Below are 57,671 nucleotides of genomic sequence, written 5' to 3'. Positions count from 1 at the left end.
AAAGACGCCGGAAGAACGGGGCGTGTTGGCTGAATTTGATGGCACGAACTGGCGGATCGTCGAACGCCGTCAATTCACCGAAGTCACCGGCCCCAAGGGAATCACCGGCGGCAGCGACGGCAACGATCCGATCTGGACGATGGGCTGGGACCGCCGCAGCGTTCGTTTGAAGGTCCTGGATCACGGGACATGGCACACCTACTTGCTACCCAAGGCTGCCTACTGCAACGACGCCCAGCACGGTTGGTACACCGAATGGCCTCGCATTCGCGAAATCACCGACGGCCGCTGGATGATGGACATGCACGGGATGTTCTTTGATTTCCCCAAAACATTCTCCAGTGCAAACTCGGCGGGCATCCGACCGATCGGCAGCCATTTGCGGTATGTGCCGGACTTCTGTGACTGGAACGGCAAGCTGGTTCTGGCGACCGATGAGACCAGCATCCAAGGCAATCCGCTGGCCGGACAACCGCAAAGTAATCTCTGGTTTGGCACCTACGACGATCTTAAACAGTGGGGGCCGGCCAGCGGATATGGCGGACCATGGATCGAAGACGAAGTGAAAGCCGACACGCCGTCGGATCCGTTCTTGATCGCCGGTTTCGATCAGCGCATTTTGCACCTTGCGGTCGGCCCAATCACAGCCGTCAGCGAATCGATCCTGCGAACCACCGATCGACTGCCGATCACCGACCTGCCCGAATCGCTCGCTCACATGCCACGCGTCACCGTTCCTCGCGGCAACTGGCGCGAGCCCGCGGACGGTTTTGAGTTTGTTCTCACCAAGCCTGCGACCGTTTACCTGGCCGTTGACGGTCGCGGCCAAGCGAGCTTGCCGTCCGATTGGAAGCCGACTGAACTGTCGTTGACGTGGGCCAAACAGGTGCGTGACCGAATTTATGTCCGGGACTTCCCGGCTGGAAAGGTTTCCGTTCCAGGCAATGCAGACGAACATTCCAAAGGGGCGTTCGGTGCTCCGCATCTCGCCTTTGTGGACATCCAGGACGACGCCGCCGATTCGCTGTCATCGGTGGGCAGAGCATCGGTCGAGATTCCGATCAAACAGGATGCCGAGGCTTCAGCAACCGAGGATCCCGTTCGAGTCAAGCTGCAGGTCGACCGCCAAGGCGACAACTCTTGGACCGATTTGGAAACGATCGAGTTGGCGGGGGGCGAGTCGATTGCGAAAGTGCTCCCGAGCGACTTGGATGCGGAGTGGTTGCGACTGCTCACCGATCGTGACTGTGTGGCAACCGCCATCCTGCACCAAACCACCAGCCGGTTCGTCGATGGCGAAACGCCAGCGAACAAGACGCTCTTCGCCGGGCTTGCCGACGTCGACGAAGACGCTTTGGCCGGCATCGTCTACCCGGCCAAACGCAATCGAAATCTGCGAGTCATCACCGGGGACGGCCGAAATTTCGATTTCACCAAGGCCGACTTTACTTTCCAGTCGGACAAGCCGGATGCAAAACTTGCCAAGCTGCTGCATGTCGAACCAGAGTTCTCGGTCGACGAAGCATCCGTCATTTTGAATCACAACGGAAAGCGGCGGCGACTGCCCAAAGGCGACGCGGCCTACGATCAGCCGTTCGCGTCGGGCTGGCCGCGGGCATCGCGAGAAGTCCAATCCGAACGTCATCTTGCCAACATCCACGGCACGTTCTACGAAGTACCGCTGATCACCAATGGTGCGCCGCCGGCGTGGAATCTGATGCGTCCCGTGTCGAGCCATTCAAAACAGATCACGGACTTTTGCTCTTGGAACGGGCTGCTTGCTCTTTGCGGGGTCCGCGCGGACGCCACCACCGACGGTCATGTCTTTCGGGACGACAAGCAGCGTGTCGGTCTGTGGTTCGGTGCCATCGATGATCTCTGGAAACTCGGCAAACCAGTCGGCCGGGGCGGTCCGTGGCTGCAGACGCTCGTCAAACCCGGCGTCCCATCGGATGCCTATCTGATGAAGGGTTACGATCAAAAGACCGTTTCCATGGCCCACGGCAACGCGAAGCCGATCCGCATCACGCTTCAAATCGATCTGGATGGAAACGACCGCTGGGTGGACTACCAAAGCTTCAGCGTTCCCGCCGGCGAAACGTTGCGGCATCAATTCCCGACGGCGTTTTCAGCCTGCTGGATACGAGCCGTTTGCGATAGCGAGACCTCTGCAACGGTCCAATTCGATTACCGATAACGCTCCATTGCTGAATTGGAGCAAGCAAAAGTCCTGGTTCGCATCAGTTCCGGTCTGCTGGATCGTTTCCCTTGTTCCCGCCGCCGACGATTCGCTGTCTCATGCTTTTTCGGTCGATGCATTGCCATCCGCAGAATCGCAGCCAGCTGAGACAGATCCACATGGTTGCGCAAATCAACAACGCGCCGTACAGTGACGTCGCACTGATCCACAATAGCTGGACTGTTAAGACATCCAATCCGAACTCCATCACGGCGAAGAAACTGTTCAGGACAAAGGCCGCGGCGAAGGCGAAGATAAGGCTGGTGACCGTCGCGGTGCGACTGCGAGATCCCTTGCGAAGGAAAGCAATTTGGGTGCAGATGATCGCGATCGCCGCCATGAATCCGATGCCGCCGAACAGGTAAATTCCCTCCAGATACTCGAGGAAGCCGCTCGACATCAAAACAGCGCAGCCGACCGCGGCGATCCCCGTCAACTCAATCATTGAACGGATTCCCGTTTGCGGCAATGTGGTTGCATCGGATCGAGCGTGCGACAACGTCCACCGACTCCACAGTTGCGTCGTCAATGCGACCGTGGCGACCGCCATCAAACAGGTGAACATCACCGCGGAAAACGAAGGGACGAAATCATGGGGCAACCCGTTTTCGACCAGGCTGAGAGCAACGCCAAATCCAACGCATCCGGGCAATACGGCTGCAGTCGCCATCGCAAACCGCAAGATGATCGATCCATACCAAAACATCGGCGTGAGGACAGCGAATGTAAAACCAACCAACGGCGGAAGTAAGATGGACTGCACGATCACCATCATCCAGGGATAAATGGGTCGGTTGATGTCTAGCACGTTCAACAGATGGATTTCCACCGGGACCGCGATCCCCAGCATGAGTGTGATCGCTGCGAGACCGACGATCCCCGCAATCAAACTTTGATGGTCGGGTTCAATCGGTTGGTACTCAAAACACGAACGACGTTGACGCTCGATCGATTCGACAGTCTGATTCTCAGCGTTCTCAGGATTCTCAGCGTTCATCGGACGTCCATATGTGACCGGCTCAGAATGTTTGGCCGGGGGTGGTGGTACGGATGCTCCACAACGTGCCTCCTGCCGTCACGAACAGCGTTTTTCCGTCCGCGCCGCCGAACGAACAATTCGTCGTTTCGTCACGGGGGATCGCGATGAATTCCAGCAAGTCGCCTGCCGGGGAAAACACATAGATCCCAGCCGTGGGCGGATCCGCGGTTTCATAGGGCAGGTTCGGACGATTCAACCCGGCGGCGACATACAGCCTTCCCGCGGTGTCGAGTTTCAAGCCATCCGGACCCCGCGTCGTTCCCCAGTCATAAATCAGCCTCTGCGTCGCGGCGTCAATGCTGCCGTCGGGGTTCAGATTAAATCGCCACAACTTGCGCGCCCCACCGCGAGTGTTGTTATTGTTGTCCGCGACATACAAGAATCGATTGTCCGCCGTGATTGCAATGCCATTGGGGCGGTCAACTTCGTGCGTGATGATGCGGGCAATCGTGCCATCAGGGTCCACGCGATAAACCCCTTCCACCTGACGGCCAGACCCATCACGCATCTCGATGGAGGAGCGATCGCCGTAGCGGGGGTCGGTAAAATAGATGCGTCCCTTTGCATCAATGGCCAGATCGTTCGGGGTGTTGAATTTCATCTTCCGGTAATGGTCTGCCAGCACCTGCAGCGTACCATCCTGACGCTGTCGCACCAGACGTCGCCGAGCCGACTGGCAGATAACCAAATCTCCCTGTTTGTCGAATCGCAATCCATTGGATCCCGCGTCGCGCAACCACACACTTTGCTCCCCCGCTGGCGTGCGTCGATTGATGTTGCCTTCGCCGCTGGTCAGCAACCCCAGCTTGGGATGCCACGCCGGACCTTCACCGGCTCCTGTTTCCTGCAACAGTTTCGGCTTTGATGTGAATACCGATTTTCGTGCAGTGGCGTCTTGCAGCCGAATGGTTGCGGTCACCGGAAGATGATCGGAAAGCATTTCCGTGCAGGGATCACGCAGGATCGCGACCGATTCCACCTGATCGCGCAATGACGGGGAGACAAAGATGTAATCCAGGCGGCGATCGGTCCCGTGATCCTGGTCGCTCACCAGCTTGCTGGGAAAGGTCCCGACAAAGGGAAGCCGAGGAGATCGGCGCGAGGCAATCAGATCCGTGTAACCCTGTTCCAGAATTGCCTGGATTCCACCGTAATCGATTCTTCCATCATTCAGATTGCGGGCCGCGGGGTTTTTCTGATCGAGACGCTTGAAGAAGGAAACCAGCAGTGGATCGGAGTCATACTGCGACTTGTCGGCTGGGGAAAAGCCATTGAAATCGCCGGCAAGGACGACCTTCGGATTCTCTTCGGCAAGCGATTCCACATCTTGCTTCAACAGTGCCGCTTCATCGATTCGCCACCGGAAATTGGAGGGATGGAAATGGATCACGTAAAACCAGATGCCCTGAATTCGACATCGCAGCAGGCCATGGTGGAATCCTTGGCGAATTCGTTTTACATCATGGATCGGATATCGGGATGTGATCCCGGTGGAGAATCCGCCTTCCTTCAGCAGTACGGAATGCCGGTGCCCCCATGATTCGGCATCTGCCAGCAGTTTTTCCTCGGTGTAGGTGTTCAGTTCCTGCAGTGAAACGACATCCGGCGTCTGGGCCTTCATCCAGCGTTTCCAGTCGGCATACCGGGGTTCAGGCTTCTTCGTGAACCCATACCACACATTGTGCGTGATGATCCGCAGCTTTTCCGGACTCGATTCGTCAGTCGACCAAGCGGAGACGGGGACGCAGACAAGCAGGGTCATTAGGATCGAACGCAGCATTGGATCTCTTGCGCGGGACAGAAAGGAACGCCGGTAAGCTCGAGTAGTCTTGATCCGACCGGCCTGTCAAGGAACAAACGTGTGTGAATCAGCGGTCCGCGCCGCCGCCAAAGGATCATCGTTTGGATCCTTTCTGGCGTGTGCGGTGTCCGTATAGGTTCGGTGGTCGCGACACCGCTGTCAATTCCGCAGGTTCCCTGGCTGCAGCGATTGTCTTGATCGCCGGTGTCATGGATGGCGATACAACTCGGATCGGAATCAGCGAGCGGGGAGGCCGAAACGTCGCTCGAAGTGTGCTCGTCGAAGTCATCGACTACACGCTTGTTCTCTCCGCACCCTCCATCCCGCTGAGGCGTTTTCACATGATTCGTGCTCAATCGCTGCTCTTCCTACTCGTGCTGTACTCGGACCATGGCTTTTTTCTCGGTGAGAAGTAACGCTGGGCGAAGCAATCACTAGGGGAGCAAGCCACTCGCGTTCCTTTCATTATCAGTGTCCCGGGGATTGATCAATTCAAGCCATGCACACGCACCGTTCAATTGTTGTCGATCTATCCGACGCTGATCGAATTGTGTGGCTTGCCGCCCAGAGAGGATCTGGAAGGAGTCAGCTTGAAGCCGTTGCTGACGAACCCGGCCGCAGAATGGCCGAACGTGGCGAAGGAGGGACCAACGGAACGGCACGGTATCCGATCTGCCCGCGGGAAATCTTACCGTCGACCGACATCGGCTGAATCAAGTCGCTACACTTTGGCGTCGTGAGATGAAGCAGCGTTCACTTGCCGCAACGTCAGGTTGCCACTCCCCCGCCCCCCAACTCTTGTTGGCTCATTCCCAGCCCCGATTCATTTATGTCCGCATTTACCGCAGAAGTCATCGGTACGATGATGCTGATTTTGTTTGGCAACGGCGTCGTTGCGAACGTTGTTCTCGAGCGTACCAAGGGCAACAGCGCCGGTTGGCTGACCATCAGCGCCGGATGGGGAATCGCGGTGTTTATCGGGGCGTTTTGTGCCAACGAATTCAGCGGTGCACACATCAATCCGGCGGTGTCGATCGCGATGTTCGCCGCGGGGCGGCTTTCGATGGTTTCGATGATCTCCTACATCATCGCTCAGATGATCGGCGCGATGATCGGTGCGGTGCTGGTTTATCTGTTCTATCGCCAGCATTTCGCTGCGACGCGTGATCCGGATGCCATGCTCGCTTGCTTTGCCACCGCGCCGGCGATCCGCAACAACCTGCAAGCGTTTTTTTGCGAAGTGGTCGGAACGTTCGCCTTGGTACTGCCGATTTTCTTGATGGTCACGCCCAGTTTGATCCAGGGCGAGGTACCGGTTGACACCGATCCGCGACTCGGACTCGGCTCACTCGGCTACTTGCCGGTCGCGTTGCTTGTGTTTGGCATCGGCATGTCGTTGGGGGGAACGACCGGTTATGCGATCAATCCCGCGCGCGATCTCGGTCCACGAATTGTCCATGCGTTGCTGCCCATCACGCACAAACGCGATAGCGACTGGAGGTACGCGTGGGTACCGGTGGCCGGCCCCATCGTTGGCGGATCCTTGGCGGCAATCGTCTATCACGTTTTAAACTGATCGAGCAGGGTTACGGGGCAAAATCCAACGGGCCAGTCAAACCAAACGGGGCAGGCTCAGTACCAAGCACCAGCTCACACGTTTGTTTCGCTGGCCGACCAAACTCCCACACGATGCACTGGCACGCCCACCAATTGGCGGGGGGAGAGTTCTGTGGTGTCGTCAGCAGGCAGCAAATCGTTTAAATACCCCCGTCCCTTTTGGGGCTTAGAAGGCGAGGACGCCGACGATCATTGATGCCAAGTTCGTTGCGAGAGCCAGCCCCATCGACCGTTTCACGGCGATTCCGCCGACCGACCGATACCCGATCGACTCGACAGCGATGACAGCCAGTTCGACCGGAAGGAGCGGAAGAGAAAGCCCAAAGTGGGAGAGCGTCGCGAGAGGGTGTGTCACCGAGTTGATGCAAACACACGACATGAGGATCGGTGACTCGCGGAGTTTCGGCACGATTCGGCGGGCCACTGCGACAATTGCCAGCTCAATTCCGATCGTCAGCGCCAGTGTGACAAGGTACAACGCCATCGTCTCGATCAAGCTCTTCAGTGGTTGACGTCTGGTGGTCTACGTTGCCGTCGGATCGGCCGTCGCGACTTTCCTTGCGCGTCGCGTTTGGCGCCAAACCAAATAACAGCCAATCACCCCACCGGCCGAGATGAGCAGCATGGGAAGGACGATCTTGGAGACCGACGCCGGCTCGCCATTTGAATCGAGTTCGGCGTGATCGACCAGTTCGACTTGAATCGCGTCGTCCGCAACCGCGACCAACTTGCACGTCGAACGCAGCGAGTCGATCGGGCTGAGGATCGGAACCGAAGTCGTCGATGAAACCGGAACGTCGCATGAAGGAAAGGGCAGTGGTTGCCCCGGGTTCACCTCGGCGGGCGGCACAAAGTCCCTGGGCACCACGTACAGTCGCGTTCCGTACTTGGAGGAAAACCGAAACGGACGCCGCGGTTGGATCTCTTCATGTCCTCCGAACCCACGCACCGGCATCGCGATCAGTCGGTGTGAATGAAGCAGCGGTGAGTCGACAAACACCAGCGTGTGCGAGACCGCTTTGTGGCCCGGCGGAATCAAATCCGCCCGCAAGGGTGCGGTCCCCGTCATCAACAAGACGAGCCCAACGAGCCAAAGCCTACTGGATGTCAATCGCATGATCAGCCTTCCTTTCAGCCCCCATTGAATTCCTAGGGGAACCAACGATTCCCATTGTAAGACGATCGAGGGCGAGCGGAGGATTTGAAAAATTTGGAAAAACTCACGCCACAACGACGGGAGCACTGCAAACGATGATCAAGTCGTTTAACGACCCCCGTCCCTTTTGGCCTTCCCCGTGTGAGCGGGCGACGGGCGCAACGTTAGTATCGCCACCCAAAACCTGCGTTGGAAAAGAAATGCGGGGCTTGATCATTCAGGCCCCAGCCCACTCGACAGCCGATTTCAAGATCGGGTGTGACGAGATAATGCGCGCCTGGCGAAAAGAAGTGCTGGTCCGACTCCTCCTCTCGACCGTCCGAGAAGATCCCAAAGTACTCCGCGTGAGCCTTCCACCGTTCTCCAATGGGGAACTTCACCACCGTCGACGGTGCCCAAACATTGAAGTGGTCCTCCTCCAGAGTACTCGTGCTGTAGCGGATCGCAGAATCCCAAACGACGCTACGGTTCAGTGCCCAGCCGAAGATCGGCGTGACAGATAACTCAGTATCTGAGGTTTCTCCACTGGTCGGGGTGTATCCTTGGATCAGAATCGAGCTCTCGGGGATCAACCCACTCTGCTCACAGAGCAGGGCTTTGGCTCCGTAGAGAAGACGTGACTCGCGTTCAATTTCTTCCTCTTCGGCCAGATCGATCGGCACGTTCCCCGAGATGGGACTGCCCGCGCCGCCGACTTCATAGTTCCAACCGAGTCGAATTTCAAACCAGTCGTCCACGCCCCGACGAATCAATAGTTCGGGATAGCTGTGCGTTTCCGGGACGTCCCGATTGTCGATGAATGAATACGCCGCCTCAACCATCCAACGCCCGTCGCCGGCCGTTGTGGTTGCCGGAGTGAAAGAGTCTCGGTCGGTCTCAATTTCGGCCTCCGCACCTCGCCCTCCACCGGGCACGGGCCGGTTCCTCAGGAATCCCTGGGCCCAACACTCACCGCAACACAGGACACCCATTAAGAAGAGCAGACGCAAGAGTCGTTGTGCATGCATCGGGATTCCCCAGATCTGTTTCACATCGCCAGACGTTGACCTTTATCGACGTCTGGGGCCACCGTTCGCAGTCTGTGGAACGGGCAACTCACAGCCGATGAATTTAGACGGGGCGACTCAGTCGAATTTGCCGGATCAACCGCTAACAATCCCCCATCCTTGCGGATTTCCCTATGAACGATACTGCGCGAGCAGCCATCAAGCGCGCTGCACATGAAGAAGAACGTGCCACCGATATTCAGCTAACCCACGTCCACATGCGAGTGATCGCGGGGTTTCGAGGGCTGGCCGAACCCCGTGCCCTTCTTGGACTACTTACCTTTAAATCGGTCCATCACGCCGGCCTCCCGCAGGACACGGAAGACGCCTGAGGGACTTACGGAAACGACATCAACATCGAGCATCATGAACGCCAACCGACGATAGCCTTCCAGCGGGTTGGCCTATTGGAATCTGAGAATCGCTTGCTTTTCCCAGTCTTCCATCCAGATTTGCCGCATCGTTTCTTCCAGTCAAAGTACTTGCTTTGCGAAATACCGATCCATTTCACGATCTGCTTGGCGGGCGTCTCGCCACAGACGACGATCACATCGGGGCGAACCACGGTGTCGCGAGCTACGATCCAGTCGATCTCGAACAACACATTTGCGTCACAGCCCGCCTCTCGGATCTTGACGTCCAAGTCGACAACCAGATTCCTGGCGATTCGCTGATGGCATCCCAATGGGCTGGGTGTCATCGAGACGGCGATCCCCTGCCAAAGTTCCCAGTCACCTTCCCAGCTCTGGTGATCCTTGACAGTGTAATGAGGACGATACCGGTCAGCGGGTGACATCGAGGATTGTCGATAGCGGGACATGCAGTTCAAACAGTTAACAACTGGCATCAAATCAGTCCGCGTGAATTCTAAGCCGCGTCCGAAACCGATTGCTCGGCTGCCGCGATCAGGTTCCTGGCGTTGGCCAGATGCCCCTGGGCGCGGCGGATGCTGGCGTCCACTTCGTCCATGTAACCGTCGGCCGCGGCCGACCAGCTGCGGTTGACGTAGCGTTCGGCTGACGCGAACTCGGTCATCACGTCGGCATAGACTGCCATTCCGAACCGCTTGACGAGAGCTTGACGCGAATCGGCGAAATCGGAAAGCGGTTCGGCGCAGCGGGCGTCGATGAATTTTAAGGCGTCGGCAGGGGGACACTGGGAGTGCTGACAGAGCAGTTCCACGGCGGTCGACAGCTCGGCCAGGCTGCGGGTGATGACGGAATACTCCGCCTCGGTCTTGTCTTCATCACGGTGGTCGTCGTGTTTGGCACGCCGCAGCAGGACGATCCCAACAATCCCGACCGCCAGCGACACCGCGTACCAGAGCCACGGGACCGTCGACCATTTGTCTTCCTGGACCTCCAGCTGCGACACCGAAGCGAACGAGCCGCCCAGAAAACCCAACCACATCAGTATCTGTCCGAGTGCACGCATCGCAATCACATCCACCTGGAAAACTGTTGGCAACCGAGCATCGCTGTTTCTGCGGCTTCGGGGGCTGCGAAAAAGACTTGGTAGAGCGCGTTGCCGACTCCCACCAAGGCTTCACCGACGATCAGCCCCGCCGCGATCGGGATGCCGACTTCGTGACCGAATTTGGTGCCGAGTGATTTGTCGGAAACGATGCGCAGCACGTTGCCGATCGTGTACGTCAATGCGATCTGGAACGGCATGTAGAATCCCAGTGCGATCAACACGCCGATGCCCCCCAAACCGCTCATCGCCAGTAAGAGTCCCAGCCCCGCGCCGGCGGTGTAACGGTAGGCCGGAACGTTGTCATTCAAGATCCCTTCGGTCACCGAAGCCAACGCTTGGGCCTGGGGCGCGGGCAGCTTGTCCGATCCGATTTGGTATTGGTTGTTCAGCAGGAACATCAACGAGATCACGATCACCGGACCCAGCCAGGCACCGATGAATTGTGCCCATTGCTGACGCCGTGGAATGGCGCCGACCAGGTAGCCGCTTTTCAGATCCAACATCATGTCGCTGGCCTGGGAGATCGCCAGGCAAATCGCCGCACCGACGACCATCGAACTGGTGATCGTCGCGGCCGAATCAAGGCCTCCCTTGGCGACCAAGATCAGGATGGTCACCGCGATCAATGTCATGCCTGACAACGGAGACCAATTGGTCCGTCCGATGCATTCTGCGACGACGACGCCGGCGACCCAGACCCAGAGAGTTCCCAAGACGGCCATCGTGACGGCGCGACCCAACGTCATCTCGGGCACCGACTTGAACGCGATCATGACCATCACCAGCAGCCCGATCCCGATGGCGGCATACAAAAACCGGATCGGCATCTCGTCGTTGTAGGCGTTGACCCCCGAGTCCTTTTGCTGCCCCGCGGCGTGCATCGACTTGAACGCGCTGGCGATCAGCGGAAACGCGGCAACGATTCCTCCGACCGCCGCACCGACCAGCATGCCGATCCCGAGCGGCTTGTAAAGCACGCCGCGCATCTCGTTGGGCGAGGAAACCATCGCCGCGACGCCTTCGCCACCGAACTGACTCAACAGTGGCGACAGTAGGAAGTAGCAAATGAATCCGCCGCATCCGAACCAAAAGCCGCCTTTCCCGGACAGGTATCCGACGCCGATCGTCATCACGGACAAGTACAAACTGAGATTCAACATCGCCGGCAATCCGAATTGGCTGCCCGCATGCCAGTCGTGGTCTTCGCCCATCAGGGACAAAACCAGCAGATGGGCGATCCCGGAGATCAACGCCCCGCCGAGCAGCAACACGGCTTTGCGAACCCCCGCGCCCGGCGATTTCAAAATCGTGGCGACGGCGATGCCGCCCGGGTAGGCCAGTCGATCAAAATCGATCATCTGTTTGCGGAGCGGAATCACGAAGGCCAAACCCAGGACGCACCCGGTGATGCAGGCCAGGATCATCAGCGGCGTGTTGAAGTTTGCGACCGACTCGAAGCCCTCGCTGCGGCTGAGGATGAACAGCGCGGGCACGGAAAACATGATGCCCGACGATGCACCGTTGACCGCCGACGCGATCGTTTGGTTGATATTGTTTTCGACGATGCTGGTGCGCCGCATCACGCCCCGCAAGACGCCCCACCCCAAGATGGCGGCCAGTTCGGAGCCTTCGATCGCAAAGCCGAGGATCAACGCGGCGTAGCCGATCGAGACGGCGATCAACGCGCCGATGACCCAACCGACCAACACGGCGGTCCACGTGAACTCGGGGTATGGCCCATGGCGAACAGGGATCGAGCCGTCTGCGCTGGGAATCGCCTGGGCGCTTTGTGGTGAATCAGAATCCGACATCTGCCAGCACAACTCCTCGGGTCATGAACGTGTGTCGCCAGCGTATTGCATTGACTACCGGATCGCAAGCTGGTCACACTGCATCGCGGAGAGCACACGCCACCACTGGCAGTCTACCGCAGCTTGGTTTTCGATCGCGCAGGACAGTCGCCGTCCTCTCCGAGGTCGGCGCGAGCCAACGCTTCGCTTTTTTGATCCGCCGAGTTCGGAGAACACGGCGACTCTCTGACGAGCTGAACAGTCGCCGTCCTCTCCGAGGTCAACGCGAGGCAACGCTTCGCTTTTTTGATCCGCCGAGTTCGGAGAACACGGCGACTCTCTGACGAGCTGAACAGTCGCCGTCCTCTCCGAGGTCGGCGCGAGGCAACGCTTCGCCTTTTGATCCGCCGAGTTCGGAGAACACGGCGACTCTCCGAAGGCGGTCTGGGATCCGTGGGGATCTATTCGTCGCTGGCTTCCAGGATCCGTTCGGTCTTCCTTTGAAACAATTCCAGCCAGCTCAATGTCATTGCCTCGGGGATTGTCTTCGCCGGACGAATCTCCTCGGGCGTCTTGCCCCAATAGAATCCGATCCAACCGGTGGAATATTGCCGTGACCGGTCGATGAATTCCTCCAACTCGTCGGCGCCGCACTTGAGCACAAAGGTTTCTTCGATGACGACCGGTTTGCCGACCGCCGCGAACCCCTTCACGATTTCGATCGCCTCGTCCACCTTGCCTTTCTCGGGATAGAGGTGCATGGCAATGAAGTCGAGATCGTCGGCGATTTTTTCGGGGATGAACCCGGACGTCATCCCGGGACGATCCAGACTCCACGGCACAAGTCCGACGGTGATCAGGTGTCGCTGGTCGTGTTTGCGGATGGCTTGGACCAGATTGCCAATCCAATCGCGAGCAACGTCACTGCGGTCGCGGCCGCGACGCTCCAGCGTGATGAATTGGACGAAGTGCTTGTCGCCGAACCCCGGCCCCAGCCAATCCTCACGCTTTTTGTCTCCGCCGGCAACGACCGGTTCGTTCATCAGGTCATAGCAGAAGATGGCGGGGCTCTCGGCGCAGGTTTCAGCGACGGCTTCCCAAAAGACGGCCTGCGCACGCCAGCGGTCTTCTTCGCTGAGCCGGTCGTACCACGGCGGGACGTCTTGCTTGTGGTAACAGCCCAATCCGGTGAGATCCAGGTAGAGCCCCGTCCGCTCGGCAAGCTTGACCATCCGTGACAATTGATCCAATGAATGCTGCCGCGGATCGGTCGGGCTTTCCATGAACCGCCCGAACTGCAGATGGATGCGGACGACATTGGCCCCCAGTTCCTTCATCTCTTCAAACGCCGATTCGACGGTCGGCCATTGGTCGTCCCAGTAGTCTTCCAGAAGCTTGCCGTCGCCTTCGTGGTCGTAATTGAATCCCCACGGGATGAACGGCGTGCCGGATTCGGCGAGCGCGAATCCTTTGCCGTCCGCGGAGAGTTGGACCCATTCCATGTCGGCTGCGGGACTGGGGGTTGCGAGCAGGCACGTCAAAAGTGCGATCAGGGTAAGTGTCTTCGATAATGGCGACATGACTGATCTTCCCCCAAGCGTTGCTTGTGTAATCGCCTTGACGTCGCGACGCGCGCCAGAGCGATGGAAATCCAGCGGATCCACCTTCTGGCGAAGGTAGCTACGTGAGCCCGGAGAACTATTTTAGTGTACCCACGGTGGAGTAGGAAAGCATCAAGACCGGAACGATCTTGGTGACGTGGGGCACATTGAATTCGTTGGACCAGTACTCGATTTCGTCGGCATAGTCTTCCGCTTGCGCCCGCGTCGGCAAGGTCGCTTCGTAGGTCCATTGCGGCTGGACGGGTTGTTCGATGATTTCATAGTCCGTGATTTTCCCATCATCGATTTGGTTTTCGGCGGCGTTGCGGGCACTCCACCACGACGAGAATGTCCAGACGCCCCTGTCGGACCATGATCCGTGGTCGACACTGCCGGTCCACTCGAATCGATGCACGAAATCCCAGCTGCCGGTTTCGGCGTCGCGGCCGATGATCACAAACTCCGTTTCTCCGGAGACGTCCGGTGCCGAATAGACTTCGTAGTCGTACAACATGTCTTGGAACGCGGATCGCGAAACGGTGGGGCTCGCGGCGATCACATCAGATTCGACGGTCGTGATCGGCTGGCGAGAACCGACCCGCGGGGCCTCCGCATGGGCGATGGTGCCTAGAATGGCCAGGATGAATGCGATCGAAAGTGAGAAAACGGGTTTCATGGTCACGGCTCGTGGTTCGGGGGTTGGAAAGCGGGACAACCTGTCCTGGTCCAAGCGAAAACACGGCGACACTGTTACAGGGGGCTGGGGCAAAACGATGGGGGCAAGACGATGGGGGGGCAGAATGATGGGGGCAGAATGGAGGCGTCAAGATGGAAGCAGAAGTGTGGCGGGAATGGTTAGCCGGGTGCTCCAGCATTCGGTCCAAACATCATTCTGCCCCGAATTATTCTGCCTCCTCCCTACCGCAGACCGACTCCACGGGCCGCTCGCTTTCGCTTCCCACTGGCATGGCTTTCGAATCGTTTTGCCCCCATCGTTTTGCCATTGCGTTAAAATGCTCCGCTCCCACCCCTCCTTTCCCCCACCCAGGATCCACCTCATGAAGCGTGTCTTCTTCGCTGTTCTCTCGTTCTTCTTGCCTGTCGCCTTCCTGGCGGCGGACGAATTCCCCAAGCCGGTGCTGGTCGATGTGCAGCGGATTTGGGACGCGGCTCCGCACAACGCGTTTACCGATTTGGTCCGTTTCCGTGACCGATGGTATTGTGTGTTTCGCGAGGGGCAGAAACACGTGTCGCCCGACGGGGCGCTGCGGGTGTTGACGTCTGCCGACGGAGACAACTGGGAATCGGCGGCGTTGGTCACCTCGGACAAGTACGACTTGCGCGACGCCAAAATCACCGTCACGCCCGACGATCGGCTGATGTTGGCCGGTGCGGGTGCGGCGGACACTCCCCAAGGCCGGCACCATCAGTCTCTGGTCTGGTTTTCCGACGACGGCGTCAACTGGAGCACGCCAACGCCGGTCGGCGACCAAGACAATTGGCTGTGGCGGATCAGCTGGCACAAAGGCGAGGCTTACGGATTCGGTTACGGCTGTGGCAAGGGCGGTCGCGGGCTGCGGCTGTTCAAAAGTTCCGACGGCAAGACATTCGAAACATTGATCGAAGACGTCGACGTCCCGGGCACGTATCCCAACGAAACCTCCATCGTGTTCCTGCCCGATGACACCGCGTACTGTTTGCTGCGTCACGACGGCGAGCCCAAAGTGGGCAACCTGGGCGTGTCCCGGCCGCCGTACACGGAATGGGATTGGAAGCCGTTGAACGTGCGACTCGGCGGGCCGGACATGATCCGGTTGCCCGACGGACGGTTCGTCGCCGTCGTCCGTTTGTACGATTCCACCGTGCGAACCTCGGTGTGCTGGCTCGATCCGGAAAACGGGACGCTCACCGAAGCACTGAAACTGCCATCGGGCGGCGATACCAGCTATGCCGGCCTGGTCTGGCATGACCGGATGCTGTGGATCAGCTACTATTCATCGCACGAAGGCAAGACGAGTGTCTATCTAGCGAAGGTGCGTTTCGATCCATAGCGGGACAGCGCCACATTGCGCACAAAACAAGGTGAATAGTCGATCAAACGTAGCTACCTTCGCCAGAAGGTGGATCCCATCGTGAGTACCACGCTCAGGCGAGTGTCGCTACGCCGCAATCACAATCGTTCTGGGTCCAACACCACGTGCCGAATGCTTTGGCGTTTCCAGGTGTAGGTCAGGTGGACGTTGCCGTCAGATGTTTGGATGACGGCCGGGTAAGAAAACTCGCTCCGACGCTCGCGTTCCAAGGTCAGCACCGGTTCCCACTTTTTTCCGTCATCGGACAGCGCGACATTCAGCATCGTCCGCGCCGCGGGAAACGGACCGCGTTTGATCGTGTGGTTGTAAACCAGCAACTGTCGGCCGTCGGCCAGTGTCACCGCGTCGGTGCCGGAGTTGGGGTTGGGCAATGTCGTCGCCGTGATCGGGCCCCAGGTTTTTCCATCGTCTTGCGACCAGCTTTGAGCGATCACACCTTCCTTGGACCGGCAAAGCACCTGCAGTTGATTCTCCGGGTGCACGAGCAGACTCGGCTGGATCGCGTTGAAGTTGGCCGCGTCGTTGATCGGGCCGATGACAGTCCAGGTCTTTCCGAGATCGCGGCTGATTTCAAAGTGCACGCGCCAGCCGTCGTGTTCGGTGCTGGAAGGACAGACGATCGTGCCATCGGCTAGTTGAATGGGTTTATTTTTGACCGGTCCGATCAAGTTGGGGTTGCCCGGGCCGAGCTTTTCATCGCTGCCGATCCGACGCGGCTGGGACCAAGTCGCGCCGTCGTCGTCGGACGTCATCAGCATGCCCCACCAATGTGACGCTCGACCTACTTTCGGATCGACGACCTTGTAAAACAACAGCAGCGGTCCTTCGTTGGTCTGGAACAGTACGGGATTGCCGACGCGATGTTCTTCCGATTCACCTTGGCTGCCGTCAGCGACTTGGACCGGTCTTTGCCATTGCCCATCGATCTGGCGAGCCACCCAGATCACGTTGTCGCGCGCCGGTTCGCTGGTGCCACCGAACCAAGCGGCTACCAGACCGGAGGGTGTTTCGACCAAGGTGGATGAATGGCATTGTGGTGTCGGACGTTTTTCTGGGGCGAACACAAACCCGCTTTGCAGATGAGCCCCCTGTCCCGGCTGAGAAACCGGTGGCAGGTCGACCAGTGAAGCGTGTTGGTTTTCGGCGCGCCAGATCGGTCCGCCTTGATACAGTTGCCCGACCGGGTAGCGGGGATGGGGCGTCGTCGCGTTGTCCATGATGCGGGCCAGTGCAGCGACGATTTCGGGATGATCGGCGGCCACATCGTCGGACTCGCCGGGATCGTTCTCAAGGTTGTACAGCTGGATGGCACCCTTTTCCTTGCCCAGCCGGATCGCTTTCCAATCGCCCTGTCGAACGGCCTGGTCATAAAAGCGTCGGCAATGGCCGTAGTCCCAATACAGGTAGTCCCGTTCGGCCGTACGCTGTTCGCCCAGCAAGGCGGCTAGCACAGAGACCCCGTCGAGACCCGCCGGCGTTTTTTGACCAGCGATTTGGGCAAAGGTCGGCATCATGTCGGCAAACGCGATGACTTCGTCACTGACCGTTGCGGCGGGGATTTTACCGGGCCAACGCGCGATGAAGGGAACCCGTATGCCGCCTTCGGTGAGATCGCGTTTGTACCCACGCAGCGGGCCGTTGGTGTCAAATCGGTCCCAGACCGTCGCATGGCCGCCGTTGTCGCTGCTGAAGATCAGCAGTGTATTCTCCGCGATCCCCAACTCGTCGATTCGGTCGGCAATTCGGCCGACGCCCTCGTCCAACCGGTGAACCATCGCGGCGTATTTCTTGGCCTTGTCCGGCCAATCGCGATCCGAATAGGGAGCGGTCGACGGCACAGCCAGTCCATCGGAATCTTCGGTTTTGGAGGAAAAGTGCGGCAGCGTATATGCGACGTACAGAAAGAATGGTTGTTGCTTTGCATCCGTCATGAAGCTCAACGCGTGATCGGTCAAAACGTCATGGCTGTAAGTGTGTTTTGTGATCGGATTGCCAGGGAATTCGATCCGACCTTCACCACGGTCCAGGTACTCGGTGTAGTAATAATGCGCGTGGTCCTGGTTCAGATAGCCGACCCACTGGTCGAATCCCTGTTGTGTAGCGGCACCGGTGGTCCCGGCATCACCGAGCGACCATTTGCCCACGCCGCCGCAACGATACCCGGCGCCCCGGAGCACTTCGGCAACGGTTTGGTCGTGATCGTCCAGGTAGGTCGGGTAGTGCGGAACGTTATCGCGAGCCGGAGTGTGACCGCCGTGCAATCCGGTCATCAACACACTGCGGGATGACGTGCACACCGGCCCACCGGCGTAGGCCTGGGTGAATCGGATCCCTTGTTCGGCCAAGCGGTCAAGGTTGGGCGTGGCGATCAGTTTTTGGCCGTAGCAACCGAGATCACCATAGCCCAGATCATCGGCGATGATCATCACGATGTTCGGCGGCGGGTCGCGTTGTTCCTGTGCAAATGTTGGATTGGTCAAGACGCAGCCGAGCCACAGGCTTGCCGCGAGGGCCGGAATCGAAATCGGGAACAGGTGCAGATTCATCGAGGAAGGATTCTGGAGGAAATGTGGGGATGACGAATGGAATGGGAGAAGTTATAGGGGATACGGCAACCGTTGGTGTTCAGGCTTTCGCTGCTGTGAGTACGACGGGCCTTCCGGGCGGTCGGCGCTCGCTGCGAGGGACGTGAAATGGATTACAGAGCGATTTGTTTTTCGGGAAAGTGATCTAGCCCAACAAAACACAGGGCATTGGCCTATTTTCGATGCAGATCGCATCCCTCGACTTTCACCGCAGAGTGTTGTTCAACCCCGTTGGGGTTGCCGGGCTTGAGACATTTGATCTTGGGGTGCGCTAGCGCGACCCCAAGCTTTGTTGTGACACGCCGCTGGCGTGCAACCGCGACGCGGTTGGTGTTGCAATCGTTTCGCACTACGCCGCTCGACGTGAAGCGTATTGCTCAGCAATACATTTCAAGTTCCGAGCAGCGACGTGGGGAGTCGCCGAAAGGCTAAACACCAACGTGCGCTGGGCGGCGTAGTGTGTACAATACTGCGTTGACGCAACCAGGCGTCAATGGTCCCCTCCCGATCTCGCTGCTCGTTTCCCTCCCCACCTTGGTGCAGCACCAACCGCTTTGCGGTCCTTCCTGTCAGATCAATCGTTTTGAATCCAATGAAAACTTTGCTCGGTGCGCTATTGCCGTTGTTCTTGATTTCCTCGGCGCTGATCAGCGCAAACGATGCGGCCAGCGCAAACGATGCCGCCAGTGCCAACGGTCTCTCCGCCGGTGCGGCATCGGTGGACATCTCACCGCGGACGTTGCCGGCGATTCGTAACGGCGGGTTTTTGCAGGCGGTTTGGAATCGAGTTGACGATCCGTTGCACGCCCGTTGCTTGGTGCTGCGAGAGGGCGACGAGACGGTTGCGATCGCGATCGTCGATTCCTGCATGATCCCCACCGACATCTGCGACGCCATCAAGGCGAAGGTGGCCGAGAGGATCGGTTTGCCGGCGAATCGCATTTTGATCAGTGCCACGCACACCCATTCGGCTCCGTCGGTGATGTCGTATTGCTTGGGCACCAGCCGCGATGAAGCGTACGTCGATTTTTTTGTGCCGCAGGTCGCCCAGGCGATTGTGAAGGCGCACCAGAACATGCGACCGGCCAAGATCGGTTGGACGTCGGTCGATGCGGCCGAGCTGACGAATTGCCGGCGCTGGATCACCCGTGGCGATCGGATCCGAAACGACCCGTTCGGCGCGTCGACGGTGCGGGCGATGATGCATCCGGGCTATCTGAACCCCGACTACGTCAGCCCTGCCGGGCCGATCGATCCACAGCTGTCGGTGCTGAGTGCCGTGGCGACCGAAAACGACGCGCCGATCTGTTTGATGGCCAACTACTCGATGCACTACTTCGGCAGCAGTTCGGGTTTTTCGGCGGACTACTTTGGCGAAGTGGCGCGCTCGCTGGAGGAAAAACTCGGTTCACCGGCCGACGTGGAACGTTCCTTTGTCGGCATCATGTCGCAAGGAACCAGCGGCGACCTTCACTGGATGGACTATGCCCAGCCCCATCGACCGATCGACCGGACCGACTATGCCAAGTCGATTGCTGAAAAAGTCCTGACAGCATGCGACGACATCCAGTATCGATCCGACCTGACGATCGCGATGGACGAAACGCGGAGGAAGCTTCGCCGTCGCATTCCTGATGCGGAGCGTCTGGCATGGGCCAAGACCTACAACGAGAAACGCGGCGATCGCCCACCGAAGGATCGTCAGGAAGTCTATGCCCAACAGGCCGAGTGGATTTCCCAAAACCCGGAAACCGAAGTCGTCCTGCAAGCCGTGCGGATCGGCGAACTGGGGATCACGGCACTGCCGAACGAAGTCTACGGCATCACCGGGCTGAAACTGAAACAGCAAAGTCCGCTCGCCGGTACCTTCAACTTGGAACTCGCCAACGGTGCCGAAGGTTACATCCCGCCGCCGGAACAGCATCGTTTGGGCGGCTACACGACTTGGCCGGCGCGGACGGCGGGACTGGAGGTCGACGCAGAACCCAAAATCGTCGAGGGCGTGTTGTCGCTATTGGAATCGGTCTCGGGAAAGAAACGCCGCCCGGCGATCGATCCGCCCAACGCGTATTCCCACGCGGTGATTCAAGCTCGACCGACCGCGTACTGGCGGTTGAGCGACATCGTGGTTGACCGGGCGACCGACGCGATGGGTAATCATCACGCGACGTACCAGGGTGGCGTGGCGTTGTACCTTCCAGGGCCCGATGCGAGTGGCTTCGGCGCCGCGACCAACCGTAGCGTTTATTTTGCCGGCGGATCGTTGCATGCGAACATTGATTCGCTGGCGGACGATTACAGCGTTTCGTTATGGTTCTGGAACGGATTGCCCGGTGGAGAGGGGCAACCGTCGGGAACACTTGTGTCGCGAGGAAGTGATGCTGCCCAGGAGGTTTTGTCGATCGTCAGTGATGAACATGGAATGTCCGTGCTGGCGTTCGGCGCGGGGGCCGAGCAACACCTCGCGTCGACTCCGCTTGCCACCAAAGCTTGGCATCATGTCACGTTGGTCCGTGACGGGGATAGGGTCAGGATTTATTTGGACGGCAAAGATCAACCAGAGCTGGAGGTCGAGTCGTCAGTGATGACGGGGGCGTCGAGGGCGGAATTGGTCTTCGGACAATTCGATGGCAAGCTGGATGACGTCGCGGTGTTCGCGCGTCCGTTGTCGGCCGACAAATCAAGCGAACTGTATCGCACGTCGAACATGCAACCGCCGCAGCGTCCCCGGCGACCGGTCGTGCAAGCCGAAAAGCCGTCAGATGCCGATTCGCTGAAACGTTACGCCGACCAAGTGCGTGCCTCAAGCCCGCTGGCCTATTGGCGGCTGCACGACGAGAATCGCGAGACGGCCCGCGACATAGTGGGGGGAAACCATGGCCGCTATGAACCCAACGCTGGACCGCGTCAGCCGGGTTCGACCACACCTAACTTTGCCGGCGGCCGTGTCTTGGCGGGCGTGTCGAAGCTGGGCGATCAATACAGCGTCGAATTCTGGTTTCGCAACGAGTTGCCGAACACCAGCCGACCGGTCACCGGATACCTGCTGACCCGCGGTGTCGAGGGCGCGAGCGGCGCTCCCGGCGACAACCTCGGCATCGGCGGGACCTATGCCGCGACCGGTCGCTTATTAGTCTTCAACGGAAATGAACGGAGCGAACTGGTCAGCGGTCGGACGTTGTTGGTCCCCGGCAGTTGGAATCATGTGGTCCTGTCACGCGATGGGGAAAAGGTGACGGTCTTCCTGAACGGAGAACTGGAAGTCGACGGCCGGTTGCCGAAGACCTATCCGCGGGGATGTTCCGAATTTCAAATCGGCGGCCGCAACGACAATTTTGCAAACTTTCAAGGCATGATCGAGGAAGTGGCGATCTACGACCGGCCACTCTCGCGTGACGAAGCTCGTTCGCATTTCGTCGCTGCCGGCGTCAAACCGGCCACCGCTGTGGCTGCCTCGGTACCCGACCAAGCCGCGGCGGAACCGACACCAACCGACGCAGACGATTCGCTGGACCGCATCCACGTTCGCGAGGGATACGAGGTTCAATTGGTCGCCAGCGAGCCACAATTGAAAGACCCCGTTGCGATCGAATGGGGGCTCGATGGAAAACTGTGGGTGGTGGAAATGGCCGACTATCCGCTGGGCATGGACGGTCAAGGCAAGCCGGGAGGTCGGATTCGGGTGTTGGAGGATCGTGATGGCGATGGACGCTACGAAACATCCACGTTGTTCACCGACGGACTAAGTTTTCCTAACGGGATTCTGGTTTGGGGCGACGGCGTGTTGGTGACGGCCGCGCCCCAGATTCTGTATTTAGAGGACAGCAACGGAGATGGCAAAGCGGACGTTCGTCGACCGCTGTTGAATGGGTTCTTGGAAGGCAACCAACAATTGCGCGTGAACGGATTGCGCTGGGGGTTGGACAATTGGGTTCACTGCGCCAGCGGCAGCCATCATTCGGGGTACGGCAAAGGCAACCAGATCACGTCGGCGATCACGGGCAAGAGTTATCAAGTCGGCAGCCGCGATTTCCGCTTTCGCCCCGACAGCGGCGAGGTCGATCCACAGAGCGGGCCGTCGCAGTACGGACGCAACCGCGATGACTGGGGCAATTGGTTCGGCGTGCAGAACAGTCGTCCGCTTTGGCACTATGTCTTGGCCGACGAAGACATTCGCCGCAATCCGCACTTCGCGCCGCCGGATCCGAAGCATCAAGTCGTCACGCCGGTCAATCCGCCGGTACTCCCCGCGGCGCAACTGCAGAAGCGGTTTCACAGTTTCAACCAGTCCGGCAGATTTACGTCGGCCTGTTCGGCAATGGTCTATCGAGATGACCTGTTGTTTTCCAGTCGCGATGACGAACAACACGCATTTACCTGTGAACCGTTTCACAACTTGGTCCAACACAACATCATTTTCGACGACGGTGCGAGCTTTGGGTTCCGACGTGATCCGGCTGAAGACGTCGTTGATTTTTTTGCCAGTGAAGACCGCTGGTGTCGGCCGGTGATGGTACGTACCGGGCCTGATGGGGCGTTGTGGGTGGTCGACATGTACCGTTACATGATCGAACACCCCCAGTGGCTGCCGCAAAACGGCAAGGATGAACTGCGTCCGTACTATCGGCTGGGCGAAAACCATGGGCGGATCTATCGCGTGGTTCCGGCCGGTGGGAATCCAAAATTGCCAAGGATCGAGAAGACGACCGAGGGACTGCTGACCGCGATGACCAGCTCCAACGGATGGCAACGCGACGTGGCGCAGCGTGAATTGGTTCGCACAGGCGACCGGACGGCGGTTTCCATTTTGGAATCGATGACCGCCAAGGACGCAAGTCCCCGATCGAGGTTGCAAGCCCTGTGCACGCTCGATGGGATGCAGGCATTGAGCACTGACGTCCTGCAGGCAGCGCTGCGTGATCCGCACGCGGGAGTCCGCCGCCAAGCCGTGCGGTTGGCTGCACAGCATCGCATTGACATCGCCCAGCTCGTCTCGCTTGTCGACGACCAAAACGCCAAGGTGCGACTACAGTTAGCCGCAACACTTGGAGAATACGATGATTCGCGGGCGGCCGAGGCGCTGGTCGCTCTGGCAAGCCATCCAATGGCCGACGCGTATCTGATTGCCAACGTGATGGGATCATTGAGCCAGCGGAACATCGCCGATGTGCTCGATGCGTTTCTGAGCCGGACGGAATTTGCTGCAGCCCCATCGACCGCAAAACGGACGCTGCAGCCCATCTTGTTCGCACAGGTCGCGGCGTTGGGGGATGCCCGGGCGATCGGTCTGGTCACGGCCAGGCTGTGCGATGTCGCGGATGAATCGCTCACGCCGTGGCAGATCTCAGGTCTGGCGGATCTGCTGGACGGACTGGGCAAGCGTCGTTTTTCGATCGCGCAGCTCTCTGATCAACATCAACAAGCCATTGATCAAACGATCCGGCGGGCGCGGCGTGTGCTCTCCGACGGCCCGCAAAGTTTGACTCCTTCGGCCGCCGCGTCGTTGCGGCTATTGTTGCGACAGCAGGAATCTTTCGACGATGATTTGCAACGGCTTTCCGATTTGTTGGTTCCACGTTCGACCATCGAGTTGCAACTTGCGGTGGTCGATCACTTGGCAAGTCCGCCCCGTGTGCATGACGCAGGTCAACGGACAGAGAAGGACGTCGAACGTCAGTCCGATGACCGCATTTCACAGGTTGCGGACGCGTTGCTGGGCGGTTGGTCGTCGTTTGGCCCGGCGGTCCGCTCCCGTGTGCTTGATGTCCTGGCCGGACGCGAGGGATGGAGTACGGCGTTGTTGGCGGAGGTGCGTTCGCAACAGGTATCCATCGGAGAAATCGGCCCGGCGGTTCGTGAACGCCTGTTGGCGACCAAAGACAAAGCTCTGCGAGCGAGTTGGACCGAAATGTTTGCTTCGTCGACGACTCCGGATCGCAAGCGTGTGATCGAAGATTACCAATCTGCGTTGACGCTGACCGGCGATGCCGACCGGGGCAAAAAGGTCTTCGCCAAGAGCTGTGCGGCCTGTCATCGACTGGGGCAAGTTGGGCATGACGTCGGACCCAACCTGGCATCGATCACCGACAAACGACCGCAGGTGCTGTTGGCGAACATCCTGGACCCGAGTGCCGCGGTCGAGGCACGCTACCTGACCTACGTGGTGCTGACCGAAGACGGCCGCGTCCGCAACGGATTGTTGGGGACGGAGACCGGCAGCAGCATCACGCTGCTGTCCAACGAAGGCAAACGCGAAACGGTGCTGCGGTCGGAGATCGAAGAACTGCGGGCATCGGGGAAATCGTTGATGCCCGACGGGTTGGAAAAGGAATTGTCACCGCAAGACGTTGCCGACGTGATCGCGTTGTTGCGGTCGGAGGGAGAATAGCCGTCTCGCGTAGGATGATCGCTTTTCGAAAGTACGACCGCCCTTCTGGGCGGTCGCCCGTGAGGCGTGCTCGCCCGAGGGGCTCTGTGCGACGACCTAAAAAGGACGTCGGATCCCCCTCCGCCGACCACTTGTTACTCGATCGGCCAGTTCATTTCCTAGCGGTTAAGCCCGCGCCATTGGTTGCTGCCCTCGTTTCACAAACAAAAAAAGCCGGCTCCGCGATTGGATCGCAAAGCCGGCGTTGTCGTTTGAAGCGGAACCCTTGGTGAATCGGGCTACAGTGCCGGTGTGGTGTACGGTTCGACGTCGCCCACCATGTGGAAGTGGTTGTGGTCGATGTAGACGACTTCGACGGCTTCGCGATCGTGCAGCGTGTGCGGCACGGGATAACCGATCGTGGTCTTCTCTTCGAAGTAGATCGTGCACTTGTAGTGTGCGTGGTGCAGTTGGGCCGGTCCGATCAGCGGATAGAACCGCGGCGGATCGACGTAGTCGGCGATCTTTTCCTTGATGATCCGGACGTCGTTGCGTTGCTTTTCATACAACAACGGGATGCCGCCTTGGACGGGACGGGCGCTTTCGAGCGCGTGCATCACTTCGTCGTCGCTGGGCGGATCCAAAGCGACCGGGGCGCCACCGGAGGTGGTCGGGCCCAGGATCGGAACCCTGTCGTAGCGTTCTTTCTTCCAGAACTCCTCTTCAGCCTTGTGTTGATAATACGGGCTAACGGGGATCGGGAATCCTAGGAATCCCAGGTTGTAGTTCGTGCCGACGCCGTAGCATCCGGTCATTCCGATGGCAACGCAGGCCATCGTGACGAAGCTGACTTTGCGTGCGAGAGGCGAAAGGGCACTCGCACCTTTCATGGCCGATTCCAGACGCTCTGCCTGGGCGGCGTTGTTTGATTGACTGTCCGTCGTGTTGGTCATCCGAGCAACCTTCCCTGGTGTTCGATAACGAGATCGCGCGTTCTAGCGCGATTGGGTTCCGCTTGTACAGACAGTTATCGTGTCAACTTATGCGGATCTTGCGGGTAAATCAGGAGTTTTACCGATTCCGTGGGTGGCGTGCTGTTTCACGGCCGCAATGTTGCACGGCCGACGGCCGCTGTGGATGACTTTCACAACCCCTCGGCGATTCTATCTTTCCTCGGACAGCGAAGCGCTGGTGTTCAGGCTTTAGCCCACTATCGCTGCGAAGCAGCGACCGGGAATCGCCTAAACGCTCGCTGGACAGCGCCACTTTACGGCGACTTGCTCAAAAAATGCCGGAAACACCGTCGTAGATGGGATGAGTTTCACGCCAGTCGTACTCGTACTCAACAAAGTGGTACTCGTACTCCTACTCGATAGCTCGTGGGAAACTTGCGGATCGAGTAGGAGATACGAGTACCGGCGAAACGTCTGAGTACGAGTACGATCAACTCGAACCCGCAAATCCTGGTGTTTCTGATTCAAAGTGGCGCTGTCCAGCTAGACACCAGCGCTTAGGCCCGTGCCAGTTCCACTGACGGCGCGGCTCGTGCGGCCATAAAAAAAGCCGCGAGGAACTGTCTTGTTCCCCGCGGCAGCGATTTCCAGAACTGTGGCTGGAGTCTCTGTCCATCGACCGATTTCGCCTTAGCGATCGGTGAAGTCCAGGAACCACCATCCATCGTCCCATTCCAGTGACACCTTACGCCATCCCAGCGGGACTTGCGGGTAGGGATAGAACGGGCCGATGTAAGGCCATGCCGAAGGGCTGTACTGTTGAGGGTAAGTCAACGCAGCGTAGTTCGGGTAAGATGCGTAGCCTGGCCAAGCGTAATTGGGCAGGTTGGGAGCGTCATAGCGAGGTGCTCCGACGCCCATGCCATGGTTCATGGCGACCGGGGTGCCCTGCATCGGCATGCCCGCGGCGGGCGCGCCCATGACGGGGGCGGAGGTTTGTGCCATCGGAACCGGCTGGTTCGTCTGGTACGGTGCGGCCATGGCGGGGACTTGGTTCCCGTTGACCGCTGCCATCCGGTTGCTGGCCAATTGGGCCGGGATACCGCCGTTGCGGCTGAGTGCCGGTGCGGGCTGGCCGATCACGGTGATCGCTTGGTCGATACCTTGAACACCGGGAGCGGCTTCCGCAATGCTAATGATTCGCTGGCGTTGTTCGGCCGAACGGGCGCGTCCTTCGATCGAAACGATTCCGTCCAGGCATTTGACGTCGACGCCAAATCCCTTCAGTCGGCCGTCCTTTTGGGCTGCACCGAGAGCTTGCACGACGCCGGCGACGACTTGTTGGTCGCTCATTCCGGCGGGGGCTGCCAATTCGACCGCAGCGGTCGGTTGAACTTGGCCCGGAGCGATCTCCAACGCGGCGACGCGCTGGGGAGCTTCGGCGGTCAGCTCATCGGCCTGCAGCAGGTCAGTCGTCAGCATGTTGCGGAGCGACTGGTCGCTGTCGGCGGGCTGTGACGCTGCGGCGACTTCGGGCGTGGAATCCGCCTTGATCGCGACTTCGTCGACGACCTTGGTGATCCCTTCAACGCCTTCGGCCGCTGCAAGGACAAGCTGTTTTTGTTCGTTCTCGCTGACGCTGCCGCGGAACAGGACGACGCCCTGATCCACTTTCATGTCAAGCGTAAAGTCTTTGAGGGCACCGGAGTCACGGTTGCCTTTCAAACGGGTCATGATTTCTTGGGCGATCTCTTTGTCGCCGCCAAAGGCCGAACCTGGGCCCAACGCGGTGATCGCAGCGATCGCCAATCCGAGATACTTTCGTCGCATGGGAAATGCCTCCTACAGTTCCAAATCGCTCCGGCCGGTGACGTTCTCAAGAGCCGCCCGCGACGTTCGCGGGACTCTCCATCACGGGTGGCACAACGCCTACGGAAAATCCGTGTCGGACCGGTGTTGCTGTAGATTTCGGCGGTTCCACCTGCTAGCAGGTAGGTTTTTTCGGATTTTGCCGTCGAATCAAGCGTGCGAAGCCGTAAAGATTGCCTAGCTTGCCGCAGACGCCACTGAATCGATCGCCGACCGCAATTCGGCCACGAATTTGGCCACCGCATCGGCCGCGTCCGCCGCCTCCTGATGTTCGGCAATTCGACGCACGACCGCCGAACCGACGATCAGCCCGTCGGCCACCGGAGCTAATTTGGCGGCGATGTCCGCGCCGCTGATTCCGAACCCGATGCAAATCGGCAACTCGGTCTGTCCCCGCAACCAACGGACACTCTCCAGCAGATCGGTGGGCAATTCGTTCCGTTCGCCCGTGATGCCGGTCACCGAGACGTAGTACAGAAACCCCGAGGAGGAATTCGCGATCTGGACCTGACGCTCGCGAGGCGTGGTGGGGGTGACCAGTTGGATCAGGCTGAAATCTTCGTCGCGACAGATCTTGGATAACTCCTCGGCCTCTTCGACCAACAAGTCCGGAACGATCGCCCCGGCGTAGCCGGCCGCCTTGGCCCGCCGGACGTATTCCCGCAGCCCGACGCGGTAGATGATCGCGTAGCTGACCATCGTCACCAGCGGCATTCCCAGCCCCGCCGCCTTGTCCTGTCCCAATTGGAACGCCTGTTGAAGCCGAAATCCGTGATCGAGCGCACGTTGATACGAGGCCTGAATCACCGGGCCATCGGCAACCGGGTCGCTGTAGGGGATGCCGATTTCAGCCAGATCCGCGCCCGCAGCGGCCAATCGCTCCAGAATCACGCCCGTCGCCTCGATGCTCGGATCGCCCGCGGTGATGAATGGCATCAACGCCTTGCGCTGTTCAGACTTCAATCGGGCAAACAAATCGTCGATGGCGGACATGGGGGGCGTCAACCGTTTTGATGGGAAACTGGCAGGCAAGGAGAAGGCGAAAGCGTACTCCAAACCGGGGCCGTCGTTTAGACCCCCGGGACGCGGAACGCCCCGCAGTAGCGACGCTCGCCAGAGCGTGGAACACAAGCCTGTCGTTGCGTTGGAGATGGAGGTCAGGGGGAATCGTCTGAGCCCACCGATGGCAGCGCGAACCCACGGATCCCAGGCTGCACTCCATCCGTGGGTTCGCGCTGCCATCCGTGGGTATTGACCACCCTGTGGTTCTGGGGGGACCGGGGAAGTTGACGAAACCCTTAGCCAGCAATGACTTAAAGACCGCAGAACCTCTGCCAGGGAGGATTTCGTCGTTACTTGGTGCCGTGGCTGGACGGGTTGGCTTCCATCACGGACTCGATCGACGCGGAGAGCATCATCAGTTGCATCCACTGGCCAAGCGAATGGGTGTCGATCACCGGCAGGGTGATTCGATTTTGCCGGATCCCGAACGCGGAAAGCTGCTGGTCGACACGCGCGGCGGAGTGTTGTTGCAACTGCCGAACCGATTCGGAATCATCGCCACGACGCAGAGCTTGTCCCGGCGTGACCGGCAGCGGGTCGGTGCGGATCGCCGCCACTTCGATGTGATTGCAGACCAATGAATCGCGACGAAGACACTCCGATTCCAGCTGCGCGGTTAACACCGACCGGCCGGACTCGGTCGCCACGTCCAACGGCCAATGATCGGGATGCAGACAACGAATCCAATCCTGAAATCCGTCCAGGCTGCGGGCCCACCAAGCAAAGAAACGTTTGCACCCCGCCGGTCGGTCATCGCCCTTCGCCGCCGCCCGATTGGCTGCCACAAACCGCAGCACCAGGTTCTGGTCAAACGGCTCCTTGCGAAAGTTCTCGTTGATCGCCGCGGCCCCGACCAGCAACTGGATGCAGTCCAGGCCTAAGAACGCAGAAGAGAGCAGCCCCATTGGAGTGAACACACTGTTACGATTCGCGACCGCAGCGGGCACACGCAACGATTGGTCGAACCCCAGCGAGGCAAGATGCTGCGCGATCGGACCACTTGACGGGTTGCTGCTGGGGCCGATTGCGGTGACCAACCGTGCGCGAAGCTCGGGGGCGATCGATGGCGTGCTGGTCCGCAGCAACTCGATCAAATGATCCCGCACATACCGCGGCGAATCAGAATGCCCGGCGGCATCGGCCGCGATGATCGCCCAAGTCCCTTCGGCGGCTCCGTCACCGTACCCGCCGGCGGACAATCGGCCGATCAAGGATTGCAACTGATCGTTGTCCAATTCATCGCCGGCGAAATAAATTCGCGGTTTGCTACCGCGAGCGGCACGAGTGGTTTCGTTGTGATACGGGTCGCAACAAGCCGCGGCGATCGCGCGAGCCCCCAGGAAGCCTCCACCGGCCCCGGTCATCACCACCGCGTCGATGTGGTCGTGCAATCCGTTGGCGATGCGAAAGATGTGTCCCAGTTCACTTGTCTCGCGGTGTTTTTCGTACGCCAGCAACTGTTGTTCGGGCAGGGCAAAGAACGGCAGATCCGCCGGCAGCCGCGGACACAAATTCGCCTCGACGTCGAAATCGACCGCATCAGCGTCGACGAAAGTGTCGCGCGCCGATTCGAGCGACGCGGCTAGCGCCGGCGGCACAGAAGTTTCGGAAGATTCCAGACGGATCAGCGGCATTTGGGGATCGGAAGCAAAAGATGACGGATGAATCGGCTTATCCCAGGATGAAGACGCGACGGAATCCTAGACGCCAACCCAAGCCACGCCCACCGGGATAGTGACCCACTTTGGAGGACGCCCGGTCTGGGCTAACATTCTGTCTGCACACCGAAGGACATACCGCCCGCGTCCGCCGCCCTGCGGCACGTCAGCCTCCTTCTTATTCACACGCCCCGTCGCCTCCAGAATCCACTCGCCCACTGAATCATGACCGAAGTTCGCCGCAAACCTGTCGTTTTGATTGTCCGTGATGGCTGGGGCGAGAACCCTTTCCCGGAGTGGGACAAGGCCAACGCCGTCGTCCAGGCCAAGATCCCGGTCTCCGACGCCCTGATGCAGCAGTACCCCAACGTGCTGATCAAAACCTCCGGCGAAGACGTCGGGTTGCCCGCCGGCGTGATGGGCAACAGCGAAGTCGGCCACCAGAACATCGGCGCCGGACGAATCGTGGACCAGGAAGTGATGCGAATCACGCGTTCGATCCGCGAAGGGGCATTCTTTAAGAACGAGGTCTTGCTGGGGACGCTGGAGCACATTCGCAAGACCGGCGGCAAGCTGCACATCCTTGGATTGATGTCCGATGGCCGTGTCCACAGCGATTTGGAACACGCGCTGGCCGTCGTCGACTTGTACAAGGACAGCGGATTGCCGGCGGACCGGTTGGTCGTGCACGCGATCACCGACGGACGCGACACCTCGCCGACGGGCGGCTTGGGCTACGTGCAACAAGTTCAAGACAAACTGGATCAGTCCGGCGTGGGACGGATCGGAACGGTCGTCGGGCGTTTCTATGCGATGGACCGCGACCTCCGCTGGGAACGGGTGCAAACCGCCTATGACGCCTTGACCAAGGGCGCCGAGCGGACGGCGGCGTCGGCTGCCGAGGCGATTCAATCCTATTACGACAATCCGACCGAACCGAGTCGCAGCGGCGATGAATTCATCGAAGCGACGTCGATCGTGCCCCCGGGCGGAGCGGCCGCGACGATCAGCGACGGCGACGCGGTGGTGTTCATCAATTACCGCGGCGACCGCACCCGTGAAATCACCAAGGCGTTCGTTTACGACGACAAAGCGTGGGCGGAGATTCCCGGCGGCGGCTTCGATCGGGGCACCAAGGTCGACAACCTGTACTACGCCACGATGACCGGCTATGAGACCGGGTTGCCGGTCAACGTCATCTTCGAAAAGCCGCCCAAGATGCCGAACATCCTAGGACAATACGTCAGCGACCTGGGGCTGCATCAGTTCCGTTGTGCGGAAACCGAAAAGTACCCGCACGTCACGTTCTTCTTCAACGATTACCGCGACGATCCCTTTCCCGGCCAGAACCAGGAAATGGCCCAATCGCCGCGCGACGTTTCGACCTATGACCAGAAACCCGAGATGTCGGCCGCGGAAGTGACCGAGTACGTGCTCAAGGAAATCCAGTCCGGTCGCAGCGAGATGATCATCGTCAACTTTGCCAACGGCGACATGGTCGGCCACACGGGAGTCTTGCAGGCGGCGGTCAAAGCGGTTGAAACAGTGGACGCCTGTGTCGGCAGGATCGTCGACGCGACCTTGGCCGCCGGGGGATCGCTGGTGATCACCGCCGACCACGGCAACTGCGAACAGATGATCAATCCCGAAACCGGCGGCCCGCACACCGCGCACACCACCTACGACGTCCCGCTGATCGTGGTCGAACCTGGCTTGGAGGGCAAGACGCTGCGCAGCGGAGGTCGTTTGGCCGACATCGCACCGACCGTCCTGGCCCTGATGGGACTGGAAAAGCCCGCCGAAATGACCGGCGAAAGTCTGATCGATCTGGGGTGAGTTGACGAAGCGGGCGATTCATCGCTGAGTCGAATTCACCCTCCCTGCCGACGTCGCGCGGTTTTCTGGAATTGACCCTCCCTGGCTGGGAGGGTCGAGCGCAGCGAGGGGAGGGTGAAGTCGTAAACGACTGTTAAGTCAGAGGTTAAAAACCGCACGACCTCTGCCAGGGAGGGTGAATTCCCGAAAACTACATGCCCTCGCGGGGGAGGGTTGGGTCTTCAGTTCCTGCCGCCCCCCGCCGACGCGGCGAATTGATGCACCGGTGACAATTTCACCTGCGCTTGTTAATTTTTTGGTGGCATCCGCCGCGTTTTCTTGCCCGCCGATCCGCCTACCCACTGCCAATCGATACGACCATGAGTGATTCTGCACCGAGCATCGTTTACACCTACACCGACGAAGCTCCCGCGCTTGCGACCCTGTCCTGGTTGCCGATCGTTCGGGCGTTTGCCGGCAAGGCGGGCGTGTCGGTGCCCACCAAAGACATCTCGCTGGCCGGCCGAATCCTGGCAAATTTTCCCGAATCGCTGAGCGACGCCCAAAAACGCGAAGACGCTTTGACGCTGTTAGGTGAACTGGCCAAGACACCCGACGCGAACATCATCAAGCTGCCCAACATCAGCGCCTCGATTCCTCAATTGACCGCGGCGATCGCCGAACTGCAGGCTGCCGGCTACGACGTGCCCGATTTCCCCAGCGATCCGCAAACGGACGCCGAAATAGAAACCCGCGCCCGCTACGCCAAGGTCCTTGGCAGCGCCGTCAACCCCGTGCTCCGCGAAGGCAACTCGGATCGGCGTGTCGCGACCGCAGTGAAAAACTATGCCAAAGCCCATCCTCACTCGATGGGCGAGTGGACCGTCGATTCGCCGTCGCACGTGGCCCACATGACCGAAGGCGACTTTTACGGCAGCGAAAAATCAGCGGTGATCGAAAAGGCCGGGTCGTTGAAGATCGAACTGGTCGCCGCCGACGGATCACGCACCGCACTGCGATCACCGGTCAGCGTCGATGACGGCGAAGTCGTCGACGCGGCCGTCATGAGCGTCCAGAAACTGCGGGCGTTTTACGAAGCCCAAATCGCCGACGCGCGTCAATCGGGAATCTTGCTCTCGTTGCACCTGAAAGCAACGATGATGAAGGTTTCCGATCCGATCCTGTTCGGACACGCGGTCAACGTTTACTTTGCCGACGTGTTCAAAAAACATGCCGACACCTTCGCCAAGCTGGGCGTCAACCCGAACAACGGCGTCGGAGGCCTGGAAGCCAAGCTGAACGATCTGGCCGAATCCGATGCCGACGCGATTCGCGCCGACCTGCAAGCGACCTATCAGAACGGCCCCTCGCTGGCCATGGTCGACTCCGACCGCGGCATCACCAACCTGCACGTGCCCAGCGACGTGATCATCGACGCGTCCATGCCCGCCGCCATTCGCAGCTCGGGAATGATGTGGGGCCCGGACGGGAAACTGCACCCGACCAAAGCGCTGATCCCGGACCGATGCTACGCCGGCGTCTATCAAACCGTGATTGAATTCTGCAAAGAACACGGTGCCTTTGATGTCACCAAGATGGGCTCGGTCAGCAACGTCGGACTGATGGCCAAGAAGGCGGAAGAATACGGCTCGCACGACAAGACGTTCGAGATTCCCTCCGACGGAACGGTTGTGGTCACAGACGACTCCGGAACCGTGGTCTTCGAGCACGCGGTTCAGGCCGGCGACATCTGGCGGATGTGTCAAACCAAGGACGTGGCGATCCGTGACTGGGTCCGCTTGGGCGTCCAACGCGCACGGCTGACCGGCGCGCCCGCCATCTTCTGGCTGGACGACCAGCGTGGTCATGATGCCAACCTGATCAAAAAGGTGAACCAGTATCTGGCAGACCACGACACCGACGGATTGGATGTCCAAATCATGAACACCGTCGACGCCACGCGACACGCTTGCGAGCGTGCCCGCGAAGGCCAGGACACGATCGCCGTGACCGGCAACGTGTTGCGGGATTACCTGACCGATTTGTTTCCGATCCTGGAACTGGGCACCAGCGCCAAGATGCTGTCGATCGTTCCGTTGCTGGCCGGTGGAGGCCTGTTTGAAACCGGCGCCGGTGGATCGGCCCCCAAGCATGTCCAGCAATTCGTTTCCGAAGGCCACTTGCGCTGGGATTCGCTCGGTGAATTCCTCGCCCTGGCGGTTTCCCTGGAAGACTTGGCCCGTAAGTCCGGCAACGAGAAAATCGCCGTGCTGGCTGAAACGCTGGACGAGGCGACCGATCAATTCCTGGCCAACGACAAATCCCCCAAACGCGGCGTCGGAGAGCTCGACACCCGGGGCAGCCACTTCTTCATGGCGCTCTACTGGGCCGAAGCTTTAGCCGCCCAAACGAAAGACGCCGAACTCGCTGCGGCCTTCGCCCCCGTGGCCAAGGCATTGCGTGACGGCGAGTCCAAGGTGGTCGAGGAACTCGCCGCCGCCCAAGGCAAACCGGTCGACCTGGGAGGCTACTACGAACCGGATCGCGAAAAAGCCAGTGCCGCGATGCGACCGAGTGCCACCCTGAACGACGCGATCGCAAGCTTGGGGTAAGCAACCGCGACGCGGTTGTGTTGGAATTGCTTCACGCAACGCAACGTGAAATTCACCCGCTATAGATTTAACGTCCCGGAAGGGAGGGGGTCTTCCATTGTTTCGTGACATCGCGTCTTTACTTGGTGCGTATGGATCGAGTTGCCAGCCGCGTGCTCTCCACGCTCTGGCGAGCGTAGCGACGTTGCCGGAACGCTGCCCCACTACTGCACCTCCACCGCCGACAGAAAACGATCCTCGTCGGCATCGAGTTCGCGGAAGACTTCGAGCGGGCCGATGAATTCGTTCTCCGAGACATCCCCGTCTCGATTGGCATCCATGCGAATCGCCCAACGGGGACGCGAATCGGTTTCGGCCGAATTCGCTTGCTTGATCTGGAATCGCATCTCGTCTTGATCCGGTTGGCCGCGACAAAACTGGATCATCAGCGTGTCCGGGATGGTCCTCGCCGGCACCGTACCGGTTTCGTCGACCAGAGTTTGCAATCGCGCAGGCGCCGAGACGATTTCGCGATGGGACAGGAACTGATCGTGGTCCCGATCCAGCCAGGCAAACACACCATCGGGGTGCTCTGCCGCTCGGCCGCGGACCTGAACGTTCCAGATCGATTGCTTCTGACCGAGCGTTTGATTGATTTCCATGAAACTCAACTTGCCGTCTCCGTCTGCATCCAACTGGTCCAACGGAAATTGCTTCTTGGCTGCTTCGGGAAGCTCCTCCTCGTCGATCGCACCGCTGTTGTCGGCATCCAACTGTCGAAAGACCTCACGCGGAATTCGGTTTCCCGTTGTCGAAATATCCGATGTCACGATACCGACTTGGAACGGTTCGCCGACGATCCAACAGCGATCGGTCTCCTGTTCGATTCGTGTCGCTTCGTTAGCCGAGCCTGGCAGCGTCACCACCGTCGAGACGACCGGATCGGCGCTGTCGAAACGGACGGTGATTGTGAACGCCGGATCGAGCCCCAGCACCGATTCCGCTTCCTCCGTCGAAATCCACTGGTCCTGATTCGCGTCGATCGACCGGACCGGATTGGTCGGACCAAAAACGGCAGCCTCTTCAAGCATGCCGCCCATCGCATAGGACAAATTGGACCAGTTGACGAACCCGGCCAGATCCATCGCGACGTTGCCTTGGCGGTTGGACTGGTTGCGCCGCCAGGCATTGTCGTCGCTTTGGCGTTCCCGCGATGATTCGGCAAAGTCGATGCACTGGTCGGCATTGGTGTCGATCTCCCGCAGCAACGCTTCGGCGGCCAGGTCGATCTCGGTCGCATCGAGCTTTCGATCCTGATTTCGATCGATGGCGGAAAACAGCGGCGATTCACTGCGATTGGACCATCGAAAGGCGTCGGTTCCGAACAGCCGGAATTCGCCATTGGCGTTGGACTCGCGAAACAGGAATCGTACGAACTCCTGATCATCGACCCGCTGGTCTTTGTTGCGATCGTAGCGTTTGATGAGCGATTGTTTCTGACCATTGACGCGAGACGCTGTCTGCCCGAAGGTCGCCGCGTCGCCGGAAACGTGTTCCAAGAGCTGATCCCAGGTCGGTGGTTGATGCGTTGTCGCTGCAATCTCCTTTCGCACCATCGCCAGTTTTTGATCGAAGGCATCACGCAGTGGTTGATCGTCGATCAGGACGTTCAAGCCGACCAACAGCGGCCCCTTGGACGTCGGGATCCAAAGACGGTACGCGGATGCGGGCGTTGGGGTTGTCTCGTTTGCGGTTTGTTCTGACGAAGAGGCGTCCGGGGTGGTTTCGACTTCGGACGATGCGGTCGGGTTCTCGTTGGTCTGGGGGGACTTGGTTGCGGGATCGGCGGCGATCGGATCTGCGTCGGCTGCATCGTCGTTTCGATCGCTTTCGTCGCTTGCCTGTTGTTCGACTTCCGGTTCAGACTCCGGTGGCGCACTTGCCGATGTCACGATGGTGGGCTCTTCTGTCACTATGGGCGCCGCGATCGTCTTGGTCGGCGGCGGATCGGGCGTACGATCGCATCCAGAGAGTCCGAGAAGGATTGGAAAAACAATCGACTGTACGCTGATGCATTTCTTCAGCACCGTCGCTGCCTTCGCCAGAAGGTGGATCCCCGCTGTAATCCACGCTCTGGCGAGCGTAACCACGTCAACGTTCCCGTGTGAGACGAAAAAAATCACAGCAACACCTGCCGGATCGGGCTTCCTTCGGAGATCGCGATCGGCCGGCCGCCTTCGGCGATGTTCTCGCTGGCCGGGTCGACTCCCAACGCCGCGCAGAGCGTCGCCAGCAGGTCTTGCTGGTCGATCTTTCCGTCAGTCACTTCCATGCCGTCGGCGCTGGTGGCGCCATAGGCTTGGCCACCGGCGATCCCTCCGCCGGCCAGCACACACGAAAACGCTTGGGGGAAATGGTCTCGCCCGCCGTTGGAATTGATCGCGGGCGTGCGTCCGAATTCACCCGCCCACAAGATCGTTGTTTTTTCCAACAGCCCTCGATCGGCCAACTCGGTCATCAGCGTCGACCATCCCACATCCAGTTGTTCGCTCAGTCGTTTGACCTGGTCAAAGTTGTTCGCATGCGTGTCCCAGCCCAATCCGTCGCCCAACGTCACTTCGACCAGCGGCACGCCACGTTCGATCAAACGTCTGGCCATCAAGCATCCTTGTCCGAACGTGCCGCTTCCGTAGGCCTGGCGGACGACGTCCGGTTCTCCGGTCAGGTCAAACGCATCTTTGGCGTCGCTGCCGAGCATGTCGATGGCCGATCGGTACACGGTGTCGTGCGCGACGACGTTTGGCGTATCCCGGGTCTGTAAGAATGTCGCCTGCATTGATTCCCAAAGGGCCAATCGGCGCTGGAAACGCGGGGCATCGACCTGCGGATGCGGTTGCAAATGATCGACACGCAACGCTGCGAAATTGTCACTGCCCGGCGGCCCGGAAACGCTGACCGACGTCGCCGCGTACTTCGGTCCCAGAAAACCTGGGCTTAGCGAACTGCGTGCGAACGGGCCCGGCGCGATCGTGACGTAGTGGGGCAGTTTGGACACGGGGTTCCGCAGCGATTTTGAAAGCGAACATCCGATCGCCGGGTAGCGGACCGGACCACCGAGGGCGTGACCGGTGCGCATCACAGTCGTCCCCCGCTCGTGATCGCCTTCCTTGGTCGACATGCCGCGCAAGATCGCCAGCCGATCCGCCTGGCCGGACAGTTTTGGAAGGTGTTCGCTGAATCGCAGCCCCGGGACCGAGGTCGCGATCTCTTCAAACGCCCCACCGTTGTTGTGTTTGGGTTTCATGTCGAACGTGTCGATCTGGCTGGGGCCGCCGGACATCCACAGCAACACGCAATGCCGCTGGTCGTTTGCAGGCTCCTCCGCAGCGACGGCCGCGATCGATCGCATCAGGGGGCTGATCCCGATCGTCCCACCGATCGAAACGGCGGCGGCGATCGACTGACGCCGAGTAAAAACCGGTGGTTGAAACATGGATTCACCTCTGCTGTGGGATAGGCTTCCAGCCTGTCAATCCGCTGTGGGATAGGCTTCCAGCCTGTCAATCCGCTGTGGGATAGGCTTCCAGCCTGTCAATCCGCTGTAGGATAGGCTTCCAGCCTGTCAATCCGCTGTGGGATACGCTTCCAGCCTGTCAATCCGCTGTAGTATAGGCTTCCACACCTTCTTCTCACGGACAAACAAAACACTCGGCCGTATTGAGCAAAATCCACGTCAGATCACTCAGTCGTTCCTTGAGGGGTTGCTCGGACGTTGTCTTCAAATAGGCCAGGAACTGGGCTTGTTCGGCATCGGTCGGCGGTCTTGACAGACAGGCCAAAAACAGCGTTTCGATCCGATCGGCATCGTCAAAAAACGGCGCGTCCATCGATGCGATCAGCCCGCTCTGCTGGTCCATCGTCGCGGCCAACATTTCGGGCCCGTTCATCATGCCCAGCACCTGCACGACGCCATGCGGAAAATCGCTCGGATCGGCGTCCGCGGCATCCATCCGTCTGAGAAATTCCGTCCGCGCCGTTTGTGCTCCGGCTGGACTCCCCGTTCCCATCAAGACGTTTTGCCGAAGACTGTCGAAGTACTGTGACGCCGACAGCGTTTTGATGTTCATCGCGGCAAAGGAATCCGCCGGCGGCCGCGTGGCGTCGCGGATCTCGCTGCTGCGTTGGTAGGCGTCGCTACGTGCAATCACTCGGTACAGAGCCCGCAAATCGAAGCGTTGTTCCACCAGGTAGTCGGCCAAAAACTGCAGCAGTTCGGGATGGCTGGGCGGGTGGCTGGAGTCCATGGCGTCGACCGGATCGACGATCCCACGTCCGAACAGATGCGCCCAAACACGGTTGGCGGCCGCGCGTGCGAAGTAAGGGTTGTTGCGAGAGGCCAACCAAATCGTCAATTGCCGTCGCCGAAAGTCGGTCGGATCGGTTTCAGGCGGCGACGACACGCCGGGATATCGCGGCGACATGACACGGTCCGATTCGGGAAACATCACTTCCCCGCCGCTGCGGTCCTCGATCGCTTGGCCGCCGCCACGCATGTCGGAATCGCTCAATCGAAGTTGTGCGAAGAAGGCGGCGAAGGACCAGAAGTCCTCTTGCGTCCAACGCGCATAGGGGTGGTCGTGACACTGGGCGCATTCCAATTGCACCCCCAAAAACAATCGGGACGTCGCCGCGGCCAGCTTGACCGGTTCCAGGTTTCGCGAGGTGTAAAAGATCGCCGGCCCGCGGTCACTTTTGCCGCCGGCGGTCAGGAAGCCACCGACGAGATGATCGTAGGGAGTGTTCTTGAGGAATTGTTGCCTCAACCAACCGTGCATCGCTGCCGCGTTCTCTTGATTCGGTTCGGCTGCATCGGCGGGCAACAGAAACGTGTTCCAGCGATTGGCCATGTGGTTGGCAAATCGCGCGGAATCCAGCAAGGAATCGATCAATCGATCTCGTTTGTCCGGTGCGGGGTCGGCCAGGAACGTGCGCAGCTGCCACACCGGGGGCGCGACGCCGGCGAGATCCAGCCAAACGCGTCGACAGAACTCGGCATCGCTGCTTCGTGCACTCGGTTCAATCGATGTCTGCCGCCAGGATTCGACCAGGTAGCGATCGATGGTGGCCGGCGGATCCACGAAGCGATCCCCCGTCGCCTGGTCGCACCGGGCGACGTCGGCAAATGAGAGGACGACCGCAACAACGGCGTGAACGCAAAGGAGACGCTTTATCATGGCAACCTGAGTTATACCACGTCTACGATTAACGAGCTATCAATTTAGCAATCGTCCTCCGGCCCTGATTTCAGATCAACTCTTCGCCGTACGGATGGCCATCCACACAACAAGTGTGCCGTGAATGACACCTTTTCCGCGCCGTCCCGCTTCGTTTCGTCTGGCGTTTGGTCGGCTGCATTCTCCACGTTTTCCACTGCTTGATATGGATTCGAGTCCCCGTTCACGTCGTCGCCTCAGAAAGAATGAGCTGTGAACGCTGCATCGAAAACTTCCGCCCAGAGCGCGGAAACCATCTGCAGGCCGGCATTGTAACGCGAGAATCTGACCGGAATGGTGCTGCTGGCTCGTCGGCGGTTCGCGGAGTCGTTACGATTTGACGTGACGCGGAAACACAACTCGGAAGATTGAGCGGTAGCGGATGACCCTAACAACCTTGAACGCGGCGCGGTTCAGAATCCTGGTCGGCGTTCTTGCAATCAGCAGTGCGTTGATCGTGCCGTCGGCGCGATCGTCAACCGCGAGCGCGCAGGACGAACGTGGCGAAAACACGACGGCTGCACAAACAGAAAAGCCATCGGGCATTGCCGTCACCGTCACACCGGCCGGCGTCCAACGCTTTGCCAGTGGCGGCTGGGCCTCGCTGGCCGTTGTGGGTGTCAATTACACCGACCAAGATGCCGAAGAAGTCGTCTCGGTCTTTGTCGGCGATGATCCGAACCTGCAATTTTCGACCCGCGTTTGGATCCCCGCCCACAGCAAACGCCAGTCCTGGCTGCCGATCGCGATTCCACCGAAAGAACAGATCACTGGCAACCGGGTCGACCTTTCGATGATTCGGGTAACGCAGTCGGGCGGCGGAGAGTCGTTCGGCGAGAACATCAATCAAATGCCTGTGTCCCAGCGGTCGCTGATGCTGGTGGATGACGAAATCAACACGGGTTTTTTTGCCGACCCGCCGGGATTGGTGGACACCACCGATGGCGACACCCGACGCCGGCGATTGAATCGAGTCTTGAACGCGGGGCGCGATTCGGTGACGACGGATCCGCGCGAGTTGCCGATCGTCAGTTTCCTGTCCAATTTTTTGCCGCCGACCCACGGGGCGCTGGCCGAATTGGATCAAGTCGTGATCGCCGGCGATCAATTGCAATCGGATTCCGAAGGGATCCGCGCCGTGCGACACTGGATCCGACGCGGCGGTCGGGCGTGGATCATGCTCGATCTTACCAGCCGCTCGCTGGTCGATGACTTGCTGGGCGATGATTCGGACCACAGCGTGATCGACCGTGTCGAATTGAACGATTTTGACCTGAATACGCGTGACCCGATCGGCGGATCGGCCGGTTCGACCGAGGCGTGGACTTCGGAGTCGCCGGTGGAGATGTTGCGAGTGTTGACGCCGTCAGACGAGGTGGTCTGTCGCATCGATGGTTGGCCGGTGGCGTTTTGGAAACAGATCGGCGACGGCGAAGTCTTGTTCACGACCTTGGGCGGCGCCGGCTGGGTGCACGCCGACCAACGAGCCACGTTCGCCCTGACGCAACTGTCGCGAAGGTTCTTTGAACCCAAGAACCCGCGTCGGGAATTCGTCCGCGCGATGCAACCCATCGTCGATAACCAAATCGGCTATCGAATTCCCAGCCGCACCCTGGCCGCCGTCATACTCGGGCTGAATGCTCTGGTCATCCTGGTCGGCGGCATTTGGTGGACGCGACAACGGCGACTGGAGCGCATGGCGTTTCTGGTTCCCGTCTCGGCCACCGTGACAACCGTGATCATGCTGGTGATCGGTTCGTCTCACACCGCCGCAATCCCGTCGACGGTCGCCACCGGCCAGGTCGTCCAGGTTCGAACGGAGACCGATGAAGCCGATGTGTCAACGGTTCGTGCCGTGTACACGCAACAGTCCAGCGACCTGGGGCTGGTCTCCCGCGACCAGGTGATGACGATGCCGCTTGAAGACACGGCGACCAGTGAAACCCGCCGCCTCAGCTTGGAAAACGACGGCACGAGTCGCTGGATCGGCCCGCCGCAACCGACCGGCGTCGTCCGACACTTGGTGTCCGATTCAACACTCTCACTCGGGCAGCCGATCCAGGTTCGCGGCACGTTTGATGCCGATGGATTTCGCGGAACGCTGCACGGGATCGATCCCGCCACCTGTGGTGACGCCCTGGTCGTCGCGTCGCCGGCGCCGATGACTTCGGTCGAAATCGAATCCGCGTCCACGCCAGGAATCGTCACCGCCAAGTCGTCCGATTTACTTTCGCCCGGCCAATTCATCCCCGGATCGCTGCTGACGGATCGGCAACGCACGCGTCAGGCGTTTCTGCGTGACCTGTTTGCTTCGGTCCAAGGCGACGCACCACGTCACTCGCTGGGTGATGGGCCCTCGCTGTTGCTCTGGACCGACCCGATCGATGTGGGTGTTCAATTCGCCCCCGACTTTGAACAACGTGGGGCGGCACTGGTCTCGGTCCCCATCCAAATCGACCGGCCAGAACCAGGAACCGAGTTTCGTATTCCGTCGACCTTCGTTCGCACCGACACCTATGACGGAGCGCAGGGACGTACGACGTTGTTCAATCCGCGAACCGGAAAGTGGTTGCCGGAGATGACGAAAGCCGCCGAAGCACAACTGATGTTCCGCTTTCCCGAGGCGGTCGCGGCCATGTCACTCGATCGCGTCCATGTCACGATGAAGGTGAACGCCCCCTCACGAACGCTGTTCGCCAAAGCATTGGTGGACGGACAACCCGCAAACGTCTTCAGTCGAGACAACGCGACGGGCGTGATCGAATTTACGATCGATCGCCGGGACGCCTTGCGGTTGCAAGACGACGGAGGGTTGTGGTTGGCGGTCGGCGTCACCGAGTCCACCGAAGCAAAGCAGCAGCAGACCGCCCGATCACCCACAGCCCCGTCCCAGTCGGATCCTTCCCAGTCGGACCAACTCCGACCAGACGATCCGGGTGAACGATTTGTCGACAACACCACCTGGCAAATCGATTACGTTCATCTTGATGCCGTCGCAACGATCCGCCCCGGCGATCTTCCCTCCCTAGTCGAAGCATCCGAAACAGGCTCCCAGTGACCGATCAAACACCCATCATTGAAACCGTCGATCTGACCAAGCGATACGATGAATTCACCGCCCTGGACTCGCTTTCCATCTCGGTCCACAGCGGCCAGATCCTGGGCTTCATCGGCCCCAACGGTGCCGGCAAGACGACGACGATTCGAATCCTGGTCGGGCTGCTGAAACCGACCAGCGGCTCGGCCCGCATCGCCGGAGCGGATTGTTTGACCGAATCACGCAAGATCAAACGATTGGTCGGCTACATGCCCGATGATTTCGGCAAGTACAACAACATGCGGGTCGGGGAATACCTGGACTTCTTCGGCGCCGCCTACGGGATCGGACGTCGCCAACGCGTCGTGCGGATCGATGAGGTGCTGGAGATCGCCGGCGCGACGTACATGAAGGACTTGTTCGTCGACGCGCTCAGCCGCGGGATGCAGCAACGCGTGGCGATCGCCCGGACGCTGATGCACGACCCGCAAGTGATGATCTTGGACGAACCGGCCAACGGGTTAGATCCTCAAGCACGAATCGACATGCGATCGATGCTGCTGCGACTGGCGGACATGGGCAAGACCTTGATCGTCACCAGCCACATCCTGCCCGAACTGGCGCGGGTGTGCGACATCGTTGCGATGATCACCAAGGGGCGACTGCGGGCCTTCGGGACGCTGGACGAAATCATGCGGGACATTCAACAGCGACGCACCTTCGAGATCCAGTTGGTCGACCACGATCAAGTCGACCGCGTGGCGGGGTTGGTGGAAAACTGGTCGCGCGAAATGAATCACTCGTCCGAAGTGACCGGGGCAAAAACCGAATCGATGGTTCGGTTCACAACCGAATTGAATGACCGCGAAATCACGCCGCTGTTGACCCACCTGGTCGGATCGGGCGAAGCGATCGCCCAATTCCGCGAGGTCCCCACGGACCTGGAGGACGCTTTTTTATCGGTCGCCGGCCAAAGCCACGACGATGATCAAGCGAAGGAGCAAATTACATCGGAGCAGGCGGCATCGGAGCAGGCGGCATCATGAGTTCAGCATTCAACCCGGTCGTGCAGCGAGAGTTTTTCGGCATCGTCCGCTCGCCCAAAGCCTTTGCGACACTGTTGGCGTTGACGATCACGTTTTCGATCGCCGTGCTGATGCGATGGCCCACCGATGCGACCGTCGACCTCAGCGGCATCCAGTCGATCCAGGTGTTCCGCGTGTTTGGCTATGGCTTGCTGGCCGGCGTCGTGTTTCTGGTGCCGGCCTTTCCCGCCACCTCGATCGTCAACGAAAAAAACGCCGGCACGTTGGCGCTGTTGTTGAATTCGCCGCTCAGTCCGTTGTCGATTTATCTGGGCAAGCTCGCCGGGGTCTTGTTGTTCGCGATGCTGGTGTTGTTGGCCAGTTTGCCGGGGGCGGCGGCCTGTTATGCGATGGGAGGGATCGACCTGCGCGAGGGCCTGGGGCTGTTCTATTTCGTGTTGCTGTTGCTGGTGTTTCAATACGCGACCTTGGGAATGTTGATCAGCAGCTATGTCCAATCGGCCGACGCCGGCGTGCGATTGACCTACGCGGTGCTATTCGCCCTGTTCTTTTTGACACTCGTTCCCGACGCGTTTTTTCCCGGCGGTTCTGGCGTGATGGGAACCATCGCCCAGTGGGCGCGTTACCTGTCGCCGGTGCCCGTGGTGATGCAAATCATGGGACAGGGCGGACTCGGGTCTCGCGGGCTGATGGAATCGCCGGGCAATTTGCAATTCATCATCGTCACACTGGTCAGCAGTCTGGTGTTCGCCGGCATCACGATCGGCAGGTTGAACTACCGGATCTTTGACCAATCGCGGGCCAAGGGCGTGATCACTGACGACCGTGGATTGACGGCACGACTGCTGCGGCGATTTCTGTTCATCGTCGATCCGCAGCGCCGCAAACCCGGCATCCCCTGGTACCTGAACCCGGTGATGGTCAAGGAGTTTCGTTGTCGTCGCTTCGGCCGATCGCAATGGCTGTTTCGTCTGGTCGCCGTCTGCGCCGTGGTCTCCATGGTGTTGACCTTTGCCGCCGCGACCAGCGTGACGTCGTGGGGCACGGAAACCATCGGCGGGTTGATGGTGATCTTGCAAGTCGTGCTGATCGTCGTGATGACGCCCAGTTTGACCTCGGGGCTGATCAGCGGCGAACGCGACGGCGGCGGTTGGGAACTGTTGCGGTTGACCCCGTTGTCGTCGCTGAAAATTGTGCGTGGCAAACTCCTCAGTGTGCTCTGGACGCTGTTGTTGGTCTTGATGGCCACGCTGCCGGGCTATCTGGTGATGATCTATATCCAACCTCAAATGTGGTACCAGGTCAATTTGGTTTTGGTCTGTCTGGCGTGGACCGTCGTTTACACCCTGGCGGCCAGTGCGGCCATCGGCAGTCTGTTTCGCTACACGGCGGTCGCGACCACGGTCACCTACGTCGTCGTCATGACACTGTTCTTGATCCCGCTTCTGGTTTGGCTGGGACGCGGTGCCCCGTTCGGTTTCGAATTGGTGCAGCGTGTGTTGTTGATCAATCCGGTCGGCGCGGCGCTCAGCGTGATCGAAACGCCGGGGTTTGAAAATTACGATTTGTTGCCCGACGCCTGGTACGTCGCCGGCGGATTCTCTGCTTTCATGTTCTTGGTCTTTGGTTTACAAGTATGGCGTCTCACTCGTCCCGTCTAATGGCCGGCCTCACGATGATTGCCGGACTGGCGGCGTTCACGTTGATCGGCGTTGATTGCAGATTTACCAGTGCCGCCGAACCGGTGTCCTCGATCCTGGACGTGGATGACGTCATGGGAACCGATCCCACGTTCCCTTACCGGGAAACGCAACTCGTCATTTCCAACGACGCGATCCCACTGTGGATCGAGGCCCTCGGCAAGCCCAACGCTCAACTTCAGCGGGTCACGGCCGACACGATCGCCATCGCCCACCGCCGTGGGATGGACGGCATCGACGCCGCCCTGCCCGCATTGGTCGGCCTGGCCGAACAAAATGATTTGGCCCCGTCAGTTCGGCGCGCGGTCGTGCGCACGTTGATCGAATTGGACGCCCGCGATCAAGCTCCATTGCTGACCGCGCTGGCCGATCAACACGGCCCGGCAATTTCCACACTCGTCGAACCGGCACTGGTCCGGTGGAAGTCGCCAGAATTGTCAACCCAATGGCTGGAACGACTCCGCGATCCCGGCTCGCCACGGCAATCACTGGTCACCGCCATCGGTGGAATCGGGGCCCTGCGATTGCAAGACGGATCGGATTTGCTGGATCGTTACGTCCGTGACACGACGCAGCCCCCTGGAATCCGGCTGGCCGCGGCGCGGTCACTCGGTCAAATCGCCGATTCGGGACTCGTTCCACTGGCCAGCGGCCTGATCGGCCAGAATGACGGAGCCTTGGTCGCAGACTTGTTGGCCATCGCCCTGATGAGTCGACATACGGATTCCGACGCGATCGAGCTGCTGCGGTCGATGATGGACCGCGAAAGCACCGCCGTGCAATCCGAAGCACTGCGACGGCTCTACGAAATCGACGGCAACTTGGTGCTGGAATTCGTCGATCAAGCGGTCGCCAGCCCCGACGTCAACGTCCGCCGCACCGCGGCACAGGCGCTGATCGACAGCGAAGATGCGTCGCGCATCGCTCCCTTGGCGACGCTGCTGGACGACGTCAACCCGGGACTTCGCCGGCACCTCGCCGCCGCCTTGTTTGATCTCGCCCAAACGCCCGAGCTGCGCGACGAAGTGATCGCCCAAGCGTCGGGCGTGCTCGACCGAGATTCCTGGCGTGGCTGCGAACAAGCCGCCCGCGTCCTGATCAGCTTGGACCACAAACCGGCCGGGGACCGGCTGGTCGATCTGCTGCGGCACCCCCGCGGCGAAGTGATGGTGACTGCCGGTTGGGGGCTGCGTCGATTCGGGGAAAAGCGGCATCTGCCGGCCATGCTCGGACGCGCGACCGAGATCCACCAGCAATTCAAAACACGTCAACTGACCGCGAATTCGCCCGGCGTGGTGGATCTGATGTCTCAGCTGTTCCAAGCCTTCGGAGAAATGGAATACCACGAAGCCGACCAGCTGGTTCGGGCGTATGTACCGCGCAGTTTCACACTCGGCGAACGGGCGCGGACCGCCGCGTCGTGGTGCGTCGGGTTTCTGTATCCCGATCAGGCGCCCGAGGATCTGGTCCAGATGCTTGTCGAACGACTCAATGACGTCGAATCACTGGAGCCGGAATACGGGTCGGTGCGAGCGATGTGTGCGCAAAGCCTGGGACGGATGAAGGCGGAAGCCGCGCTGCCGGACCTGCGCCGGTTCGCGACCGATTTCGGAGGCGAAGTCAGTTTCTCGTGCCACTGGGCGATCCAGCAGATCACCGGACAATCATCGCCACCGTCGATGCCGCCGGTCGTGATCGATTACGACGACTGGTTCCTGAGGCCGATTTCCGCCGAGGAGTGAAACGGGTGGGGCAAAACGATGAGGGCAAGACAATGAGAAGGCAGAATGATGGGGGGCAGAATGATGATCGCTGGGGAACGCCTCGTTGACGTAGCTACGCTCGCCAGAGCGTGGAATAGGCCTGGGATCCACCTTCTGGCGAAGGTAGCTACGCTTGAACGACGATTCACGATTTTTGTTACACGGTGATCGAGACAAAGAAAGCCTGTCAGCCCAGCGCGAGCCGGCTGGACCCTTTGGCGAGGTCCAGACAAACCATCAGCTTGCCATCGGAGTGGGCAAACGTGCCGCTTTCCAATCGTGACATCGATGCCACTTCTTTTAGCGGGACCGGTTTCCCGGCGTGAGTCAGCGAGGGAGCTTTCGTGATCGGCATGGCGTTCATCGATATGGTGAAATCCTGGCACGCCAAGGGGGCATCGATGGCGATCGTGTCGGCGTCGCGTTGCGTCAGCGTCGTCATTTCCTTTGCCGCCCAGTAGCGTCCGATTTCGCTGACCTTCATCCACAGCGTCTGGTCGCCGAAGCGTGAGGCGAGCGACGTGACCACGCGTTTGAATGCCTCGAATCCCGATTTGGTGCCGTTGCAATACATGCCCGGCCAATGGCACAGCATCACCGCCGGTTCCCCGCGCTCGATCAGTTCCACCATCCGCCCCGAGCTGGCGTCTGGGGTGCAGTAGCGATCCGGTTGTGATTCCTTGACGCCTTCCCAGCTGCCGAACCAATCGCCCGTGCCGGCGGGGACGTTCATCGTCAAATTGGACAGGGTTTTCTGGCCGTCGAATTCCAACCGAGGTGCCGTCGATTCATCGCCGTTTTTGACGTACTTAAAGTAGTGCGGCAGCTCGCTTCCATACACGTCACGCACCGCCTGGCCGACCGCGATCGGCAGTTTGTCTTTGACGCGGTTTCCGAATCCGCCCGGTGTGGTGATGCCATCGCAATGCAGTCCGCAATTCTTCAGGATCCGAAGCGCGTACGCTAGGTAGGCGGTCAAATGGTCGGTGCTGATATCGGTTTGCGGATAACTGTTTTCCATCGTCCCCGAATGGACCTCCTGCATCGGCCGGCCGGTCTTCAGATCGATCACCCGCGTATGCGTGATCATTTCCGGATGGATGTCCCAGTGCGGCATCATCAGGTCGCGGACAAGTGCCAGACTGTCATCCAACTCCTTTCGCGACCATCCCGGTAACGTGCGATCCAGCCATCCGACGCAAGCGGGATAGGGCACGATGCTGTACTTGCCTTTCACACCGTGCTGGGCACACCACTCACCGAACTCGCGGACAAACCGATCGGGAATCTCTCGCGGCCAATCACGCCACGGTTGCTTGTAGGTGTCCCGATCCGGCCAGGCGTGGGCGAATTGCGGCATGCAAAAATGCCCCATGTTCACTAGGCATGTCGAGTCGTCGATGATGAACGACAACGGGACGCGTCCGCGAGGGTTGAGGACGCGAATGGTTTGGTTTGACGTTGCAGGCTTGTCCGCATAGGCCGCATCAAACGGATTCATTGCCGCCAGCCCGCTCAACGAAGCGGCGGAGAGTTGCAGTGCAGCGCGTCGGTTGAGGTTCATCAAAGAATCCATGCCAATTTTGGTGAATCGAGAGTCGTCATGTCGACAGGTGCCAGGCCAACTATAACAGTCTCTCGCATGGATTTCTCTCCTGCCACGCCATCATTCTGCCATCTCATCATTCTGCCTTCCCATCGGGCCGCTCGCTCACGCTTCCCGCTGGCATTTCCCTCCCCATCGTTTTGCCCCCATCGTTTTGCCCCAACCACCCCATAACACGACGACGACGTCACCCCTCAATCTCCCACGCCCCACTATCCAAACCCAAGAACCTTGCCATTGCCTCCACCTCCGCCTCGGCTTGCAATCGGAACACTTTCTGCCGAGGACGTTTGTCCGCGTATCCGAATTGCACATTCAAACGATCGTCGCTGACGTTCGCGTTGGCCCAGCCGATCACTTGATCGCGCCACAGCACCGGCATGGCGTAATAGCCTCGAATCCGTTTCGCCGCCGGCACGTAGGCTTCGAATCGATAGTCCCATCCCCACAGCTGTTGGAATCTCGCCCGATCTCGCACCAAGGGGTCAAAGGGAGCCAGAATCCGAACCCGTTCGGGAACCTCGTCGCTTAACCAGTCCTCTCGCCTCCACAGATACGTCACCCCCGCGACGTCCACTTCGTCGAGCTGTCCATCTTCAACCAACGACTCAACGACCGCCACACGCTCTCGCCGCGTCGGCAGCAGATGGTTGTGGCTGCGCAGCTCCGCGACCAGCATTGATGGGGTCGCGGCGCCGAACACAGATGCCGTGGTCAGGACAAGTCGCCGATAACGCTCGGTCGGATCCGCCGGTTGATCGCCACGATCCTCGGACACCTGATAAACGCGAATCCCTTTCTCGCGGCGAACCACTCGCAAGTGCCCGTGATGATGAAGTTGGTCCAGGATCCGCTTGGTTTGCTTGGACTTGCCGCCCCAATAGTTCTGGACGCTTTTACGTCCGAACCGCTCATCCAGTCCCCGCGGATGCACCTCGCCCAACTCCGCCACCGCGTCGAGGACCTCGCGTTCCAGCTTTTTCAGTTTCCGGTGCGGGCGCCAGCGCAGATCTCTCCAAACCGCGGGCGTCATGAACCCGTACGCAAACAGATAGCCTTCCTCCGCGTCCAGTTCGGGAAACCTCTCCTCCAACTCTCCGGCGACGTACCCGGCTACACGCTGCCGAAGCATCAAGTCCTGAGCCCGCGCCGGACACCGAATCGGATCGGCCTGGACGAACTGCATCGAATCCATCGCATCGGCCAAGCGATTAAAAAACGGAAAGGAACCGGCCACCACGCGTCTCCTGAACGCACTCAAACCCAAACGTTTCACCGTCAACCTTTCCTGGGTAAATTGCTATTTAAAAGATAGTCCGCCAACTGAGTTTAGGACAATCGTCGCAAACCGTGACGTTTGCCGCGTCGGTCCCACCGTGGTTGGTCGGCCGGGCCACGAGGCTTCTGTTTACCCCGCAACTGATCATTTGCCAATGGATCCGATCACTCAATTAATTCTCTGCACCGCGATTGCAGGCGGGGCGATACCCCTGGGGGGCGTTATCGCATCGTTCGAAAATATCCGTCCTCGGTGGCTTGAGGAGGAATTCCGTCACACCGTGATCGCATTCGGCGGTGGTGCCCTGCTTTCGGCCGTTGCGTTGGTGCTGATTCCCCATGGCACCGAACTGATCGCGACCTGGGAAACGGTGACCGCCTTTGCCGCCGGGGGACTGTGTTTTTGGGGATTGCAGATCCTGCTTGACCGCAGCCAATCGTCGGCGTCGCAGCTTGTTGCAATGCTGTCCGACTTTGTGCCAGAGGTCATCGCTCTCGGAGCGGTCATCTCGGGCGGCAAAAGTGGCGCGATTTTGCTGGCGGTGATCATCACGCTGCAAAACCTGCCCGAGGGGTTCAATGCGTTCCGAGAGCTTCGCAGCGGCGGGATGACGTCGCGAAAAATCTTGTTTTGGTTCACGGTCGCAGCGGTACTCGGGCCACTGTTGGGCTTCTCGGGATATCATTTGCTTGCCGATGAACCCAGGATTCTCGGCTGGATGCAGGTCTTCGCCGCCTCAGGGATTCTCTATTTGGTGTTCGAGGACATCGCCCCCCAAGCGACGTTGAAAAACAGCAGTTTCCCGCCGTTGGGAGCCGTGTTTGGCTTTTTATTGGGGCTGTTCGGAAAGCTGTTGGAAGGCTGACCGCGGGGCGTTGCTCTGGTTTTGCGAATCGGATGCATTTCAACTACGTTGTCTCGACTCCATGACATTGTCTTTACCAGGCTGATCGCAACTATGCCCTTGTACCGATTTTCTGTGCCCGGATTGTTTCTGTTCGTTCTGTTCCTCGGCGCGTTGAACTGCGCCGCCGAGGACTGGTTCCGTTGGCGCGGCCCCGACGGGGACGGCATCTCTCGCGAAACCGATTGGAAATGCGATTGGACCGACGGGGCGCCTGACATCGCCTGGTCCCGTTCGGTCGGCACCGGGTTTTCATCGGTGGTGGTCAAAGACGGACGAGTCTTCACGCTCGGGCATGTCGACGACCAGGACATCGTCTATTGCATCAACGCCGCCGACGGAGAAGTCGTTTGGACGTTCAACTATCCCGCGGAACTGGACGACCGCGACTTCGAAGGCGGCCCGATCTCGACGCCGACCGTCGACGGTGACCGCGTCTACGTCATGGGGCGGGCCGGAGAGTTGTTCTGTTTGCAGATCTCCGATGGCTCCAAATTGTGGGGCATCAATGTCGCGGACGAGGCCGAGGTGCGGTTGCCCGGTTGGGGCTTCTCCGCCGCTCCGTTGGTGATTAGCGATCGGCTGTTGCTGAATGTCGGCGAGTCCGGTGTTCTGGTGGACAAACACAGCGGTGACCTGATCTGGAGTTCCGACGATCGTGAGTGCGGGTACGCATCTCCCGTGTTGATTCCAGGCTCCGATCTAACCGCCGCCGTGATCGCATCTGGAAAGGCCTTCATCGGGGTGGACGTCCAATCGGGGGAACAGCTTTGGGCGGAGCGTTGGTTGACCAGTTTTAATTGCAATGCCGCCGACCCGATCTTTCACGACGGCAAGATGTTTCTTTCGTCAGGATACAACCGCGGCGCGGCGCTGTTCGACATCAGCGGCAAGACGCCCGAGTTGATTTGGAAATCGAAAGAGATGAAGAATCAGATTCACACTTCGATTCTGTACCAAGGCTTCCTGTATGGCATCGACGGCGACATGGAAACCGGCGCGCGATTGCGCTGCATGGACTGGGCGACCGGCGAAGTCCGTTGGTCGGTCGACGACCTGCGGCCCGGAGGCCTGGCGATGGCCGATGGCAAGCTGTTGTTGCTGACCGAACCGGGCGAATTGATCATCGCCCCGGCAACCCCCGACGGCTGGGAGCCGATTGCCCGCGGGCAAGTCCTGGACGGAAAAAGCTGGACCTCCCCCGTCCTGTCCGGCGGCCGCATCTTCTGCCGAAGCATCCAAGGCCAACTCGTCTGCGTCGACTGCCGCGACTAGAATAGCGGTGCCCCATTGCCAGCCATCCCCCGTTCTTTCCCACCTCCCACCTCCCAACTCCCAACTCCCCCACCCCACCCGGCGAACCCGAAAGAACGAATTGATGCCGTCCTGGTACGAACTTGAAAACGCAGACGAGATCCCTTCCCCCACCCTGCTGATCTATCCCGACCGCGTGCGTGCGAATCTTCAGCGCATGGTCGCTTGGGGCGGCGCCAAACGATTGCGGCCCCATGTCAAAACGCACAAATTGCCGCAGATCGTTGAGATGAAACTGCAGGCGGGGATCGACAAATTTAAAACATCCACGATCGCGGAATCGGAGATGACGGCGGCGGCCGGCGGACGGGACGTCTTGCTCGCGTACCAGCCCGTCGGTCCCAACATCGGGCGACTGATGGAGTTGATTCGGGCGTTTCCCGAGACGACGTTTTCAACGATCGTCGACGACATCGGCGTGGCCCAAGGGCTCGCGGCGGAAGCCGAGGCCTGCGAAGTCACGGTGGATGTGTTGATCGATCTGAACGTCGGGATGAATCGCACGGGGATCCTGCCTGGCGAGGGGGCAGCGGCACTGTACCGTTTCATCGATGCGGCCAAGGGGCTTTGCGCCGCGGGGCTGCACGCCTACGACGGTCACATCCACGACACCGATGAAGCGTTGGTGCGGCGTCAGATCACCGAAGCATTTCAGCCGGTTTTGGACTTGCGGCGTTCACTGCGGGCCGAGGGGTTGGCGGTGCCGAAGGTCGTCGGCTGCGGCACGGTGTCGTCCAGGATCCTGGTGGCCGAACAGGGTTCGGAAGCCGGGGAAGCGATCGAGGTCAGCGCGGGCACGTCGGTGCTGTGGGATGCCGGGCAACCGACGTTCAGCCCGCCGATGCAGATCGATCAAGCCGCCGTCCTATTGGCCCGCGTGATCAGCCGCCCCGCCCCAGGAACACTCTGCATCGACTTGGGCCACAAAGCCGTCGCATCGGAGATGCAGCCTCCGCGTGTGACCTTCTTCGGACTCGAGGATGCGACCGCGGTGGGGCACAGCGAAGAACATTTGGTGCTGCACACTGACCGCGCCGATGCGTTTCCGGTCGGCACGGTGTTGTACGGGATTCCCACGCACATCTGCCCCACCGTCGCGTTGCACAGCGAAGTGTGGTGCGTCCGCCAAGGCCGCGCGGTCGAGCGGTGGCCGGTCGTCGCAAGAACGCGGCGGATCACGATCTGATGGATTCCAGCGAGCAACCTATGGTTTCGGACTCTCGGGCAAGCCGATCGGTCGCGGATCCCACGTCGGTGCGAAAGCGGATCATCGCCGTCAGCGTGTTGATGGCGTTCATGTTGTATTTGGATCGCGTCTGTCTTGGCGAGATCGTCAAAAGCGATTCGTTTTTGAACGATTTTAAAGGGGCCTCGCGCGAGCAAATCGGTGATGTCCTGGGGGCGTTCTTTTTCGCTTACGCACTGTTTCAAGTGCCCTCGGGTTGGGCCAGCGATCGGTTCGGCGGACGAATCATGCTGACGTTTTACATTCTGGCCTGGTCGCTGCTGACCGGATTGACCGGAATGGGGACGACGCTGGGCGGATTGTTGCTCGCACGGTTGGCCTTCGGCGTCGCCCAAGCCGGCGCCTATGCGACCAGCAGCGGCGTGATCCGAAACTGGTTCCATTTCCGCGCCCGGGCCCAAGCCAGTTCGTTTGTTTCGATCGGCGGACGACTCGGCGGCACCCTGGCACCGTTTTTGACGACGGCGCTCGTCTACCAGCTCAGCAGTTGGCGGTACGTGCTGTACCTCTATTGCCTGGTCGGCTTGATCGCCGCGATCGCCTATTACGTGATCGTGCGAAATCGGCCCGAAGAACACGCCGGGGTCAACGAGGCCGAGCTGGAATTGATCGGCCGCGCGGACGGACCGGGCGCTGGCGCTGCGGCAACGACGAACCTGCGCGACGTCGGTCCGATGATGGTCGCGATTCTCAAAAGTCGCTCGCTGTGGCTGAACTCACTGGCCCAGTTTTGTCTGGTGTTCGGTTGGGCGTTTCTGATCACTTGGCTGCCGACGTTTTTGAAAGAGGAACGCAACGTCGAAGCGTTGCTGGGATCGCTGATGGTCACCGGCGTGTTGGCGATCGCGATTCCCGGTCAGTTGATCGGCGGCTGGTTGGGCAATCACGCGGTTGAGCGGCTGGGGCATCGCTGGGGGCGGATCGTGCCGCTGAGCGTGACGTGCGGTGTGGCCGGCCTGGCGTACCTGGGTTGCTTGAGTTATCAGTCGGTTTGGTGGGTCGTCGCATGTTGTGCGTTGGTGTCGTTGATGACCGACATCGGCAACCCATCGGTGTGGGCGTTCATGCAGGACGTGGGCGGAAAAAACACGGCCGCCGTGTTCGGTTGGGGCAACATGTGGGGCAATTTCGGCGCCGCGGCCAGTTCGATGGTGGTGCCGCGCTTGATGACCCTGGGTGAAGCATCCGGCAGCGGCGAAACCTATGTGTTCCTGACCTGCGCGGGCATGTATTTTCTGGCCGCGATCGCCGTGCTGGGAACCGACGCGACCCGCCAAGTGCGGCGGGCGGACTAGGCTTTGTCCCTCAACCCGTAGCGGAAGCCGCCAAGGCTTTCGACTCGCAGCAGTCCACACGGGAAACGCCGAAATTCTTGGCGAATTCCGCTACCACATTCGACCCTTGCCGGGTTTAGGGACAAAGCCTGGTGCATCGGCGCTTCGATAGAGCCAATTTTCCTGCCTCCAAAATCTTCCTCCCTCTCCATCGGGTGATCATGTCTGTTAGCGTTAGCGGCGACCAAGCCAGGGATGGCAGAATGATACGGGGCAGAATGATGGGGTGCGTGACAGCGCACGCGCTCGTGCTGTTCGCTTTCCCACGATGACTCCCACCACCCGCCCTAGGCCAACCATGAAATTGATCTTTGACGCCCACCTGGACCTCAGCTTGAACGCTCTGGAATGGAACCGAGACCTGCGGCGACCGGTGTCTGAAATCCGTGCCGCCGAAGCGGCGTTGCCCGAGCGGATGGCGGGGCAAGCGGCCGGCGTCGTTTCGCTCTGTGACATGCGTCGCGGCGGCATCGGACTCTGTGTCGCGACCCAGATCGGCGGCTGCATGAAACCGCGATCGTTCGTCGCCAACTGGGAATCGCCGTCACAAGCGTGGGCGATGACGCAGGGGCAACTGGCCTGGTATCGCGAGATGGAACGGCAAGGCGAAATGGTCCAGGTGGCCGATCTGCCTGGGCTGGAACGCCATCTGCAGCGTTGGGCCGATCCCGATGCGGCTGCCGAAACGAAACAACCGATCGGTTACGTTTTGTCCCTGGAAGGTGCCGATTCGATCGTCACCCTGGATCATTTGGATCGGGCTTGGGAGTACGGGTTGCGTGCACTGGGGCCGTCGCACTACGGCGTGGGACGCTACGCGATGGGACACGATGTCCAGGGGGATTTGCCGCCGCAGGGACGGGAACTGATTCGGCGGATGGATCAATTGGGCATGATCCTTGACGTGACGCACTTGAATGAAACCTGTTTTTGGCAAGCCTTGGAAATCTTCGGCGGACCGATCTGGGCCAGCCACCAAATGTGTCGCAGCCTGGTCGACGATCCCAGGCAGTTCACCGACGATCAAATCAAAGCGGTGATCGATCGCGGCGGCGTTCTGGGGGCGGCGTTTGATGTCTGGATGGTCGTGCCGGGATTCGTCCGCGGTCAATCGCATCCCAAAGAGATGAACATCACGCTGGAAGACATCGCCGACCACATCGACCACGTTTGCCAGTTGGCCGGCAATGCGAATCACTGTGGGTTGGGCAGCGATTTAGACGGGGGTTATGGAAACGAACAATGCCCCTGTGACGTCGACACGATCGCCGACCTGCAGAAACTCGAGGGGCTGCTCGCCGGGCGGGGTTACACCGAAGCCGACTTGACCGCGATCTTTCATGACAACTTCCTCCGCGTGCTGCGGGAGGCTTGGGGCTGAGTCAGGTCTTCATAACCGACCTCTATCCTTTAGACATACAATCGACGTCCCAAGCGAGAGGTCTAAGTCGGCAGCTTGTGCAAGTGACCAGCCCAAGTATGGTCGACGTCGGACTCATGACTGGGAGCGAATTCGGCGTCGCAAGAAAGGTTTTCTGGGTGTGTCGCTCGCGAAGTACCTGGAAGAGAAGAAGAGAAAAAGGTGTCAGGACTCTTTTTCGGTGCGCTCGTGCTGATTTCGGTCGCTGAGTGCGGTAGACTGGCTGCATGGGACGACCAAAACGCGCCGATGAAGCGGGCGGGATCTACCACGCCCTGAACCGAGGAAATGCCAAGGCCGACATCTTCCATAAACCAGAAGACTTCGATGCCTTCGAGCGGATTCTTGCTGAGGGGCTGGAACTCTACCCCTGTCAGATCCTCGCCTATCAGCTGATGGACAATCACTGGCACTTCGTGCTCTCGCCCACCGAAGACGGTGGCATGAGCCAGTTTCTAGGCTGGGTCACGTTGACCCACACAATGCGGACCCATGCGCACTACGGAACCTCCGGAGAAGGCCACGTCTACCAAGGACGGTTTAAGAGCTTTCCGGTGGAAAGCGACGAGCACTTCTTGACCGTCTGCCGATACGTCGAACGCAACGCGTTGCGTGCTGAGATGGTCGATCGGGCGGAAGATTGGAAATGGGGATCCCTCTCGCGCTGGCTCTCTAAACCTGAGCGAGAACCGAAGCTTCTTTCGCCCTGGCCGATGGCCAGATTGCCGCGTTGGTGTGAGTGGGTGAATGAACCGTTGTCCAAAGACGAACTCAAAGCAGTCCGCTGGTGCGTCAAGCGGGGCAGTCCCTATGGTACAGAGACCTGGGTAGAATCCATTGCAAGACGCCTCGATCTCGAATCCACGCTTCGTCCCCGCGGACGCCCCAAAAAACGCAAGCCGGCCGACGTGCAAGCTCGAAAAGAGTCCTGACACCTTTTTCTTGTCCTGACACCTTTTTCTTGTCCTGACACCTTTTTCTTGTCCTGACA

Annotated in this window: 36 protein-coding genes (1 of these 36 running past the window's edge); 16 read left to right on the top strand and 20 right to left on the bottom strand. The window is 59.8% G+C overall.

Going from position 1 to position 57,671, the window contains the following annotated elements; all coding sequences use genetic code 11:
- Positions 1-2,197: the 3' portion of a sulfatase-like hydrolase/transferase gene (locus tag H1B37_RS25775; protein ID WP_286178182.1), read on the top strand. It extends 1,979 nt beyond the left edge of the window; 2,197 of the gene's 4,176 nt are visible here — the last part of the coding sequence; the start codon falls outside the window, past its left edge; it ends in the stop codon at positions 2,195-2,197.
- A 43-nt stretch (positions 2,198-2,240) separates the two neighbouring features.
- Here H1B37_RS25775 and H1B37_RS25770 read toward each other — a convergent pair whose 3' ends face one another.
- On the bottom strand, positions 2,241-3,236 hold the full coding sequence (locus H1B37_RS25770; protein ID WP_182870156.1) for a hypothetical protein: 996 nt from the start codon (positions 3,234-3,236) through the stop codon (positions 2,241-2,243).
- 22 nt (positions 3,237-3,258) lie between these two features.
- Positions 3,259-5,040 carry an SMP-30/gluconolactonase/LRE family protein gene (locus tag H1B37_RS34550; protein WP_182870155.1) on the bottom strand — a complete coding sequence of 594 codons (1,782 nt, stop codon included), beginning with the start codon at positions 5,038-5,040 and terminating at the stop codon, positions 3,259-3,261.
- A gap of 868 nt (positions 5,041-5,908) precedes the next feature.
- Here H1B37_RS34550 and H1B37_RS25760 point away from each other — a divergent pair.
- Positions 5,909-6,655, top strand: a complete 747-nt coding sequence (locus H1B37_RS25760; RefSeq protein ID WP_182870154.1) for an MIP/aquaporin family protein — start codon at positions 5,909-5,911, stop codon at positions 6,653-6,655.
- 207 nt (positions 6,656-6,862) lie between these two features.
- Here H1B37_RS25760 and H1B37_RS25755 read toward each other — a convergent pair whose 3' ends face one another.
- The 8 genes from H1B37_RS25755 to H1B37_RS25720 form a co-directional block, all read right to left on the bottom strand.
- On the bottom strand, positions 6,863-7,180 hold the full coding sequence (locus tag H1B37_RS25755) for a hypothetical protein (RefSeq protein ID WP_182870153.1): 318 nt from the start codon (positions 7,178-7,180) through the stop codon (positions 6,863-6,865).
- Between the two features lie 39 nt (positions 7,181-7,219).
- On the bottom strand, positions 7,220-7,813 hold the full coding sequence (locus H1B37_RS25750; protein ID WP_182870152.1) for a hypothetical protein: 594 nt from the start codon (positions 7,811-7,813) through the stop codon (positions 7,220-7,222).
- 203 nt (positions 7,814-8,016) lie between these two features.
- On the bottom strand, positions 8,017-8,823 hold the full coding sequence (locus tag H1B37_RS25745) for a transporter (protein WP_286178189.1): 807 nt from the start codon (positions 8,821-8,823) through the stop codon (positions 8,017-8,019).
- Positions 8,824-9,262: 439 nt separating this feature from the next.
- Positions 9,263-9,718 (bottom strand): Uma2 family endonuclease, encoded by a 456-nt coding sequence (locus H1B37_RS25740; RefSeq protein WP_220498371.1) that lies wholly within the window; start codon positions 9,716-9,718, stop codon positions 9,263-9,265.
- Positions 9,719-9,765: 47 nt separating this feature from the next.
- A complete protein-coding gene (locus tag H1B37_RS25735) occupies positions 9,766-10,365 on the bottom strand; it encodes a hypothetical protein (RefSeq protein WP_182870149.1) in 600 nt (199 codons plus the stop codon).
- Positions 10,338-12,185 carry an OPT family oligopeptide transporter gene (locus H1B37_RS25730; protein ID WP_182870148.1) on the bottom strand — a complete coding sequence of 616 codons (1,848 nt, stop codon included), beginning with the start codon at positions 12,183-12,185 and terminating at the stop codon, positions 10,338-10,340. Before H1B37_RS25730 ends, H1B37_RS25735 begins: the two co-directional genes overlap by 28 nt.
- 440 nt (positions 12,186-12,625) lie before the next feature.
- Entirely contained in the window at positions 12,626-13,744 is a 1,119-nt protein-coding gene (locus tag H1B37_RS25725) for a cellulase family glycosylhydrolase (protein WP_182870147.1), read from the bottom strand.
- A gap of 118 nt (positions 13,745-13,862) precedes the next feature.
- The gene (locus tag H1B37_RS25720; RefSeq protein ID WP_182870146.1) at positions 13,863-14,441 is read right to left on the bottom strand and encodes a hypothetical protein; all 579 of its coding nucleotides are present in this window, start codon (positions 14,439-14,441) and stop codon (positions 13,863-13,865) included.
- Positions 14,442-14,823: 382 nt separating this feature from the next.
- Here H1B37_RS25720 and H1B37_RS25715 point away from each other — a divergent pair, with 382 nt between their 5' ends.
- Positions 14,824-15,816: a sialidase family protein gene (locus H1B37_RS25715; protein WP_220498370.1), complete on the top strand. Its 993-nt coding sequence runs from the start codon at positions 14,824-14,826 to the stop codon at positions 15,814-15,816.
- A gap of 119 nt (positions 15,817-15,935) precedes the next feature.
- Here the strand turns inward: H1B37_RS25715 and H1B37_RS34085 are convergent, their stop codons facing one another.
- On the bottom strand, positions 15,936-18,404 hold the full coding sequence (locus H1B37_RS34085) for an exo-alpha-sialidase (protein WP_286178180.1): 2,469 nt from the start codon (positions 18,402-18,404) through the stop codon (positions 15,936-15,938).
- A gap of 631 nt (positions 18,405-19,035) precedes the next feature.
- On the opposite strand from H1B37_RS34085, the gene H1B37_RS25705 reads away from it, so the two are divergent.
- A complete protein-coding gene (locus H1B37_RS25705; RefSeq protein WP_182870145.1) occupies positions 19,036-24,831 on the top strand; it encodes a PVC-type heme-binding CxxCH protein in 5,796 nt (1,931 codons plus the stop codon).
- A gap of 278 nt (positions 24,832-25,109) precedes the next feature.
- On the opposite strand, the gene H1B37_RS25700 is transcribed toward H1B37_RS25705, so the two are convergent.
- From H1B37_RS25700 to H1B37_RS25685, 4 genes are all read right to left on the bottom strand, one after another.
- Positions 25,110-25,646 (bottom strand): hypothetical protein, encoded by a 537-nt coding sequence (locus H1B37_RS25700; RefSeq protein WP_182870164.1) that lies wholly within the window; start codon positions 25,644-25,646, stop codon positions 25,110-25,112.
- A gap of 807 nt (positions 25,647-26,453) precedes the next feature.
- The gene (locus H1B37_RS25695) at positions 26,454-27,593 is read right to left on the bottom strand and encodes a BON domain-containing protein (protein ID WP_182870144.1); all 1,140 of its coding nucleotides are present in this window, start codon (positions 27,591-27,593) and stop codon (positions 26,454-26,456) included.
- A gap of 216 nt (positions 27,594-27,809) precedes the next feature.
- Positions 27,810-28,625 carry a tryptophan synthase subunit alpha gene (gene trpA / locus H1B37_RS25690; protein ID WP_182870143.1) on the bottom strand — a complete coding sequence of 272 codons (816 nt, stop codon included), beginning with the start codon at positions 28,623-28,625 and terminating at the stop codon, positions 27,810-27,812.
- A 359-nt stretch (positions 28,626-28,984) separates the two neighbouring features.
- The gene (locus tag H1B37_RS25685) at positions 28,985-30,328 is read right to left on the bottom strand and encodes a hypothetical protein (RefSeq protein WP_182870142.1); all 1,344 of its coding nucleotides are present in this window, start codon (positions 30,326-30,328) and stop codon (positions 28,985-28,987) included.
- 249 nt (positions 30,329-30,577) lie between these two features.
- Between H1B37_RS25685 and gpmI the strand changes: the two genes are divergently transcribed.
- A complete protein-coding gene (gene gpmI / locus H1B37_RS25680) occupies positions 30,578-32,188 on the top strand; it encodes a 2,3-bisphosphoglycerate-independent phosphoglycerate mutase (protein ID WP_182870141.1) in 1,611 nt (536 codons plus the stop codon).
- Positions 32,189-32,547: 359 nt separating this feature from the next.
- Positions 32,548-34,779, top strand: coding sequence for an NADP-dependent isocitrate dehydrogenase (locus H1B37_RS25675; RefSeq protein WP_182870140.1), 2,232 nt, complete (start codon positions 32,548-32,550; stop codon positions 34,777-34,779).
- Positions 34,780-34,982: 203 nt separating this feature from the next.
- On the opposite strand, the gene H1B37_RS34545 is transcribed toward H1B37_RS25675, so the two are convergent.
- The 3 genes from H1B37_RS34545 to H1B37_RS25660 all read right to left on the bottom strand — a co-directional run bounded on the left by H1B37_RS34545 (position 34,983) and on the right by H1B37_RS25660 (position 39,992).
- Positions 34,983-36,710, bottom strand: coding sequence for an EF-hand domain-containing protein (locus H1B37_RS34545; protein WP_182870139.1), 1,728 nt, complete (start codon positions 36,708-36,710; stop codon positions 34,983-34,985).
- 227 nt (positions 36,711-36,937) lie between these two features.
- Entirely contained in the window at positions 36,938-38,251 is a 1,314-nt protein-coding gene (locus H1B37_RS25665; RefSeq protein WP_182870138.1) for a DUF1501 domain-containing protein, read from the bottom strand.
- Between the two features lie 196 nt (positions 38,252-38,447).
- The gene (locus H1B37_RS25660; RefSeq protein ID WP_182870137.1) at positions 38,448-39,992 is read right to left on the bottom strand and encodes a DUF1549 and DUF1553 domain-containing protein; all 1,545 of its coding nucleotides are present in this window, start codon (positions 39,990-39,992) and stop codon (positions 38,448-38,450) included.
- A gap of 421 nt (positions 39,993-40,413) precedes the next feature.
- Here H1B37_RS25660 and H1B37_RS25655 point away from each other — a divergent pair, with 421 nt between their 5' ends.
- Genes H1B37_RS25655 through H1B37_RS25640 form a run of 4 tightly spaced genes read left to right on the top strand, consistent with a single transcriptional unit; the run spans position 40,414 to position 47,556 of the window.
- Complete coding sequence (locus H1B37_RS25655; protein WP_182870136.1) at positions 40,414-43,089, top strand: hypothetical protein; 2,676 nt, start codon at positions 40,414-40,416, stop codon at positions 43,087-43,089.
- On the top strand, positions 43,086-44,114 hold the full coding sequence (locus H1B37_RS25650; protein ID WP_220498369.1) for an ABC transporter ATP-binding protein: 1,029 nt from the start codon (positions 43,086-43,088) through the stop codon (positions 44,112-44,114). The genes H1B37_RS25655 and H1B37_RS25650 overlap by 4 nt, the downstream gene beginning before the upstream one ends.
- Positions 44,111-45,775: an ABC transporter permease subunit gene (locus H1B37_RS25645; RefSeq protein WP_182870135.1), complete on the top strand. Its 1,665-nt coding sequence runs from the start codon at positions 44,111-44,113 to the stop codon at positions 45,773-45,775. The genes H1B37_RS25650 and H1B37_RS25645 overlap by 4 nt, the downstream gene beginning before the upstream one ends.
- Positions 45,775-47,556 (top strand): HEAT repeat domain-containing protein, encoded by a 1,782-nt coding sequence (locus tag H1B37_RS25640; protein WP_182870134.1) that lies wholly within the window; start codon positions 45,775-45,777, stop codon positions 47,554-47,556. The genes H1B37_RS25645 and H1B37_RS25640 overlap by 1 nt, the downstream gene beginning before the upstream one ends.
- Positions 47,557-47,764: 208 nt before the next feature.
- Here the strand turns inward: H1B37_RS25640 and H1B37_RS25635 are convergent, their stop codons facing one another.
- Together H1B37_RS25635 and H1B37_RS25630 are read right to left on the bottom strand one after the other, a co-directional pair.
- Entirely contained in the window at positions 47,765-49,141 is a 1,377-nt protein-coding gene (locus H1B37_RS25635; RefSeq protein ID WP_286178176.1) for a hypothetical protein, read from the bottom strand.
- Between the two features lie 229 nt (positions 49,142-49,370).
- The gene (locus tag H1B37_RS25630; protein WP_182870132.1) at positions 49,371-50,459 is read right to left on the bottom strand and encodes a DNA glycosylase AlkZ-like family protein; all 1,089 of its coding nucleotides are present in this window, start codon (positions 50,457-50,459) and stop codon (positions 49,371-49,373) included.
- Positions 50,460-50,616: 157 nt separating this feature from the next.
- Here H1B37_RS25630 and H1B37_RS25625 point away from each other — a divergent pair, with 157 nt between their 5' ends.
- From H1B37_RS25625 to H1B37_RS25600, 6 genes are all read left to right on the top strand, one after another.
- The gene (locus tag H1B37_RS25625) at positions 50,617-51,327 is read left to right on the top strand and encodes a ZIP family metal transporter (RefSeq protein ID WP_182870131.1); all 711 of its coding nucleotides are present in this window, start codon (positions 50,617-50,619) and stop codon (positions 51,325-51,327) included.
- A 114-nt stretch (positions 51,328-51,441) separates the two neighbouring features.
- Positions 51,442-52,641, top strand: a complete 1,200-nt coding sequence (locus H1B37_RS25620) for a PQQ-like beta-propeller repeat protein (RefSeq protein WP_182870130.1) — start codon at positions 51,442-51,444, stop codon at positions 52,639-52,641.
- Between the two features lie 103 nt (positions 52,642-52,744).
- Positions 52,745-53,866 (top strand): D-TA family PLP-dependent enzyme, encoded by a 1,122-nt coding sequence (locus tag H1B37_RS25615; protein ID WP_182870129.1) that lies wholly within the window; start codon positions 52,745-52,747, stop codon positions 53,864-53,866.
- Positions 53,867-53,886: 20 nt separating this feature from the next.
- Positions 53,887-55,221 carry an MFS transporter gene (locus H1B37_RS25610; RefSeq protein ID WP_182870128.1) on the top strand — a complete coding sequence of 445 codons (1,335 nt, stop codon included), beginning with the start codon at positions 53,887-53,889 and terminating at the stop codon, positions 55,219-55,221.
- A 337-nt stretch (positions 55,222-55,558) separates the two neighbouring features.
- Positions 55,559-56,641, top strand: a complete 1,083-nt coding sequence (locus tag H1B37_RS25605) for a dipeptidase (RefSeq protein WP_182870127.1) — start codon at positions 55,559-55,561, stop codon at positions 56,639-56,641.
- A gap of 266 nt (positions 56,642-56,907) precedes the next feature.
- Positions 56,908-57,612 (top strand): transposase, encoded by a 705-nt coding sequence (locus tag H1B37_RS25600; RefSeq protein WP_182870126.1) that lies wholly within the window; start codon positions 56,908-56,910, stop codon positions 57,610-57,612.
- Positions 57,613-57,671 lie beyond the last annotated feature (59 nt).

The sequence above is a fragment of the Stieleria mannarensis genome, assembly GCF_014154935.1.
In the GTDB taxonomy this organism is placed as follows: domain Bacteria; phylum Planctomycetota; class Planctomycetia; order Pirellulales; family Pirellulaceae; genus Stieleria; species Stieleria mannarensis.
The sequence above is the reverse complement of the archived record's forward strand: the minus strand, read 5'-3'. Positions and strand labels throughout refer to the sequence as shown.

Bases quoted from the DNA above. Each gene is read 5' to 3' on its own strand.
- H1B37_RS25770 (WP_182870156.1), bottom strand. From the start codon at position 3,236: ATGAACGCTGAGAATCCTGAGAACGCTGAGAATCAGACTGTCGAATCG.
- H1B37_RS34550 (WP_182870155.1), bottom strand. From the start codon at position 5,040: ATGACCCTGCTTGTCTGCGTCCCCGTCTCCGCTTGGTCGACTGACGAA.
- H1B37_RS25760 (WP_182870154.1), top strand. From the start codon at position 5,909: ATGTCCGCATTTACCGCAGAAGTCATCGGTACGATGATGCTGATTTTG.
- H1B37_RS25755 (WP_182870153.1), bottom strand. From the start codon at position 7,180: ATGGCGTTGTACCTTGTCACACTGGCGCTGACGATCGGAATTGAGCTG.
- H1B37_RS25750 (WP_182870152.1), bottom strand. From the start codon at position 7,813: ATGCGATTGACATCCAGTAGGCTTTGGCTCGTTGGGCTCGTCTTGTTG.
- H1B37_RS25745 (WP_286178189.1), bottom strand. From the start codon at position 8,823: ATGGGTGTCCTGTGTTGCGGTGAGTGTTGGGCCCAGGGATTCCTGAGG.
- H1B37_RS25740 (WP_220498371.1), bottom strand. From the start codon at position 9,718: ATGTCCCGCTATCGACAATCCTCGATGTCACCCGCTGACCGGTATCGT.
- H1B37_RS25730 (WP_182870148.1), bottom strand. From the start codon at position 12,185: ATGTCGGATTCTGATTCACCACAAAGCGCCCAGGCGATTCCCAGCGCA.
- H1B37_RS25725 (WP_182870147.1), bottom strand. From the start codon at position 13,744: ATGTCGCCATTATCGAAGACACTTACCCTGATCGCACTTTTGACGTGC.
- H1B37_RS25720 (WP_182870146.1), bottom strand. From the start codon at position 14,441: ATGAAACCCGTTTTCTCACTTTCGATCGCATTCATCCTGGCCATTCTA.
- H1B37_RS25715 (WP_220498370.1), top strand. From the start codon at position 14,824: ATGAAGCGTGTCTTCTTCGCTGTTCTCTCGTTCTTCTTGCCTGTCGCC.
- H1B37_RS34085 (WP_286178180.1), bottom strand. From the start codon at position 18,404: ATGAATCTGCACCTGTTCCCGATTTCGATTCCGGCCCTCGCGGCAAGC.
- H1B37_RS25705 (WP_182870145.1), top strand. From the start codon at position 19,036: ATGAAAACTTTGCTCGGTGCGCTATTGCCGTTGTTCTTGATTTCCTCG.
- H1B37_RS25700 (WP_182870164.1), bottom strand. From the start codon at position 25,646: ATGGCCTGCGTTGCCATCGGAATGACCGGATGCTACGGCGTCGGCACG.
- H1B37_RS25695 (WP_182870144.1), bottom strand. From the start codon at position 27,593: ATGCGACGAAAGTATCTCGGATTGGCGATCGCTGCGATCACCGCGTTG.
- trpA (WP_182870143.1), bottom strand. From the start codon at position 28,625: ATGTCCGCCATCGACGATTTGTTTGCCCGATTGAAGTCTGAACAGCGC.
- H1B37_RS25685 (WP_182870142.1), bottom strand. From the start codon at position 30,328: ATGCCGCTGATCCGTCTGGAATCTTCCGAAACTTCTGTGCCGCCGGCG.
- gpmI (WP_182870141.1), top strand. From the start codon at position 30,578: ATGACCGAAGTTCGCCGCAAACCTGTCGTTTTGATTGTCCGTGATGGC.
- H1B37_RS25675 (WP_182870140.1), top strand. From the start codon at position 32,548: ATGAGTGATTCTGCACCGAGCATCGTTTACACCTACACCGACGAAGCT.
- H1B37_RS25665 (WP_182870138.1), bottom strand. From the start codon at position 38,251: ATGTTTCAACCACCGGTTTTTACTCGGCGTCAGTCGATCGCCGCCGCC.
- H1B37_RS25660 (WP_182870137.1), bottom strand. From the start codon at position 39,992: ATGATAAAGCGTCTCCTTTGCGTTCACGCCGTTGTTGCGGTCGTCCTC.
- H1B37_RS25655 (WP_182870136.1), top strand. From the start codon at position 40,414: ATGACCCTAACAACCTTGAACGCGGCGCGGTTCAGAATCCTGGTCGGC.
- H1B37_RS25645 (WP_182870135.1), top strand. From the start codon at position 44,111: ATGAGTTCAGCATTCAACCCGGTCGTGCAGCGAGAGTTTTTCGGCATC.
- H1B37_RS25640 (WP_182870134.1), top strand. From the start codon at position 45,775: ATGGCCGGCCTCACGATGATTGCCGGACTGGCGGCGTTCACGTTGATC.
- H1B37_RS25635 (WP_286178176.1), bottom strand. From the start codon at position 49,141: ATGAACCTCAACCGACGCGCTGCACTGCAACTCTCCGCCGCTTCGTTG.
- H1B37_RS25625 (WP_182870131.1), top strand. From the start codon at position 50,617: ATGGATCCGATCACTCAATTAATTCTCTGCACCGCGATTGCAGGCGGG.
- H1B37_RS25615 (WP_182870129.1), top strand. From the start codon at position 52,745: ATGCCGTCCTGGTACGAACTTGAAAACGCAGACGAGATCCCTTCCCCC.
- H1B37_RS25610 (WP_182870128.1), top strand. From the start codon at position 53,887: ATGGTTTCGGACTCTCGGGCAAGCCGATCGGTCGCGGATCCCACGTCG.
- H1B37_RS25605 (WP_182870127.1), top strand. From the start codon at position 55,559: ATGAAATTGATCTTTGACGCCCACCTGGACCTCAGCTTGAACGCTCTG.
- H1B37_RS25600 (WP_182870126.1), top strand. From the start codon at position 56,908: ATGGGACGACCAAAACGCGCCGATGAAGCGGGCGGGATCTACCACGCC.